This is a genomic window from Paenibacillus aurantiacus, from assembly GCF_042431225.1.
Classification (GTDB): domain Bacteria; phylum Bacillota; class Bacilli; order Paenibacillales; family Paenibacillaceae; genus Paenibacillus_Z; species Paenibacillus_Z aurantiacus.
Map to the genome: position 1 here is coordinate 377163 of NZ_JBHMDO010000017.1, position 57671 is coordinate 434833.

General features: G+C 51.2%; 48 protein-coding genes and 1 pseudogene (2 of these 49 cut by a window edge). 18 read left to right on the forward strand and 31 right to left on the reverse strand.

The window, feature by feature from the left end:
- Together ACFFSY_RS10435 and ACFFSY_RS10440 are read left to right on the forward strand one after the other, a co-directional pair.
- On the forward strand, nt 1-268 hold the 3' end of the coding sequence (locus tag ACFFSY_RS10435) for a jacalin-like lectin (protein WP_377493501.1). It extends 1079 nt beyond the left edge of the window; 268 of the gene's 1347 nt are visible here — the last part of the coding sequence; its start codon lies beyond the left edge, outside the window; the stop codon is at nt 266-268.
- A gap of 316 nt (nt 269-584) precedes the next feature.
- Nucleotides 585-5318, forward strand: a complete 4734-nt coding sequence (locus ACFFSY_RS10440) for an S-layer homology domain-containing protein (protein WP_377493503.1) — start codon at nt 585-587, stop codon at nt 5316-5318.
- Nucleotides 5319-5393: 75 nt separating this feature from the next.
- Here the strand turns inward: ACFFSY_RS10440 and ACFFSY_RS10445 are convergent, their stop codons facing one another.
- The 6 genes from ACFFSY_RS10445 to ACFFSY_RS10470 all read right to left on the reverse strand — a co-directional run bounded on the left by ACFFSY_RS10445 (nt 5394) and on the right by ACFFSY_RS10470 (nt 16649).
- Complete coding sequence (locus ACFFSY_RS10445) at nt 5394-9089, reverse strand: YobI family P-loop NTPase (protein WP_377493505.1); 3696 nt, start codon at nt 9087-9089, stop codon at nt 5394-5396.
- 1319 nt (nt 9090-10408) lie between these two features.
- Nucleotides 10409-10771, reverse strand: a complete 363-nt coding sequence (locus tag ACFFSY_RS10450; protein ID WP_377493507.1) for a 4Fe-4S binding protein — start codon at nt 10769-10771, stop codon at nt 10409-10411.
- The gene (locus ACFFSY_RS10455) at nt 10768-12435 is read right to left on the reverse strand and encodes an FAD-dependent oxidoreductase (protein ID WP_377493509.1); all 1668 of its coding nucleotides are present in this window, start codon (nt 12433-12435) and stop codon (nt 10768-10770) included. Before ACFFSY_RS10455 ends, ACFFSY_RS10450 begins: the two co-directional genes overlap by 4 nt.
- A 42-nt stretch (nt 12436-12477) precedes the next feature.
- Complete coding sequence (locus ACFFSY_RS10460; protein ID WP_377493511.1) at nt 12478-14238, reverse strand: ABC transporter ATP-binding protein; 1761 nt, start codon at nt 14236-14238, stop codon at nt 12478-12480.
- A complete protein-coding gene (locus ACFFSY_RS10465; protein ID WP_377493512.1) occupies nt 14231-15961 on the reverse strand; it encodes an ABC transporter ATP-binding protein in 1731 nt (576 codons plus the stop codon). The genes ACFFSY_RS10460 and ACFFSY_RS10465 overlap by 8 nt, the downstream gene beginning before the upstream one ends.
- Nucleotides 15962-16016: 55 nt before the next feature.
- Nucleotides 16017-16649: a nitroreductase family protein gene (locus ACFFSY_RS10470; protein ID WP_377493514.1), complete on the reverse strand. Its 633-nt coding sequence runs from the start codon at nt 16647-16649 to the stop codon at nt 16017-16019.
- A gap of 470 nt (nt 16650-17119) precedes the next feature.
- Here ACFFSY_RS10470 and ACFFSY_RS10475 point away from each other — a divergent pair, with 470 nt between their 5' ends.
- Both ACFFSY_RS10475 and ACFFSY_RS10480 read left to right on the forward strand, forming a co-directional pair.
- The gene (locus ACFFSY_RS10475; protein ID WP_377493516.1) at nt 17120-17446 is read left to right on the forward strand and encodes a DUF2087 domain-containing protein; all 327 of its coding nucleotides are present in this window, start codon (nt 17120-17122) and stop codon (nt 17444-17446) included.
- Nucleotides 17447-18618: 1172 nt separating this feature from the next.
- Nucleotides 18619-19344: a PA5033 family protein gene (locus ACFFSY_RS10480; protein WP_377493518.1), complete on the forward strand. Its 726-nt coding sequence runs from the start codon at nt 18619-18621 to the stop codon at nt 19342-19344.
- A gap of 193 nt (nt 19345-19537) precedes the next feature.
- Here the strand turns inward: ACFFSY_RS10480 and ACFFSY_RS10485 are convergent, their stop codons facing one another.
- Both ACFFSY_RS10485 and ACFFSY_RS10490 read right to left on the reverse strand, forming a co-directional pair.
- Entirely contained in the window at nt 19538-20587 is a 1050-nt protein-coding gene (locus ACFFSY_RS10485; RefSeq protein WP_377493520.1) for a hypothetical protein, read from the reverse strand.
- Between the two features lie 166 nt (nt 20588-20753).
- Entirely contained in the window at nt 20754-21122 is a 369-nt protein-coding gene (locus tag ACFFSY_RS10490) for a DoxX family protein (RefSeq protein ID WP_377493522.1), read from the reverse strand.
- A gap of 125 nt (nt 21123-21247) precedes the next feature.
- Between ACFFSY_RS10490 and ACFFSY_RS10495 the strand changes: the two genes are divergently transcribed.
- The gene (locus ACFFSY_RS10495; protein WP_377493524.1) at nt 21248-21643 is read left to right on the forward strand and encodes a MerR family transcriptional regulator; all 396 of its coding nucleotides are present in this window, start codon (nt 21248-21250) and stop codon (nt 21641-21643) included.
- A gap of 18 nt (nt 21644-21661) precedes the next feature.
- Nucleotides 21662-22651, forward strand: a complete 990-nt coding sequence (locus ACFFSY_RS10500; RefSeq protein WP_377493526.1) for an arsenic resistance protein — start codon at nt 21662-21664, stop codon at nt 22649-22651.
- Nucleotides 22652-22728: 77 nt separating this feature from the next.
- Here the strand turns inward: ACFFSY_RS10500 and ACFFSY_RS10505 are convergent, their stop codons facing one another.
- Nucleotides 22729-23274 carry a DJ-1/PfpI family protein gene (locus ACFFSY_RS10505; RefSeq protein ID WP_377493528.1) on the reverse strand — a complete coding sequence of 182 codons (546 nt, stop codon included), beginning with the start codon at nt 23272-23274 and terminating at the stop codon, nt 22729-22731.
- A 202-nt stretch (nt 23275-23476) separates the two neighbouring features.
- On the opposite strand from ACFFSY_RS10505, the gene ACFFSY_RS10510 reads away from it, so the two are divergent.
- Nucleotides 23477-26371, forward strand: coding sequence for a family 78 glycoside hydrolase catalytic domain (locus ACFFSY_RS10510; RefSeq protein ID WP_377493530.1), 2895 nt, complete (start codon nt 23477-23479; stop codon nt 26369-26371).
- A 199-nt stretch (nt 26372-26570) separates the two neighbouring features.
- Here ACFFSY_RS10510 and ACFFSY_RS10515 read toward each other — a convergent pair whose 3' ends face one another.
- On the reverse strand, nt 26571-26705 hold the full coding sequence (locus ACFFSY_RS10515; RefSeq protein WP_377493532.1) for a hypothetical protein: 135 nt from the start codon (nt 26703-26705) through the stop codon (nt 26571-26573).
- A 407-nt stretch (nt 26706-27112) separates the two neighbouring features.
- On the opposite strand from ACFFSY_RS10515, the gene ACFFSY_RS10520 reads away from it, so the two are divergent.
- Nucleotides 27113-28696 carry a methyl-accepting chemotaxis protein gene (locus tag ACFFSY_RS10520; RefSeq protein ID WP_377493534.1) on the forward strand — a complete coding sequence of 528 codons (1584 nt, stop codon included), beginning with the start codon at nt 27113-27115 and terminating at the stop codon, nt 28694-28696.
- 170 nt (nt 28697-28866) lie between these two features.
- Here ACFFSY_RS10520 and ACFFSY_RS10525 read toward each other — a convergent pair whose 3' ends face one another.
- The 5 genes from ACFFSY_RS10525 to ACFFSY_RS10545 form a co-directional block, all read right to left on the reverse strand.
- Complete coding sequence (locus ACFFSY_RS10525; RefSeq protein ID WP_377493536.1) at nt 28867-29181, reverse strand: DMT family transporter; 315 nt, start codon at nt 29179-29181, stop codon at nt 28867-28869.
- Nucleotides 29181-29534: a DMT family transporter gene (locus tag ACFFSY_RS10530; protein WP_377493538.1), complete on the reverse strand. Its 354-nt coding sequence runs from the start codon at nt 29532-29534 to the stop codon at nt 29181-29183. Before ACFFSY_RS10530 ends, ACFFSY_RS10525 begins: the two co-directional genes overlap by 1 nt.
- Entirely contained in the window at nt 29524-30297 is a 774-nt protein-coding gene (locus tag ACFFSY_RS10535; RefSeq protein ID WP_377493540.1) for a MerR family transcriptional regulator, read from the reverse strand. The genes ACFFSY_RS10530 and ACFFSY_RS10535 overlap by 11 nt, the downstream gene beginning before the upstream one ends.
- A 213-nt stretch (nt 30298-30510) precedes the next feature.
- Nucleotides 30511-31140 carry a DedA family protein gene (locus ACFFSY_RS10540; protein ID WP_377493542.1) on the reverse strand — a complete coding sequence of 210 codons (630 nt, stop codon included), beginning with the start codon at nt 31138-31140 and terminating at the stop codon, nt 30511-30513.
- 153 nt (nt 31141-31293) lie between these two features.
- Nucleotides 31294-32070 (reverse strand): class I SAM-dependent methyltransferase, encoded by a 777-nt coding sequence (locus ACFFSY_RS10545; protein WP_377493544.1) that lies wholly within the window; start codon nt 32068-32070, stop codon nt 31294-31296.
- A gap of 194 nt (nt 32071-32264) precedes the next feature.
- Here ACFFSY_RS10545 and ACFFSY_RS10550 point away from each other — a divergent pair, with 194 nt between their 5' ends.
- Complete coding sequence (locus ACFFSY_RS10550; protein WP_377493546.1) at nt 32265-33998, forward strand: Imm51 family immunity protein; 1734 nt, start codon at nt 32265-32267, stop codon at nt 33996-33998.
- Nucleotides 33999-34137: 139 nt separating this feature from the next.
- Nucleotides 34138-34638, forward strand: coding sequence for a signal peptidase II (gene lspA, locus ACFFSY_RS10555; protein WP_377493548.1), 501 nt, complete (start codon nt 34138-34140; stop codon nt 34636-34638).
- 483 nt (nt 34639-35121) lie between these two features.
- Here the strand turns inward: lspA and ACFFSY_RS10560 are convergent, their stop codons facing one another.
- Complete coding sequence (locus ACFFSY_RS10560) at nt 35122-35502, reverse strand: VOC family protein (RefSeq protein ID WP_377493550.1); 381 nt, start codon at nt 35500-35502, stop codon at nt 35122-35124.
- 266 nt (nt 35503-35768) lie between these two features.
- Between ACFFSY_RS10560 and ACFFSY_RS10565 the strand changes: the two genes are divergently transcribed.
- Complete coding sequence (locus ACFFSY_RS10565) at nt 35769-36155, forward strand: hypothetical protein (protein WP_377493552.1); 387 nt, start codon at nt 35769-35771, stop codon at nt 36153-36155.
- 351 nt (nt 36156-36506) lie between these two features.
- On the opposite strand, the gene ACFFSY_RS10570 is transcribed toward ACFFSY_RS10565, so the two are convergent.
- On the reverse strand, nt 36507-37349 hold the full coding sequence (locus tag ACFFSY_RS10570; RefSeq protein WP_377493554.1) for a copper amine oxidase N-terminal domain-containing protein: 843 nt from the start codon (nt 37347-37349) through the stop codon (nt 36507-36509).
- Nucleotides 37350-37978: 629 nt separating this feature from the next.
- Between ACFFSY_RS10570 and ACFFSY_RS10575 the strand changes: the two genes are divergently transcribed.
- Nucleotides 37979-41593: an S-layer homology domain-containing protein gene (locus tag ACFFSY_RS10575; RefSeq protein ID WP_377493556.1), complete on the forward strand. Its 3615-nt coding sequence runs from the start codon at nt 37979-37981 to the stop codon at nt 41591-41593.
- A gap of 128 nt (nt 41594-41721) precedes the next feature.
- Here the strand turns inward: ACFFSY_RS10575 and ACFFSY_RS10580 are convergent, their stop codons facing one another.
- The 10 genes and pseudogenes from ACFFSY_RS10580 to ACFFSY_RS10625 all read right to left on the reverse strand — a co-directional run bounded on the left by ACFFSY_RS10580 (nt 41722) and on the right by ACFFSY_RS10625 (nt 51441).
- Entirely contained in the window at nt 41722-42762 is a 1041-nt protein-coding gene (locus ACFFSY_RS10580) for a flagellin (protein ID WP_377493702.1), read from the reverse strand.
- A 366-nt stretch (nt 42763-43128) separates the two neighbouring features.
- A pseudogene (locus tag ACFFSY_RS10585) lies at nt 43129-43542 on the reverse strand (flagellin N-terminal helical domain-containing protein); the annotation flags it as partial.
- Between the two features lie 542 nt (nt 43543-44084).
- Complete coding sequence (locus ACFFSY_RS10590; protein WP_377493558.1) at nt 44085-44681, reverse strand: 5' nucleotidase, NT5C type; 597 nt, start codon at nt 44679-44681, stop codon at nt 44085-44087.
- A gap of 1116 nt (nt 44682-45797) precedes the next feature.
- Complete coding sequence (locus ACFFSY_RS10595; RefSeq protein WP_377493560.1) at nt 45798-46583, reverse strand: SDR family NAD(P)-dependent oxidoreductase; 786 nt, start codon at nt 46581-46583, stop codon at nt 45798-45800.
- Between the two features lie 446 nt (nt 46584-47029).
- Nucleotides 47030-47797 carry a nucleotidyltransferase domain-containing protein gene (locus ACFFSY_RS10600; RefSeq protein WP_377493562.1) on the reverse strand — a complete coding sequence of 256 codons (768 nt, stop codon included), beginning with the start codon at nt 47795-47797 and terminating at the stop codon, nt 47030-47032.
- Nucleotides 47798-47845: 48 nt separating this feature from the next.
- Nucleotides 47846-48244 (reverse strand): DUF4345 domain-containing protein, encoded by a 399-nt coding sequence (locus ACFFSY_RS10605; RefSeq protein WP_377493564.1) that lies wholly within the window; start codon nt 48242-48244, stop codon nt 47846-47848.
- A 227-nt stretch (nt 48245-48471) separates the two neighbouring features.
- Nucleotides 48472-49125, reverse strand: coding sequence for a hypothetical protein (locus ACFFSY_RS10610; RefSeq protein WP_377493566.1), 654 nt, complete (start codon nt 49123-49125; stop codon nt 48472-48474).
- A 301-nt stretch (nt 49126-49426) separates the two neighbouring features.
- Complete coding sequence (locus ACFFSY_RS10615; protein ID WP_377493568.1) at nt 49427-49648, reverse strand: hypothetical protein; 222 nt, start codon at nt 49646-49648, stop codon at nt 49427-49429.
- A 40-nt stretch (nt 49649-49688) separates the two neighbouring features.
- Complete coding sequence (locus tag ACFFSY_RS10620) at nt 49689-50435, reverse strand: hypothetical protein (RefSeq protein ID WP_377493570.1); 747 nt, start codon at nt 50433-50435, stop codon at nt 49689-49691.
- 73 nt (nt 50436-50508) lie between these two features.
- Nucleotides 50509-51441 (reverse strand): AraC family transcriptional regulator, encoded by a 933-nt coding sequence (locus ACFFSY_RS10625; RefSeq protein ID WP_377493572.1) that lies wholly within the window; start codon nt 51439-51441, stop codon nt 50509-50511.
- Nucleotides 51442-51628: 187 nt separating this feature from the next.
- On the opposite strand from ACFFSY_RS10625, the gene ACFFSY_RS10630 reads away from it, so the two are divergent.
- The 4 genes from ACFFSY_RS10630 to ACFFSY_RS10645 all read left to right on the forward strand — a co-directional run bounded on the left by ACFFSY_RS10630 (nt 51629) and on the right by ACFFSY_RS10645 (nt 53651).
- Nucleotides 51629-52372, forward strand: coding sequence for an SDR family oxidoreductase (locus ACFFSY_RS10630; RefSeq protein ID WP_377493574.1), 744 nt, complete (start codon nt 51629-51631; stop codon nt 52370-52372).
- Between the two features lie 225 nt (nt 52373-52597).
- Nucleotides 52598-52810 (forward strand): NAD(P)-dependent oxidoreductase, encoded by a 213-nt coding sequence (locus ACFFSY_RS10635; RefSeq protein WP_377493704.1) that lies wholly within the window; start codon nt 52598-52600, stop codon nt 52808-52810.
- 182 nt (nt 52811-52992) lie between these two features.
- A complete protein-coding gene (locus tag ACFFSY_RS10640) occupies nt 52993-53298 on the forward strand; it encodes a hypothetical protein (RefSeq protein WP_377493706.1) in 306 nt (101 codons plus the stop codon).
- A gap of 62 nt (nt 53299-53360) precedes the next feature.
- Nucleotides 53361-53651: a transporter gene (locus tag ACFFSY_RS10645; RefSeq protein WP_377493576.1), complete on the forward strand. Its 291-nt coding sequence runs from the start codon at nt 53361-53363 to the stop codon at nt 53649-53651.
- A gap of 114 nt (nt 53652-53765) precedes the next feature.
- Here the strand turns inward: ACFFSY_RS10645 and ACFFSY_RS10650 are convergent, their stop codons facing one another.
- The 3 genes from ACFFSY_RS10650 to ACFFSY_RS10660 form a co-directional block, all read right to left on the reverse strand.
- The gene (locus ACFFSY_RS10650; protein ID WP_377493578.1) at nt 53766-54326 is read right to left on the reverse strand and encodes a hypothetical protein; all 561 of its coding nucleotides are present in this window, start codon (nt 54324-54326) and stop codon (nt 53766-53768) included.
- A gap of 133 nt (nt 54327-54459) precedes the next feature.
- Nucleotides 54460-54615, reverse strand: coding sequence for an SDR family oxidoreductase (locus ACFFSY_RS10655; protein WP_377493580.1), 156 nt, complete (start codon nt 54613-54615; stop codon nt 54460-54462).
- 7 nt (nt 54616-54622) lie between these two features.
- A complete protein-coding gene (locus ACFFSY_RS10660; protein ID WP_377493708.1) occupies nt 54623-54946 on the reverse strand; it encodes an SDR family oxidoreductase in 324 nt (107 codons plus the stop codon).
- Between ACFFSY_RS10660 and ACFFSY_RS10665 the strand changes: the two genes are divergently transcribed.
- Nucleotides 54897-55112 carry a hypothetical protein gene (locus tag ACFFSY_RS10665; protein ID WP_377493582.1) on the forward strand — a complete coding sequence of 72 codons (216 nt, stop codon included), beginning with the start codon at nt 54897-54899 and terminating at the stop codon, nt 55110-55112. The two genes, ACFFSY_RS10660 and ACFFSY_RS10665, sit on opposite strands and share 50 nt — an antisense overlap.
- 192 nt (nt 55113-55304) lie before the next feature.
- Here the strand turns inward: ACFFSY_RS10665 and ACFFSY_RS10670 are convergent, their stop codons facing one another.
- On the reverse strand, nt 55305-57368 hold the full coding sequence (locus ACFFSY_RS10670) for a beta-galactosidase (protein WP_377493584.1): 2064 nt from the start codon (nt 57366-57368) through the stop codon (nt 55305-55307).
- 184 nt (nt 57369-57552) lie between these two features.
- Here ACFFSY_RS10670 and ACFFSY_RS10675 point away from each other — a divergent pair, with 184 nt between their 5' ends.
- Nucleotides 57553-57671 carry the beginning of a helix-turn-helix transcriptional regulator gene (locus ACFFSY_RS10675; protein ID WP_377493586.1) on the forward strand. Its footprint extends 727 nt past the window's final position, so only the first 119 of its 846 coding nucleotides appear in the window; it begins with the start codon at nt 57553-57555; its stop codon lies beyond the right edge, outside the window.

The following is a 57671-nucleotide window of genomic DNA, read 5'->3' on the forward strand; positions in this document are numbered from 1 at the left end:
AGGTGGGACAGGCCGAACCGCGGCGACGCTGACGCTCAATAGCGGGGAATATTTCACGAGTGCCCTCCTGTGCCACAACACGTACAACGGCAGTGTTCGCGTATTCTACGTGGAGCTGACGACGAATCAGGGGCGCAAAGTTGCCACCGGCACGAAGAGCGGTACCGCCACGACACTAACCGCGCCAACCGGCAAATCCATCGCAGGCTTCTTCGGCCGCGCGGGCGACAACATCGACAAGCTAGGAGTCATTTACCGCTCCTTGTAAATGTCGACATTTGATCACGAAGCAGGCATGGGGTAACTCAGCATCGAATCTGGCATGCAGACTTGAAGTGCGGTGTTCGTTTAGGTCTGCCTAAACGCCACTCTTCCTTCTTCTCCTGCTCGCCACCTACTCGGTGCCGATAGGTCGACTTTTTTGAATGCGTACGTTGAACTGTATTTCTATCAAGGCGAAACGGCTGTCGCCGTCTTTGAGGCGCAACGCGTTACGTTCCGGAGAAATACAAGATGAATGAATAAACGTGAAACTTATAAATTCTTGTATTTTAAAAGACACACAGAGAGGATGCCGCATCCACATGACGGTCAAACGTAATTTCGCAACCGCAACCGGACTTTTCCTACTAATGAACACCATGCTTGGGAGCTATGCCAGCGCAGAATCCCTCCCCTCCATCGAGGCCGCGCTAGCCGGTCCGGTACCTGTCGAGCTGCCGACGGCGCCCGCTTGGGGACATTTCGTCGACAGCTACAAAAACAACATCTCAGATAACAAAACGGTCGCCTCGAATCCATCCATCGGCGTGCTCTCCCAAATGCTCGAATTATGGACGCCGGGCAGCGCCTGGGATAACGGGACGAAGCTGAACAGCGCCGTGCTTGATGCCAACATCCAGAAGAACATCGATATCGCGGCCAAACGGACGCAAGCCGAAGCCGACCAAGCGTACTACGACGATCGCCGTAAGCAAAGCTACTCCGCGATCGATGGTCTCGGCTCCCTTGCCGACGTGTACCGCGAGAAAGCTGGCGCCACCACGACGATCACCGACATCCCGGCCGACGCGACGACGAAGAAGTATGACGACGGCGGCACCGACGCGGGCGACCCGAACTCCGAGCTGGGCCGAATCGTAACCCTGGTCAAGACGCTGCGCGGCAACTACTCTTCCACCACGCCGGCGAAAAACTTCTACAGCTACAAGCGACCGTTCCGCTGGGCCAATGATACGTCGATCATCGTGCCGACGCTCGTTCCGGCCATCAGCACGACCCCGGCGACGGACGGCGGATTCCCGAGCGGCCACACCAACGCTTCTTACTTAAGCGCGTTCGCAATGGCGTATGCGGTGCCGGAACGTTTTCAAGAATTGCTAACGCGCGCCTCCGAGCTTGGCAACAGCCGCATCGTCGCGGGCATGCACTCCCCGCTCGACGTCATCGGCGGACGCGTCATGGCGACGGCCTTATCGGCGGCCATTCTCGCGGATCCGGACAATGCGGCCGTCAAGCAAGCCGCTTACGACGAAGCGCGAACGAAGTTGCTCACACAGACGGGTACGGCGGAAGACCGTTTCTCAGATTACGAGAAGAACAAAGCGCAATATACGGAGCGGTTGACGTATGGATTCAGCGCAATCGGCGAGACGGCCAGACCGATGATCGTGCCGAAAGGCGCCGAGGTGCTGCTCGAGACGCGCCTCCCTTATCTAGACGCCGACCAGCGCCGCGAAGTGCTCGCAACGACGGGCCTCCCTTCCGGCTATCCGGTGCTCGATGATCCCGAAGGCTGGGGACGCCTCAATCTGTTCGCGGCTGCGGACGGCTACGGCGCTATGAACAGCGATGTCACCGTGACGATGGATACGGCCAAAGGCGGCTTCCATGCGCAGGATCACTGGCGTAATAATATCGCAGGTAGCGGTAAGCTTACGAAAGCCGGCACGGGAACACTTGAACTGCAGGGTAACAACACGTACGCCGGTGGCACGATCGTGAGCGGCGGGACGCTTGAGGGCGAGTCCGCAACGGCTTTCGGCACGGGCAATGTAGCGGTTACCGAGGGCACGCTCGTCGAGCAAGTCGCGGGCAAAATGACGATCGGCGGCAATTTCGAGCAAGCCGCGACCGGTACGCTCGAGCTGAACGTTGGCAGCGCTAGCGACGTACTCGAGGTGAAGGGCGCCGTGAAGGCAGACGGCAAGCTGCGCCTGAAGTTCTCGGACAGCTACGTACCTGCTGGCAACGAAACGATCACGATCTTGACGCATGCCGCTGGCCAGCGCACGGGCGAATTCGTCGCGGTGGAGACGGTAGGCCTGCCAGATGCTTACAAGGCGACCGTGAACTATCTATCCGACCGGATCGAGGTCGAGATCGATAACGGGACGGCGCCGGCGTGGGGATATTTTGTCGATACGTACAAAACGAATCAGGCGAGCAACACCACAGTCGAGAGCAATGCATCCATCGGCGTGTTGTCCGAATTCTTGAAGCTGTGGAAGCCGGGCAGCTCGTGGGATAACGGCACGAAGCTGAACAGCGCCGTGCTCGACGCCAACATCCAGAAGGTCGTGGACATCGCGAAGACGCGTACCCAAGCCGAAGCGGATCAAGCCTACTTCGACGACCGCCGCAAACAAAGCTATGGCGCAATCGAAGGTCTCGGCTCCCTCACTGACGTGTATCGGACGAAAGCCGGCGCGACGACGACGATCAACGACATCCCTGCCGATGCCACGACGAAGAAATACGACGACGGCGGCACCGACGCGGGCGATCCAGCCTCCGAGCTTGGCCGCATCGTGACGCTCGTGAAGACGCTGCGCGGCAATTACTCGTCGACGAATCCGGCGAAAGGCTTCTACAGCTACATGCGTCCATTCCGCTGGGCGAACGATACGTCGGTCATCGTACCGACGCTGGTACCGGCGATGAGCGCGACGCCTGCGACGGACGGCGGTTTCCCAAGCGGACACACGAACGCTTCGTACTTGAGCGCATACGCCATGGCCTATGCCGTGCCGGAGCGTTTCCAAGAACTGCTGACGCGGGCGTCGGAGATGGGCAACAGCCGCGTCGTTGCCGGCATGCACTCCCCGCTCGACGTCATCGGCGGACGTGTCATGGCTACGGCATTGTCGGCCGCGATCCTCGCAGACCCGGACAACGCAGACGTGAAGCAAGCGGCTTACGACGAAGCGCACGCGAAGCTGCTGACGCAGACCGGTACGGCGCAAGACCGTTTCGCGGATTACGCGAAAAACAAAGCGCAATTCACCGAGCGTCTGACATACGGATTCACCCAAATCGGCGACACGACTAAAGCGATGACCGTGCCGAAAGGCGCCGAGGTGCTGCTCGAGACACGCCTCCCTTATCTGGATAGCGCGCAGCGCCGCTCGGTACTGGCGACGACGGGCCTCCCTTCCGGCTATCCTGTGCTCGACGATCCGGAGGGCTGGGGACGTCTCAACCTGTTCGCCGCGGCGGACGGCTACGGTGCTTTTAACAACGACGTAACCGTGACGATGGATGCAGCCAAGGGCGGCTTCCACGCGCAGGATCAATGGCGCAACAATATCTCCGGCACTGGCAAGCTGACCAAAGCCGGTTCGGGTACGCTCAAGCTGCAAGGCAGCAACACCTACACGGGCGGTACTATCGTGAACGGCGGTACGATTGCGGGCGAAACCGCGATGGCTTTTGGTACTGGCGATGTGGCGGTTAATGCTGGTACGCTGGTCGAGCAAGTCGCCGGCAAAATGACGATCGGCGGCAGCTACGTCCAAGCGGCAGACGGCGTGCTCGAGCTGAACGTCGGCAGCGCGACAGATGTGCTCGAAGTGAAAGGCGCGGTCAAAGCAGACGGTAAACTTCGTCTGAAATTCGCATCGAATTACGTGCCGGCTGAAGGTACACTTACGCTCATCTCGCATGGCAGCAGCCAACGCACCGGCCAATTCGCGGCCGTCGAGACGACCGGTTTGCCAAGCGGCTACACCGCGACGATGAACTACCAAGCGGACGGTATCAAAGTCGCGATCGACGACGGCGTCTCCAATACGCCAAGCCCAAGTAACCCGACTGCGCCGATTGTCACGACGCCAGCGGCAGATTGGGCGATCACGGGCGACGCGAATGGACAGACACTGACGGTGAAAGCGACTGCTGATGCAGCTGGCAAAGCAAATGTCGACGTGCAAGACGCGCAAGTGAACGCTTTGCTGGAGAAGGTCAGTGCCTTGACGGGGGCCGAGCTGACGGCGGAGTTGAAAGTAGAAGCTGGGGCAGAAGCGAAGTCGTTCGGTATTGCGCTGTCCAAAGCGGCGATCGGCAAGCTGTCCGACAGCAAAGCGACGATGGTTGAAGTGACGACACCGCTCGGTACAATTGTGCTGGACAAAGCGGTATTGGAAGTGCTAAAGAAGACGACTGGAGACAAGGTTCGGACTGAGTTCGCAGCAACGGAAACGGTGGCGTTCTCTTCCGAAACGTCGAGCCTGGTCGGCACGCGTCCTGTCGTAAACGTGACAATCCAGTCTGGATCAACGAACGTCACGAGCTTTGACAGCAACGAAGTCGAAATCCGAATTCCGTATCAAGCAACGCAAGGCGAAGACGCGAACGCGATTGTCGTCAGCTACATCGACGCGAACAGCAAGCCGCAGATTCTCGTGAATTCGAGCTATAACTCGACAGCTGGTCAGGTGATCTTCACAACCGATCATCTGAGCACGTATGCAGTCAGCTATAACAAAATGAGCTTCAGCGATAAGACGAACCACTGGGCGAGCAGCTACATCACCTACCTGAGCGCACGCGGTATCGCATCCGGCTCCGGCAACGGATTGTTCGCGCCGAACGCGGACATCACGCGCGCCGAGTTCGCCAAGATGCTGGCAGGCATCGCGAATGTGGATGTAAGTGGCTACACGTCCTCCACGTTCTCGGACGTTCAAGCTGGCGACTGGCATCTGCCATACGTCGCATGGGCGGCAGAGCAGAATATCGTCAACGGCAACGAGAAGCAGCAGTTCCAACCGAATGCGCGGATAAGTCGCGAGGAAATGGCCGTCATGCTGAAGCGGTTCGCGGATGTTACGGGCGTGGCCTTGCCGACTACTGGCGGCGCGGCAAGCTTTGAGGATCAGGCGAAGATTAGCGTTTGGGCGGTTGACGCTGTCGGTGCGTTGAGTCAAACGGGACTTCTTGCAGGTAAAGGCAATGGGGAGTTTGACCCGCAGGGCAGCGCGACGAGAGCGGAGGCTGCGAAGGTTGTTACAGTACTTCTGCTAAGTGCAAGGAACTAGCTAATTGCTTTATTGTAAATTCTATAGTTTAGAATAAAGAGACCTTCCATCGGAGGGTCTCTTTATTGGTGACAATTATAGCTTAACTGATAATTTTCTACCTACGGCTCGATAATATTCTCGGTTCTGAGGGTCAAAATCGAAACTGCTGATCCATCCTTTTTCCTTAAAATGCAAGAGGATTGTTTTGTTTTCTGAATTAGCTTCAATTTTCGGCCTCTTTCCAGAAAGTAAGTGAATGAATTCTTCTAATCCTATGATATTAAAGTACTTGATTATTTGCGGATAACTAATTGTTTCTAAGTTATTTATAAGCAACTTCAGTTTAATATTTATTTCAATATCTTCTCTACTTAATAATTTTAGCAATAATTCATCAAACAGCCCCTTCTCATTGGTGGCTACAACATTAATGTGTTCAACACATAGTTCGATGATTTTCATTTTCATGTCTAATGAGTATTTCTGAAATTCATCGATAAGAAAATCCAAATCCTCGATATCAAAGAAACTTTCAATTATTATAGTTTGAATTCGCTCCGAATAATTGGAACCTCTGATACTTATTGATTCCGTCCCTCTTATTTGATTTAATATTTTCATCTTATTCTCATCTTCTATTGATTGTACGGATAAAACCTTTCTTACCTCGCTTTTATCGTAAATCTCTTCATCCAAAATTTTAATGTAAGTTAGTATATTCTTCTCGATGAATAACAAGATACAGGAACTATATTCCATTCTCATAAATAGAAGATTCTTTTTTGACATACTAATAATTCCGAGAGTTATTAGTATTCTTATTTTGTTGGTATGTATTTCTTTAAAATTGAATTCCTCATGATAATGATGATAATGTTCAAGAATCATACTGTATTTTTCATCGTTGACAGAGTCATCTTGTATTATGTCGAAGTAGAAGTTTGAAGCTATTGACTCATCAACCAACTTTATTACTTCTTCGTAATTAAATATTAAATCATTAGGAGACCTGTTAATGAATCTAACAATCGTTTCAGAAAGACCATTTTTAGTATAATAGCAAAGTATATTTTCAACTGAGGATTCAATTAAGTTTCTTGAAACTAATTCTTCCCAAAAATCTTCGCTAATTTCAATGAGTGATTTTAAGATAACATGGAGTTTTGAAATATATAAGCCTTTTAGGTTGGGTGACAGTTCACTATTATTTAATATATTTATAACACAGTACTCCTCATCTTTTATATCGGTATATTCACAAATTAGTTTGATAACTGAATTAATATTCTTATGAATATAACTATATAAAGGTTCATCTGGTCTGGAACAAATTAATGAATAGAGTTTTGTTTTATAGTCAGACGACCTTTCGATTTGATAAACATTTTCTATAATTGTTTCAATCATCGGTATATTTAATATAAATAATTCGTTACGATATACATTAGTAAAGAGTTCTTTATTCGATACTTGATAGTTTAAGAAAGGAAAATGTACATCGAGTACTAAAAGTCCATTAATAATTTTGTTAACTTCAATCGGCGACTCGATACTCAAGAAGTCAGGATCGTTGGCTATATAGTTTGTCATACATTCGTTGTTATTCATTTTTTTTATATCATCTTCTGCCGAGTAATTTAATGTAGCTACCATATAACTCTTCTTCAATCTCATGTCTACAGAACTTTCCAATATTAATGTCCAAATGGAGTTCCATGACTTATTTATCTCATAAACAAAGGATGGTTCATGTATTCCACGTTGAAAGTAGCCCCAGACAAAATTAATATTCTTTGTTTGGCTTACCTGATGTAGTAGGGCAAACAAAAATTGATGTTTTGTCTCCAGCAAGTAATCTAAAAGACTGAAGTTTAATACCTCCTCTTGTTCAAAATCTCCCTCTCTAAGTCTAGAAACTACTGATGCTGGGCTTTTCAGGTCAAAATCATAATTCTTAGGTTTTTCATCCGTTATACTGCGTATGAAAATCTTATCTGTTTTTGACAAACTTTCCGCATAGAAATATGTCATATAATCAGAATAAGATTCATCGATATGTCCGTTTCTAACTAAAAAAACTATTAAATCATAATAAGGGCTAGTGGTTATATTTGTATCCTTACATTCAGAGTGATCTTCAACATTTCTCTCAGGAAAGAAGTAACTTAAATTCTCTTTCTTGATTATGTCTCTTAATTTAGTAGAATTAATCCTCACCCTCTCGTAATTAAGCTCATTATTCCTTGCCTCTATTGTTAAGATATCTGCTCTTATTTTTTTCTCAATAATTTGCTTACGTCGTTGGTATTCTGGATTCTGCAGCATTTGATCGTATTTAGCTTGAAAATTAATATGATTGCCATGTATGTTAACAAAATGATTAGGGTTATGTTTAATATTTTTTATATAATCCAAAAAATTATTATCAACGCGTATCTGATGACCTCCATTAAAAAAAATTGCATCGAGTTCATCAATATCATTTAGCTTCTCTCGGTTAATATCATCAATGATTCTCATATTTTCGATTATTTCCTGATCAATGATATGTATTCGTTCAGATATATAGACACTTTTCTGCCTAAATATCTTTGCTACAAAGCCTGAGTTAACTTGAAGTTCACTAAAATCTTTAGGAAAAATGTTTTTGTAAACAATGAGAGATAATAGTTTATTCTCATCTAGTTCTGTTGTTTGAATCCTGCCGTGATAAATTACATATTCATTGTAAATATTCTTAAGTATTCTCATATCGTCAATGTAAAGAGATAGTCTTTCTAGAAATGTCCTGTCAAAGTGCTCGAGTATATTCCCTTCTTGAAAATATTTGATTAACTGATCAATAGAATTAGAACTATCAAGTATTGGCACAATAGGAATAATAAAATCAAAAAATTTAGTTCGATCTTTCGAGTTAAAGATATCGTCTCTTACTAAATAGAAAAATCTAATAGGTGTTTTGGTTTTTTTGTTTATCAAAAAGTTAATCTCTCTTAACTTACTGAAAATTAAGTTATGGTCATACCGATCTATATCCTCAAATACAATTGCGTCTACCTTAGCATTCTTAAATAGATACACAATCTCATCTAAGTGTTTATCAAAATGAGACATGTCTGAATGATCAAAAATCTCTATCTCATGATTTTGGATCTTTACTCTTTTGATAATTGGTTTTTGCAAATTAATCTGAATTAAACTATGTAGATACTTAATAAAAATCAGAACACAGACACCAAGGACCAGAATATAGAATAGACTACTGGTGGTAAAACCTAATGTTTCCTTGAACCAAGAATCTTGCAGTTTAGCTATCAAAGCTGACCAATTATCTAAATTGAATAAATAAAACAACTGCAAAATAAACATACCCAAAAGAAAAGTATGCCCGTTAATCTTTCTTTTTGATATGTCTGACTTGACCTTGAATCTGGTCTGAGGAATATTCTGGGGGTCAACTTGATGTATCAATTGATTTAAGATCTTCCCCTCAAGTTTTGCATTAGTTTCATTATTCGCTTCATTTTTTTGCGTGTCTTCAAAACTTGCTAAAGAAACATGAATAATCTTTTTCTCACTATACTTCTCTTCATACGATTTAATAACACTGCTTTTTCCTGCGCTATACGGTCCTGTTAGAGCAATATTTAATAAATCATCTTCTGCAAAGACAAAGTTCAAAGACTCTTCATAAATATCTATTGTCTCGATTGAAGTCGGCGTTAATTTCTGCAATTTAAGATTGGGAGAGACGTTTTTTTCACTTTCGAGCTTTTTTTCAGAATTCATATAATATTACTCCTGTATCTGCAGAATGAGAGTACCTTCCCTCTAATTCGACAAATGAACTTACGGTCCTTCTAAGCTTTACTATTGCTTCTGAAAAAGGAGTGTTAAGTAATTTCAAACATACTCTAGGTAGTTCGTCGAAAAGACGCTCACTCGCAATCAACTCATGCAAATAGGGTTGCCCAGTACCTTCGACGTAGAATATGCCCGTAATTTAAAAAAAACAGTAACCGGTATGTCTGGTTGGGCCACCAGCCCAAACGTCGTAACATACGATGGCAACAGGCGAAAGTTGGCATCTAGCTTGGTGTAACACAAGGGGAACTAGCCGCTTTCCTAGCGGCTAGTTCCCCTGCTATCTACGTGCGTAAAGAATGGAGTCATCAATATGTTATCCATCGGACTATCTCGCTCATACAGCTAACAAAAAGCGCTACATGCAATCGGCCAAGGATACGTGCAGTGCTTTTCTGCATATTAGAACTTCTAGCTACTTCTCCACCCTCACATTATCCACGTATGTCTTCCCCGTCGCGTTCCCCGCAACCCCGAACCCCAGCTTATTCAAATCCGCCGTGGCCATATCGCGAAAACTGAACTGGTTCACCTTCTTCACCCCTTCGACGTACACATCGTAATTTTTTTCGTAGTCGTGTTCATAACGACTTTTAGGGTCATACCAAGTGCCATTCGTGATCGGCTGCAAGGTGGTGTACGACGTCCCGTTGTAGCGCCAAGGTACCCGTTATGCAGGCCGATGTGCATAGCAACCTGCCACTATCCACGACGAGGAAGTCTTTCCAACTGGCATACTCCGTGCGGACCGAAGTTTGAGCGTGCCGGCGCCGGTTTACGGACCGAACGTCTTCTTGAGGCTCGTTTCGCCGGTGAGCGACGTTTTGTTGATCTTCACCCTTCGGTCCATGCCCGATACGCCCACGGGAAGGATGTTCTTCAAGCTGACGGTGCCTCTGGTAGCCGTAGGCCGTCCGATTTGCCGGGGCTCCTCCCGCCGGCGGCAAGCCTATGCCGAGATGATTGTTGAACGCGTCCTTGAATATGAACTTGCCCGGGACGAGGATTCTGCCGAACACAGGCACTTCATCGTGGGTGATCGTCACGACATGATTATAGAATTTCCGAGTGAAATAAGGTAGTTGCCGGAGCCGCCGTAACAGGATATCCATCCAACCTACATTCCATATGAGGAACCAGGTGAAATCGAAATTCGCCTGAACCGCGCCTTCCGTCGGAAGCACCCCCGTCTCATTAGGACGCAGCGCTTGCTGCCTGCCCCTCTAGCCTCGCTTCTCAACTAGCTAACCCGACTTTCGCTCCGGAACAGCCGGGCGCGGCGGCAAAATCCGGTCGATGAACGGCGTCGTGTCGATCGCGGCCAGCGTCGTCCGGCCGCGGCCCCAGCCGATCGTCGCCCGCCAGCTGCCGAGCGCGCCCGCGACGGCGAGCGCTTCCTCGTCGCACGCGACGGCCTGCTCGGCGTAGGGCGAGACGTAGAGCGCATCGACCGGGCAGTAGGCTTCGCAGATGAAGCACGTCTGGCAATCTTCCTGGCGGGCGATGACGGGCACACCGTCCTCTCGCGTATCGAACACGTTCGTCGGGCACACCTTCACGCACAACCCGCACTGGACGCAGCGATCCGAGCTGACCACTTCAATCATGGACGAGCCGCCTCCTTCATGAAATCGGAATGGTGTTCGGTGCTGCCCGTCGGCACAGGGTCAGCGGCGCATCCGCCGACGAGCTCCGGGCGCACCTGGATCGTCTCCAGCCCGGACACCAGCAGCCGATATTGCTGCGCGGGGTCGGTCTGCGGATATTCGGCGAACGCATGCAAGCCTCTGGATTCCCGGCGGGCCAGCGCGGCCGTATACATCCATCTTGCCGTAGCTGTCATAGCCGCGGCTTCCCGCGACTTGACGCGCTCCCGGACGGATGCGCCGGTCGCCTGCCCCTTCAGCACCTCCCACAACCGATGCAGCCGTTCCAACGATGCCGCCACGATCGGCTCGCTGCGGAAATAGTTAATCTCGAGCGGGAACACCTCCCGCTGCACCGCCTCGATCACGGCATCGGCCGGAAGCGCATCCCCGCCGTCCGCGGCTCCTCCCGCTGACAGACCGTAACGGCCTGCCGGCTTGAGATTCCGCTGCGCGGCCGCCTTCTCTTGCGACAGCGCGAACTTCGCGGCGGCTTCGCCCGACCAGGTGCCCGACGAGATCGCCCACGAGGCATTGAACGCGCCGCCTCCGGATTTCGCGCCCGTAATCCGCTCGCGCGTCGCCGCGTCCCCCGCGGCATACAGCCCGCCGACTGTGGTAGAGCAATCGTCGCCCGCAAGCCGGATCCCGCCTGTACCCCGCACCGTCCCTTCGTAACGCAGGGTCAGCTCGAACCGCTCGGTGAACGGATCGATGCCCGCCCGGTCGTAAGGCAGGAAGAAGATCGCGTGCGAGTTGCGGAGGATCGTCCGCTTCTCCTCGGTATCCGCTTTGTCCAGCACCGCATAGACCGGTCCTTGGTGAAGCATCCGCGGTAGGAAATCCCCGGCGCGCGGTCCGCCGGCATGCAGCACCTCGCCGCTCGCGTTCGTATAGGTCGCCCAATTCAGCAGCCGGCCGCGCGTCACGGACGCGAAGGAAGCGCTCGGCGCATACTGCCGGCTGAACTCCATGCCCGACAGATCCGCGCCGAGCTCGGCCGCCATGAGCAGGCCGTCGCCGGTCAGCACGTTGCAGCCGAGCCCCTTGCTCAAGAAGGCGCAGCCGCCCGTCGCGATGACGACCGCGTTCGCCCGCACCTCCCAGTCGCGGTCATCCAGCCGCGAGATGCCGCGCGCGCCGCCGACTCCGTGCTCATCCGCCAGCAGCGTAAGCGCCGGCGACTGGTCAAGAATCTTGACGCCCGCGCGGCTGACGGCGCGGCGCATGATTCGCATGTATTCCGGCCCTTGGAGATGGTCGCGGAGGGGCGTGCCCTCTTCGTCCCGGCGGAACGGATAACCCCAGGATTCGACTAATTGCAAGCTATCGTAGACTTGGTCCAGCACGCGGTGGATCCAGGCCGGCTCGGCCAGATAGCCGCTCTCGCGATAGCGCTGCTGCACGGCGGCTTCGCGCTGCGCCGGGTCCGGCGGCAGATAGAGCAGATTAGTCCCGCCGGGCGCGGTCGCGCCGCTCGATCCGAGGAAGCCTTTGTCGGCGAGCACGACCTTCGCCCCTTGCTTGGCGGCGCTCCAGGCCGCCCACGCCCCGGCGGGTCCTCCGCCGATGACCAGCACATCGGCATCCAGCCGAATATGACTCTTCTCGCTCTTCTCGCTCATCTCATTCCTCCTTGCCGTCTTCCGCTCGCAGCAGGACCGCCATCAGCCCGGTTGCTTCGCGTGATGGAGATCATAATAGTACCCTCGCTTCCCAAGCAGCGCGGCGTGCGGCCCTTTCTCCGCGATGCGGCCTTGATGGAGCACGATGATTTGGTCGGCTTGGCGAATCGTGTTCAGCCGGTGCGCGATCACGATGCTCGTTCGCCCCCGCATCAGCTTCGACAGGGCGTCCTGAATTTGGATTTCCGTCACCGTATCGACGCTGCTCGTCGCCTCGTCCATGATCAGAATCGCCGGGTTTAACAGCATCACGCGCGCGATCGCGATCAGCTGCTTCTGCCCCTCGCTGATGCGCGTCCGCTCGTAGCTCACCTTGGTGTCGTAGCCCTCCGGCAGCTTCGCGATGAACCCGTGCGCATTGGCCATGACCGCCGCGCGTTCAACCTCCTCGTCCGAGGCGTTCGGACTGCCGTACCGGATATTGTCCCGGATCGTGCCCTCGAAGAGAAACGCCTCCTGCAGGACGAATCCCAGCTGGCGCCGGAGCTCGTCGCGCCGGAGCGAGCGGATATCCTGCCCATCGATCAGAATCGCCCCTACGTCCGCATCGTAGAACCGGCAGAGCAGCTGGACGATGGTCGATTTGCCCGCGCCCGTCTGCCCGACGAGCGCGACCGTCTCGCCCTCCGCGATGCGGAAATCGATATCGGCCAGAACGCCCCCGCTTTCTCCGCCATAGGAGAACGAGACGTTCGAGAAGCGGATCTCGCCCCGCATGCTTGGCACGCCCCGCGCGTCCCGGCCATCGGTCTCGGGCTCCTCGGCGATCGTCTCGAAGACGCGCTCCGCCCCGGCTACCGCCGACAGCACCGTATTGAACTGGATCGCCAGATCGTTCAGCGGCCTGGCGAACTGCCGGGCATATTCGGTGAACGTCACGATAACGCCGATCGTCACGTTGCCATGCAGGGCGAGCAAGCCTCCGGCGGCGGCGATGATCGCGAAGCTCAGATTATTCAAGACGATCATGAACTTGGAGATGAATCCCGAATACGTCTGCGCCCAATAAGCCGATTGCTTATACTGCTCATTCCGCTCTCGGAACTGCTCGATCACATGCTGCTCGCGCGAATAGACGGTGATGATCCGCTGGCCGCTCAACGTCTCGGCCATGAAGCCGTTCAGCTCGCCGAGCCGGGCTTGCTGCTCCTTGAACAGCCGGCCCGTACGGGCCGTGATCCATTTCATGCCGACATAGACGAGCGGCACGATGATCAGCGTCAGCAGCGTCAACACCGGGCTCAGCCAGATCATCAGTCCAAGCATGCCGGCGAAGGTCAGCAGGCTGCTGCTCAATTGGATGATCGAGCTGTTCAGCGTCTGGCTGATGCTGTCGATATCGTTGGTCAGCCGGCTCATGATGTCGCCCTGCTGCCGCCGCGCGAAGAAGGCGATCGGCAGCTCCAGCAGTCTGCGGAACAGCGCGCCGCGAATCGAAGCGACCGTCTTCTGGGCAATGCCGATCATCAGCGTATTCTGCGCGATCGCGCTGACGGAGCCGAGCGCGTAGACGACAGCCAGGAGGAGGATCACCCGGACAAGTCCGCCGCTGTCGCCCGCGGCCAGCTCGTGATCGATCGCATAGCCGATCAAATATGGACCGAGCAAGCTGAGCGCCGAACTCAGGACGACGAGCCCGATGACGACGGCGAGAAGCCGACGGTATCCCGCCATGTAGCTCCAGATGCCGCGCAGCGCGGCCATGGACCGGCGAGCGTTCATGGACGGCTTTGGTTCAGGCATGGGCAGCCGCCTCCCCGCTCGCTTGGGAATCGGCGATTCTCCGATATGCGGACGATGCCGCCAACAGCTCCGCATGCGTGCCGAACCCTTGAATGCGGCCGTCCGCGAGCAGCAGAATATGGTCCGCTTCCCGCGCCGCGCCGACCTTCTGCGTAACGAATAACGTCGTGCACGGAAGCGCGCGCAGCACGTCCAACACCTTCCGCTCCGTCACGGCGTCGAGAGCGCTGGTGCAATCGTCGAGCAGCAGAAGCTTCGGCTTGCGGAGCAGCGCTCTGGCGAGCGACAGCCGCTGCTTCTGACCGCCGGATAGATTGACGCCCCGCTCGCCGAGCGCCGTGTCGTACCCGTTCTCCATCTTCGCGATCGTCTCGTGTATCTGGGCCAGCTTCGCCGCTTCGACGACGTCGGCTTCGCTCGCGTCTTCTTTGCCGAACCGGATATTGTCCAAGACCGTCCCCGAGAACAGCTGCACCTCTTGCGCCGCATAGCCGATCGCGCCCCGCAGATGACGGAAGCGCAGCTGCTTGATATCGATGCCGTCGATCCGGATGCGTCCCTCGCCCGCGTCATAAAGGCGGGGGATGAGCTGCAACAGCGTCGATTTGCCGGAGCCGGTCGCCCCCATGATCGCGATCGTCTCGCCTGCCTTCGCCCGGAACGATACGTCCCGCAGCGCATGGCCCGAGGAACCGGCATAGGCGAAGGAGACGCGGTCGAATTCGATTCTCCCTGCCGTTACGCTTAGCGCGTCATCGGCCTCAGCCCCTTCGACGACATCGGGAATAGCTTCCAGCACCTCCGCGATGCGGTTCGCCGCCGTTCTGGCCCGGGCCAAGTTATTGATCATCATCGAGATTGGCGAAAATGCGGCCGTGATGCGGGCAGCGTAGTTGACTACGGCGATCACCTCGCCCATCGTCATGCCGCCGACGCTGATTTGCGCGCCTCCGAACCATAGAATGGACAGCAAGCAGAGGTTCATCGCCAGCAGCAGCAGCGGCAGCACGAATTCGACCAATCGCAACGCGGACGTCGTGCTCGCGGCCAGCTCTCCGTTCGCATCGTCGAAGCGTTCCCGCTCACGCTCGCTCCGAACGAACACCCGAATAAGGCGAATGCCCATGAGCGTTTCGCGGATGACGCCGTTCATTCGGTCGAGCTTCCGCTGCGCGTGCTCGAACAGCCGCATCCCTTTCTTCAAGGTCAGGTACAAGCAGCCGAGCACGAGCGGCGTCGCGATCGCAAGCGCCAGCGCCAAGCGGGCGTTGATCATGACGGCCAACGCCAGACTGCCGATAATGAGCAGCGGCGAGCGCATATACACGCGCAAGCCGAGGAAGATCGCCATCTGTATCTGGTTCATGTCGCTGGTCATCCGGGTCAGCAGCGTCTCGGTCGGGAAACGGTCGAACGTGGAGAAGGAGAACGACTGGATTTTCTCGAACAAAGCCTGCCGCGCGTCATAACTAAACCCTTGGCTCGCTTTCGACGCATAAAAGGTATTCACGATGCCGCAGCCGAATCCAAGCAGCGCAAGTCCGATCATGACGCCTCCCCACACCGAGACCGCATGCAGATCGCGCGCCGCTACCCCTTCGTCGATGATTTTCGCCAATAACAGCGGATGATACAGCTCCACGAACAATTCGACCAGCATGAGAACGAGCGCAATGGCCGATGGTACCCGATAGGGCTTGATGTAGGACAAAAGTTTGCCCATCTGCTCTGCCTCCTTGAATCAGCCCTATGTATAGCAAACAATTCCGCAGGCAGGTTTATTCGGCTTCCGCAACCGGAATCGCCAGCAAGCTCTCCTGCAGCGGGCGGCGGGAGTTCGGCTTCTCGCGTTCCTTCTGCGACGGCTCCAGCTGCTCCGCATCGCCGCGATAGCCAAGGGCGATAATCGCATGCAGCTCCAGATCGTCCGGCACTTGGAGCGCCTCCCGAGCCAGAGCCCGGTCATAACCGCCGACGGCGCGCGTCGATAGCCCCAATAGTCTGGCCTGCAGCGCCAGAATCGCCCATGCGGCGCCCGCGTCGAAGGCGTGCGCGCCGTTCGGATCGCCGTTAGCCTTCTCCTTGGCCGATACGATCAGCACGAGCACCGGCGCGTGATCCGTCCACAGCCGATTCGCAGGCTTGATGAACGCGCGGAAGGTCTCATGCTCTGCCTCGCTGCGGGCCACGTAAAAGCGCCATGGTTGCTCGTTGCTCGACGACGGTGCCCACCGGGCCGCCTCCAGGATGGTGAACAGCGTCTCGTCGGTGACCGGCGTATTCGTATATGCGCGCGGGGACCACCGATTCAGGATGAGCGGGTGAACCGGATAGTCCGGTTTGCGGTACTCCGCGACCTCGGGCTCGTAGCCGTCCGTCAGGGACGTTGTCGGTTGAACGATTTGACTCATGATTATGACCACCTTTTCGTAGATTTGCCCCCCCTTCGCGAGAGGGAAGCCGCATACAGTCGGGCAGCCGCCGAAAGCTCATGCCATCGGCGGCTGCTTGCTTCCTCGCCCGGACTCGATACGCTTCGTTCAGCGTAAAGCTGCACGCGAATCCGGTTCCTGCCGGCACAAATAAAAAAGGCTTTCGATCGGAACAAGCCATCGAAAGCCACCACAGGTATGGTAGACCCATATTCATTTAAAACCTATCAGTTAAGTGTGATATGAGATTAGCATGCTCTCCGTTTACCTGTCAAGCTTGTTGTGGAGACGAGATCGGACCATTCATTCACGCCGAGCGATGCTAGATGAACAGACCCACGCAATACTTTGGCTCCTCGGTGAGTTCGTTCAGCGAGTTGTTGACACCGCCAACAAATTTAACTATTATCTAATTAGATTATTATCTAATTATAGGGGAGCGATGTAACATGTCTGAACAAAGATCGCCCGCACTGTCCAAGAACGATAAGCTGCAGCAGTCCGTGCTTCGTCATTTTTTCACCGCGCAAGGCGGCATCACGCACCTGCCGTCCCAATTGAAGAAACGACTCATTGTCCTCGAGCATCTCGCTGGCCGGCTGGATGCCACCAGGACGTACACGGAGTTAGAATTCAATGCCATTCTTAAACCGTTGAATGAGGACTACGCGACAATCCGCCGGGAGCTGTATATCCACAAGTTCATCAACCGGGAGAACGATATCTATGAGGTGAATGAGCCGGAACATTGGCGGGATTGGCGAACGCTGCAGTAGACTATCGAAGACGAGCGGGTATTTGCTTTTCCCCAGCATTGCGGGGCGGAACCGTTCGCATCATCGACGGATTTGGGATGTTGATGCAACAAATTTGTGTTTGCGTTGGTGGCGTGCGGGCGGGGAGATTGGCGGGTGCCAGCTGCGCACACGTGATGGGCGAGCCATCCCGACTGGCTTTAACAATGAAAAAGCGGCGGCTCCGGACCACAAATCAAGCCCAAAACCGCCGCCATTTTATTGAACCATCGCTCTCCGATAGAGCCTGCCCAAGCAGGTCTGTCGTTAGCCAATGTCTTTTTTGAAGTAGTAGTGATTACTCCCGGTTGGGGCTTCTTTAAACACAGCCACTTCCTCATAACCATGCTTCACATAGAACTTCGGCGCCTGGAAGCTGAAGGAATTCAGACAACATCCCCCCGACGACCCTGCCGCGATCATCTTTTAGGGTGAGATTGATCTCCTCATAGCGTGAGCCTAGATGTTCCGGCACATGTTTGGCATTGTACTCGATCAATTTCCTTCTAATTATAGGCACTCTCTTCTTCGTTCCCTGGTGAAATATCCGGTTGATTGGACATGGAATCCCCTCCCTCTCAACTTGTTATTTCCAATTGACTTTCACAATCAGAATAATAATCGTTAGCAAGAGTGCCCCTGCAATATACCATAGTAGATTCGTCCAATTCACATCATGACTGGGACCGTCATATTGGCCTCCATAGTTCGCTCTTATAAATGATTCATCCGTTATCTTTATCGCAATGGCCTCGTTGGTATTAACGTCTTTGATATTGTAGAATTCCGTGCCCTTCGGATAATGATTCGAGAAATTACCTGAATAGGTTCCTTCCTTATCTGAGTAGGTGGTGACTTTGCCGACGAGTGAACCGATTTGCTCCATCCTTACTGGATCGTCCGTGATGATATAGATTTTCCCTTTATTCACAACAAACGGATGTGCCCAGTCCGCATGAATCGTTCCCGTTGTAAAAAAAAGAGCTCACCAACCAGAGCGAGAAAAGCAAAAACAGCGACTTTCTCAAGCCCCATCCCTCCTTTGGATTTACCATAAACTTTTTTCGAACTTTACATGAAAAGAAGGACTTCCTATCTTGTGGGTAGAATTATTTTCTTCGTAAGTAAAAATTTTACTATTGGAGGGATTATTAATGAAAAAAAGGTTACTGAGCTTATTTGTAACCGCCACACTACTGTTCTTCGCGTCTCTGCCCACGAGTTACGCAGCCGATATTGTAATGGGGGGCTGGGATACGGATGGCGACGGAGCTATTGAAACTGTCTACAATAGCGGCTCCAATATCACAATTAAAGAATCCAACGGCACCTCGCGTATATACCCAATTGCAAGCAACTGGTATTTGGTGGGCGCAGCGGATACGAATGGAGCTCCAGGTGTCGATCTTATCTTTAATGTAAGCGGTACCGTCAAAATTGTACACGACGCGTCACAAACCACGAGCAGCTACCCTATGAACAGCAATTGGTGGCTCTTAAATGGAGGCATTGCCGATACAGACGGCGTTGCCGGAGCCGAGCTCGTGTTTAATGTTAACGGAAACCTTAGATTCCTGCATGATCGAACAGGGACCATGAAAGATTTTAACGTGGGCAGCAATTGGATTCTCCTATCAGGGGGCATTACCGATTTGGACGGTGTACCCGGCAGCGAAATCGCATTGAATATGGGAGTCGTCGGCGGCATTAAAATTTTCCACGAAAACACAGGCACTTGGAGCTCTTACGCCATGCCCGCCAATTGGTCGCTTGCGGGTATTTATAACCAGGATAACGTTGCAGGAAATGAAATTATCTATTCCACCTCCACAGGTACCTTCGCGATCAATGACCGTTTGAAAACAAGTTACGGCATATAAATCCGAATTTTTCCAAAAGCGCATCAGACAACTGCCCAGACTGATTAAATTCATTCTGGGCATTTTTTATTTCAGCATGTGTGCTTCGACGCCTCTTCTGCTCGGCGATCCGGACTTCATCCACAATAAGCTGTGCGAAAGCCATGCGCTAACGACCTACCTTCTCCTGGTTAGTTATAAAGTTCCCCGTCGGTCAATCTACCTGGAGTTCAATCGTCTTATTAGCCGTTCGGACTAACGTGTACGCATGTCCGTTGGAGTAGCCAACCAATCTGCTGTTCAGATCGGCTTGGGTAGCTTCTCTTTCCGTCAAAAGCTCGCCACTCTTATTGAAAATGGCACGTTGTTCGTGTTCCGTATCCGTGAGGAGAAGATAGCCGTTAAAGGAAGTGGTTGACCAGTTGGAGTCCGACATCGTAAAGGTGCGTGTGATCGTTGGTGCCAGCTTACCTGTTAACAAATCGTATCTGGCATAGATCATCTGGTCCATGTTCGTCTCGATGCCTAACGGACTTCCGCTAATGCTAGAGGTGTGGAGCGCAAGGCTCGTTCCTTCCAAGATGAACCCGCTCTCTACATTCCATGCGAGCGGAAGAGCACTGATCTGTTGGGCTGCCACATTCACGATTTTATAATACGGCTTGCTTTGTCCTAGGCTGCTCCCGCTGAATTTGGCGATTGCATAAGGAGCACGAAGCTGAGCGTCTTGGAGAATGACGTTCTCATATTTGTTATCGTCAGCCATCTCTAACGATAACGTAACGGAAGGTTTGCTCCACGGATACTGATAGACAGACAGCGCTTTATTCGTGAAGATAGCCAATTTCTCTTTCTCTTGTTGAAGAGGCGCTGACCATTGAATCTTCTCTGTCCCGGTTAACTTCATGTTGTTGTAGGTTTGTTGAGAGAGTGGCTTGCCCTCCTCAGAAAGCGTTACTTTCCGCGGATGCCGCTTCTCCTCGGTAATGACCACAATTTTGGTCGGATAGGTGAGCACCTCAACATCGTAAATGGAAGGGAAGGTCTGTTTCCATCCGATTTTGCCGGTGTTAAGATCGAGCATTTGAATTTGTCGGTTCTTCTTATCAACGAATAACGTTTTGCTCGAGCTTATGGCCAAGCTTTGGGTACTCGGATCAAGCAGACTTTCCGAATACGACGAAGGAGCAGCCGCGCTTATCGATGAAGCGCCAACGCAGACGATGAGCACGCTCAGAAGCAGCATCGTCCATTTTTTCATCATTGAAGACCATCTCCCAATTTCATACAATTCTTTCAGAATTAATGACGAATCGGAACTGGTTTTTGTTGCATTAGACTCCCGCTAACGTAGTGAAGCTGCCGATTGCAGCGGCAGCCTCACCTAAGTTTGGTATGCAGCTTAAGTTCCTACGTCCGCCCAATATCAATCACTGAGCCTTGAGCGTACGGCTCGATGGACGCAGCGCCCAGGATACTACAATCACGACAAGGAAAATTAAGGGCGAAGCAATTTCAACAAGGCTATCTTCTGCGAAAGCGTGTGATGCCGACGCACCGATAAGGTCAAAGACAAAGCCCGCATATGCCCATTCTTTCAGTCGTGGAAATCGCGGTATGACAAGGGCAATTGCGCCGAGGATTCTTCCAATTCCCAGCAATGTTAGCAAGTAAACCGGATAGCCGAGATGTTTCATTTCCTCTACTTGATGCTCTCCTTGGGCGAGAAAGAGTAATCCGCCTATGAATAAAAGCCCAGCGCCTACAATAGTGGCTATCCAATATACCGCTGATTTCATTTTTTCTCCTCCGATTGTCCGGTTATGATGTTGATATTAGCTTTGTTCATTTACATCACCTTCCATGAAAGTTATAATGCAAGCATAAAACTTAAAGTTCGCTTTAAGTCAAGGAGTTGTTTGCTATGGCTGGATTGAGTATTGGTCAGCTCGCGGTAAAGGCAAATATTAATGCATCTACGCTGCGTTATTATGAATCCATCGGGCTTCTACCTGCTCCTGAGCGTGTAAATGGTCAACGCCGATATGATGAGAGACTATTAGATCGCATCAATTTCATCAAAGTCGCACAGCAAACGGGATTTAGCATTCAGGAAATTACGATTCTGCTGGAAGGCTTCGAACCAGGCGACTCATTATCGGATCGGTGGGAGCAGATGGCCATGCAAAAACGCTCCGAACTCGAGGAACGAAAAAGACAGCTGAATTCGATGATACAGATCCTGGACAGCGGCTTGAGCTGCAAATGCCTTACTTGGTCGGAATGCAAGGATAAAATAGAAACGGAAGGCTCGTGTTAGAGGAGAGAAAGCAGCGGAATGATAACCCGGGAGAAACTAGAGCAGAATCAAATATGGCTTTATGTCGCGATATTAGTGGTAGCGGCCGGAATTGGGTTAGTAGCTCCTAATCTAATGTCGACATTAGATCGTCACATGCTAATTTCTGTCGTCATCGCCGTGCTGATGTTTGGCATGTTTACACAAATCCCTTGTACATCTATAAAGGAATCGCTTGGAAATCGGCGTTTTCTATGGGCCATTCTAACCGCCAATTATATCGCGGTACCGATTGTCGTCTGGTTATTATCTCAGTTCCTGCCTCAACAGTCTCCTGTATTATTGGGTGTGTATCTTGTTTTGCTGGCACCGTGCATCGATTATGTCATTGTTTTCACTCATCTAGGCCGCGGGAACGAAAAAGCTATGCTCCTAGCAACGCCTATACTTTTTGTGACGCAAATGATCTTATTACCCGGTTATCTGTGGATGTTCATGGGCAAAAAAGCTTCTGAAGCTGTGAATCCCGGACCTTTTATAGAAGCCTTTCTTATCATCATCGTGTTGCCGCTTCTGTTGGCGGTAGGCTTACAATTGTTTTCGAATCAAACTCGTCATTATGGCCAACAGCTTTTAGATGCCTCCGCATGGATTCCTGTTCCGCTGATGGCCCTAACTCTTTTTATTGTTGTATCCTCGCAAGTCGGCAAGCTATCCGACTACTGGGAGCTCATTATCAAGGTTGTCCCGATCTATATGGCATTCATGCTCATCATGCCGTTCATCGCTCGCGTTATCGTAAAATGGTTTCGACTCGACGTACGATCGGGACGAGCGGTTATATTTAGTTCGGGAACGCGTAATTCCCTTGTGGTTCTTCCCCTTGCGCTAGCTTTACCTGAGAATTGGAGCACTCTGGTAGCTGCCATTATTGTGACGCAAACCATTGTCGAGCTTGCCGGAGAGCTTGTCTATGTTCGTCTTGTTCCTAATGTGGTTCTACGTGACAACACAGGAGCCCCCACTTGAGTGGAGGCTCCTGTGCGTTTCCACGCTGCCCGCTAACGTAATGAAGAGGAATATGCGTAAACATGAAGCTCCGTCCGTTACCCCTCGTACCAAGAAGGAGAGAATTCCAGGTTAAGCATTCTCCCAAACTGAACACCGAATTGTACGAACCCACGACCGCGAGCCGTCAAGATTGAACCATCTTGGACAACAAGCGAATTGGAATAACGCTCCTCGTCAAATACGCCGGTCTGCACCCGCTGTTCCACATTCATGCCCACCGTGTACGCTTTATTTCGGAGAAGGCCCGCCTTTGCCAACAAATAGGGTGAGCTGGAGATCGCGCCTATTTTGAGTTGAGGATGAATACGAGCGCAAGACCGAATAAAGTCGATGATCTCTTCATTATTGTATAAAGTCGTAATATCCATACAGCCTGGAAAAAGCAGGCTATCGTACCGAGAAGGGTCGGCATCCGCTATCGTCGTATCTGGTAAACAGGTTAGATCTGATTCTCCCTTTATAGGGCCACCCCATACCCCGATTGTTTGAATCGGCTGCCCTCCTTGCTTCAGCACGGAGAGTGCAACCGCAAGTTCATACTCACTGAAAAGGGGGTAAAGTAAGACGCCAGTACATGTCATGTTGATTAAAACTCCTTCTATTAAGTCCGCTATTGTAAACATCGTCTTTGTTCCCATTAGGTTAAGAATAATACTACTATATAAGCCTTTGAATTGGAGCTAGATTATCGGATCGCCCCTGTTTTATGTCCGGATCCCCCCCTTTTATTTCTCGATATTTGGATTATGATGGGGACCAAACGGATCGATAAAGGGGATAACGATGATGGACATGTCAATGCGGCCTAATTGGGAAGCATCCTGGATATGGGGCTCCGGCGCCGAAAGTCCAAGGAACGAGTGGCGCTGCTTCAGGCGCTGCTTCGTCGCGCCTTCCAGCGCGGAGCAAGCTGTCATCCGCCTTACGGCGGATTCCCGCTACGTGCTGTACGTCAATGGCACCCGGGTTGGCCGGGGGCCGGTGCGATCCTGGCCGTTCGAGCTTGCGTACGATGAATACGAGATCGGGCATCTGCTGCGGCAAGGCGCCGAGAACGTCATTGCCGTGCTCGTCATTCATTACGGCGTTTCCACGTTTCAATATTTGCGGGGGAGAGGCGGACTTCTTCTCCAGCTCGACATGCCGGCCCTCTCCGCGCCGCTCCTCGCAACGGACGATTCCTGGCGGACCGCCGTCCACCGCGGACATGACCCCCGCACGTCGCGCATCTCCTGCCAGCTCGGTTTTACGGAATCGGTCGATTCGCGGGCATGGGATTCCGGTTGGACCGCGCCTCATTATGACGACTCCAGCTGGGAGCGTGCAGCCGTCATCGGGGCCGTCGGCATGCAGCCGTGGACGCGTCTTGTCGAGCGCGGCATCCCCCATTTAACGGAAGAACCCGTCTATCCGGCGCGCGTGGAGCAGCTTGCCGCCGTACAGCCGATCCCTTGGAGCGCGGTGATCGACCTTCGCAATCTGTTTGTTCCCGAGAGCGCCGATCACGCGAACAACGTAGCGTTCAGCGGGTATTTGGCCGCCGTGGTGCGCTTGGACGAAGCGGCTGCCTTCACGATCGGTATCGTGGACGACGGGCGAATCCCCTGCCGGATAAGCATAGACGGCCGGTGGCTCGAACGCGGCGACTATGCCGAGATCGAGAGCGGGCGATACGCGGCCGTCGAGCTGCAAGCAGGCGAGCATCTGCTGCTGCTTGACGTTACCGGGCAAAGCCATGGACACGGCTTCCATCTCGGCTTCGACTGCGACGTTTCGTTCGACGTCTATTCGCCCGTGCCCGGTCAAGCCGGTTCGGCTCCGTTATGCGCGGCGGGTCCGTTCGACCATGTCGAGATCATCGACCATCGGCCGGTCCGCTCATTGGATCGCAGCCATCCCGACTATTTGCGTATGCAGGGCGTGTCTTCCGCGGATGAGCTCATGCAATTTTCGGCGTGGATTCTCACGGTTGATCCGCAGCTTGTCCATCCGAAAGGCGTGTTCGCGCTATCCGTCTGGAAGAAGTCCGAAACCCGGCATTCCGTACCGGCCGCCATGCAGCACGCCGTTATAGCCGGCGCCGATCCGGCGGTCATTCCCGTCTATGCGGGAAGGGATACCGAACTGGTCATCGATTTCGGACGCGAGCTGTCCGGTTATATCGCCTTCGAACTCGATGCCGCGTGCGGAACGATCGTGGACGGGTACGGGCTGGAATATATGAAGAACGGCTGGATGCAGCATACGTACCAACTGGACAACACGTTCCGCTACGTATGCCGCGAGGGCAGGCAGTCGTATGAATCCTGCGTTCGCCGGGGGCTCCGGTATTTGGTGCTGACGATTCGCGGCGCGGCTCGGGCCGTGAAGCTGTACGAATTGAAGCTGCTGCAAAGCCATTACCCGGTTGCCGATACGGGGCGATTCCGGAGCAGCGACCCGCTATTGGGTGAAATATGGAAAATTAGCCGGGATACGACGCGGATCTGCATGGAAGATACGTTCGTCGATTGCCCCGCCTACGAGCAGACGTACTGGGTCGGCGACGCGCGCAACGAAGCGCTTGTCAATTACTACGCGTTCGGCGCACGCGAAATCGTGGAACGGTGTCTGAAGCTTGTGCCGGGCTCTTCCTTCCAGACCCCGCTGTACGCGGATCAGGTGCCCAGCGGCTGGAGCAGCGTCATCCCGAATTGGACCTTCTTCTGGGTCAGCGCTTGTCTCGAATATTACCGCTATGACGGCAATTCCGCCTTCATCGCCGACATTTGGCCGCATGTGAAGCTAACGCTCGAGAAGTACTTGTCGTTACGGAACGACAAGGGCTTGTTCGAACATCAAGGCTGGAATCTGCTGGACTGGGCCCCCTTCGAACAGCCGGGCGCGGGAATCGTGACGCCGCAAAACATGTTTCTCGTTAAGGCGCTGCGGGATGCCGCCGAGCTCGGTGCTGTCGCCGGCTTTGGGGCGGAAGCGGATTCGTTCGTTCGGGAGGCTGGCAAACTGCGTAAGGCCGTGGACGATCAGCTGTGGGATTCGGAGCGGGCGGCTTACGTCGACTGCATCCATGCGGATGGCAAGTTATCGGCAACGGTCAGCATGCAGACGCAGATCGTCGCTTGCCTTTGCGGCATCGCGGACGGCGAACGCAAGCGGCTGGTCGAACGTTATATCGCAAGCCCGCCTCCCGCCTTCGTCCAGGCCGGCAGTCCGTTCATGTCCTTCTTCTATTACGAGGCGCTGGCCGCGATCGGGCGGTTCGATCTGCTGCTTGCCGATATGCGGCGCAATTACGGGTTCATGATCGATAGCGGCGCGACCTCTTGCTGGGAGATGTACCCTTGGAGCGGCTTTAGCAACGATCCGCGCATATTGACGCGCAGCCATTGCCATGCGTGGTCCGCCGGTCCCGTCTATTTCCTCGGCGCTCATATCCTTGGCGTGCAGGGACTTACGCCCGGCTGGACCAAGGTGCGCATTGCGCCGCAGCCATGCGGCTTGGCGTGGGCGGAAGGGTCCGTGCCGCTGCCGCATGAAGGCCGGATCGACGTCGCATGGCGCGTGACGGGCGAAGGCGAGCTCGAGCTGCGCGTCGAAGCGCCCGCGCATGTGGAGCTTGCGACGGTGGCACCGGAAGGATACGCCATGAAGGTGACGTGTGTTACGGTCGGCGATTGAGGTGAAAGCGTCTGGCAGGGGAATCGTCGGGCCCGCCGCTCGATTTGACAGTGCTTTGGACAGACGGCAGCAATAGCCGGAATTGTTGAAGAACGCATTCTCGAAAGATCCGGCAGCCTGTGCCCGCTCACGACTAAGACGTGGCCATTGGCGGGGATCTACGAGGTGCGTCGTTACGCGCCGGAAGCCGTTACCATTCCTATAGGTGCTCGCGATTGACCTGCTCGTTGCGAATCATTTGCTCGAGTTTCTCGATGATCGCAGCGTGCTCCGGCGGCGTGCGGCGGAGACGAAGGAACGCCCAGCGGCGTTCCTTTTTCAATTGCTTTAGCAAATATATCTTTTCCTTCAATGTGAACATGGCTTAAGTGACACCTCCTACGTAGCGCGCGGACGCGGCAAGCGAGCCCGCGAACCCTAGCATACCATATGCGGCGAATTGGCGTCTTTTGCGAGGTGTTGTGAGAATGCCGCGTTGCAGCGCCACAACCGTGTGAAGCCGTTGAAGCCGTGCCGCTGAACGAGAATAGCCGCCCCATCGGGCGGCTATTTGGCTTTCTCATCGTGATTGCTCTACCTAAGCAGGCCATAATCATTGGTATGCGGTATGCCGACTCATTAGAAACCGCCCTCTTGGTCGATAACTCCCCACCTTAAACAGAATTTCCATATTCTTATATCTGCAACATATTGGACGTACTGTCGATAAAGATAGTATTCAGACATCTTAGGAGGGACAACATGCTTCTGCGGAATTGGAAAGTATCCACGAAAATTTTTAGCCTACTCATTCTCGCGATTGTTTTCTTGATCGTTATTGGGGTTTCAAGCTATATCTCGCTAGACAACGTTACGGCAAAATCGAAACAAATGTATGAAGAAAAGATGATCGCCTCAGGTATGATACAGCGCATCTTGTTCAACAATTCGCAAATCGATTCCTACAATTTGGACCGGCTTATTAATCCAAGCGCCTCCAATAACGCGTTTCAGTTGAAACAGATCGCCGATCGGGTTCAAGAGAACATTGCGATGCAAAAAACGTTCGAGGCGATCCCGATGACGGCGAGCGTCGAGGAACAATATCTGCTGTTCAAATCGTTGATTCTCAAGAACAATGACTCCAAAAAACAATTCGATGCTTACCTCGCCGCGGGAAACCAAGATGAGGCTTACAAAATATTCACCAATCAATTGAAACCGCTTCGCAAAGATATGATCAATGCGATTGATACCATCGTTAGAGATCAGCAAAGCGATGCCAAGGCGTTCTATGAGGAAAGCAAGAGCAGCGCGCAAAAGTCCAACACGCTCACGATTACGATTGCCATTCTCGCTGTTGTATTGTGCGGATTAATCGGCTGGTATATTGCACGCACCATTACAAATCCGATCCGGAAAGTGCTGGACGTCATGGCACGGATCCGGGATAATGACCTGACCGCAACAGCGGATTACAAATCCAAGGACGAAATTGGCCAGCTGTGCGAGTCCGTCAATACGACCGTAACCAATCTGCGGTCGATGATTAACCAAATTTCGGATGCATCGAGCAATGTAGCGGCATCGAGCCAGCAGATTTCCGCAAGCACGGAAGAAGTATCCGCCGGCAACATGAAACAAGCCGAAGATACTCAGACCATTACCGAATTGTTCAAAGAATTGTCCACTGCCGTCAACGACGTCGCGATCCGGACGGAAGACGCGGCAACTTTATCGGCTGAAACGGTATCGATTGCGGTAGAAGGCGGCGCTATTATTAGATCCTCCATCGTCGGGATGGATGACGTGAACGATAAGATGAACCTGCTGGAGAAAGATTCGGAGCGAATTGGAGAAATTATTAGCGTGATCGATGAAATCTCATCCCAGACGAATTTGCTCGCCCTTAATGCGGCTATCGAAGCGGCCCGAGCTGGCGAACAGGGACGCGGCTTCGCCGTCGTTGCGGATGAAGTGCGTAAGCTTGCCGAGCGCAGCATTGAGGCCACCAAACAAATCGCGGTTATCATCCGGCAGATGCAGCAGAACACGAAGAACAGCGTCATCGCGGTCTCCGAGGGCGTGCATCATTCCAGACAAACGCAAGCATCCTTTGAACTCATCATGCAAAAAGTGAATGAAACGTCCGAACAAATCACGATGATTGCCGCGGCTTGCGAAGAACAAGCAGCCCAAACCGCGCAAGTCACGGAATCGATTGAATCGATCGCCGCGGTCAGTCAGGAAACGGCTGCAGCAACCGAAGAGACAGCCGCCACCTCCCAGTCCCTTGCGAAGCTTGCAGAAGGGCTGAATCAGACGGTTAGCGCATTTAAAGTGTAATTGACCATCGGTTAACGCTATTGTTCCACGATAGTCGAAGGTTCATTCTAACCTTCTAAATATTTGATACGGAGCTTCCCAACGATCATCGAAATGACGTTGGGGAGCTTTTTGCTTTTTCCCAGCTCTCGAATCGGCGCCACCGGTAAGCTATGGTTCTCGTTCACGCGTTACCCCGCCAGTTTCAACCCGATCACGGAGAAAATAATGCCAAGCATACATGCAATTCGCAGCCAAGTTCTCGGTTCCCGAAAGAATAACATGCCAACCGCCGCTGCGCCCACCGTACCAATTCCCGTCCATACGGCGTACGCAGTGGCGAGCGGGATGGTCTGCATCGCCGCACTCAAGAACTGGAAGCTGATCACAAATCCGCCGATCAAGATCAGGTTGTTCGTCCAGTTATTTTTCTCGGCCACGCGTTTAATGCCAATGACGCCGACGACCTCCAGAAGACCTGCCGCAACAAGAAACAACCACTCCATTAGGCGCTCCCCCCGCCACGGCCGGACGACAGCTTCAATCCGGCAATACACGCGAGCAATAGCAGGATGAATACGACGCGCAGCGAACTGATCGAGCCGGCCGCCGCCGCTTCGACAATCGTCGTTCCTAACGTGCCCATCCCCGCAAATACGGCATAGACCGTGCCGACAGGCAATACCGCGGTCGCTCGAATAACGAGATCGAAGCTGGCTAATAGCGCAATCAGCACGACGATGCCGGGAATTTCTTCGTACTTGAATCCGCTTGCCCACAGGATTTCCAATGTCCCGCCCAGAACCACATAGGTCCAAGCCCGCGACTCGCTAATTCGTTTGGGCGCCTTATCCCCCATACCCATCATCCCCTTCGACATGTTGTAGATACCAATCGACGATCCGATCGATATGCGCCATAACCTTTGTGTCCAGGCCAAATACATTCGCCGTTTCGCCTTCCTCCGGACGAATCATGGACCAATACTTGTCGATCAGCCTCTCATCCTGCTGAAACCACTCCATCACAAGCTCGATGATTCGCGCTGCAAGCTGCCTGGAGACGGCGGATGACGGCGGCTCGTGCAGGTGATCCTTCACCTGCCGGATTAATCGTGCCCATTCCAAGCTCCGCGGGTCGTTCTCGTCAAGCTTAGGCAAATTGTTGATGATGCCGGCTTCACGCTCCGTGAAATTCCGAGCCAAGAAGTCTTCCCTGAGCCCGGGAGGAGATTGCAGCGCGCGAATGAACAGGAGAATATCCTCCGTTTCGATGCCGCCATTCATCTCGAAAGCATAACGGGTTGTCATCAGCAGCTTCTCCATCTCCAGCAAGCGTTTTTTCTCCTCCGCAATCTTCGCCAATTCTATATCGAGATAATTGCGCCAACGATTCTCTTCCACTTCTTGCCCCGCGGAGAGCAGTTCCTTGATCGAGGTTAAGTTAAACCCAAGTTCCTTCATCGCGATAATATGTCGAAGAACCCGAATCTCCTCCTTCGCGTAATAGCGATAACCCGATTCCGTCACAAGGGCGGGCTTGAGCAACCCAATCTCGTCATAATACCGGAGCGTCCGAATCGATAAGTTCGTCATTTTTGCCAACTGACCAATACGATACATAGCAACCTCCCTTTATGACCAAGTATACAGTCTCACGTTTACGTGAGAGTCAAGGGTTTCGAGCATGAATCATACGAAACGGCCTTTAGTCCAATGAAACACCGGACTCAGGCCGTCTAATTAGCGTTATATGACCCAATTCTCCCGAAAGGCCTGTTTGACCCGCTCGATCTGAACGCGGTGATCGCGGAGCATCCACGAACCTTCGCCCTATTACGAGCCCGACTGATCTTGTAACTGACGCGCCCGGTCCCTCGAGGTCTGCCAAGCCCGCTTGATCAGCACGAACGCCGCTAGCAGGACGGCAATACCGCACACCGCCCAGAAACCAAACTTCTCCAAGACATGCATGACATCCTCCATCCGCTTGCCGAGCAATCTACCCAGCCACACGTAACAGGCGACCCAGGCGACCGCACCGGTATGGTTGAAGAAAAGAAAGGTGCGGAAGCGGAACCCTGTAATGCCGGACACGTAACCGGTGAAATGCCGGAAGCCCGGGATAAAATGGCTGATCAGCACGACGACGCTTCCGTAACGTTCCATCCAAGAGCGAATTTTGCTGATCCGCTTGGGGTGCATAAGCATGTATTTCCCGTATTTCTCAAAGAAAGGCGCGCCGAGCTTCGCCCCGAGACCATAGGTGAGCGTCGTTCCGATAATGGCGCCAAGATAGGCCATGAGCATCACCTGGAGAACGGGCATTTGACCAAGAGAAGACATATACCCGCCAAAGGCCATCGCCAGCTCGCCCGGAAAAGGAACGGCCAACGACTCCAAGAAGAGACCGCCAAACAAAACAAAATCGCCGTAATGCTCAAATAGCTGTCGCATCCATTCCATCGTCTTGACTCCTTACAACTTTAGTCATTACTTCCATGACATAAGTGTAAAGGAGCATGAGCGGCCGGATAATGGTCCGCAGCATGGTTTTGTTTCCGGACTTTGGTCGAGGCCGCCGACGGGCTAGTGACGGATTCATTCGTACGCGGCTGGCTACAGCTTCTTCCGAGCCGTCACAATAGGTTGGTAATAGCCCGATTCTGCTGGCATCATCCACTCGATCTCCGTGAACCCCGCCTTACTCAAAATAAGATTGAATTCATCTCGCAATAAAGCCCGGTATCTCGTTTTGTTATGTTTGGTTATCCATTGTCCCTCCATCTCTTGAAGGATAAAATGATTGGTCTGATACGTTTTGGCGTCCTCTGCCCAATCCCACACCTGAAATACAATACGGTTACCCCCGTCGAATACAAACGGCTTTGTAGCTTTAGGCTTTTCTTTCACCAGCTCATCGTAATCCCTCATCGTAACGAGAAGCACGCCGTCCTTTTTAACTTTCGCATACATATTGCTTACGGCCAGGCCCAAATCATCATCCGTCAGGAGGTGGGGGATTGCATTATCTGCGGAGATCACGACATCATAAACACCGGGAATATCTTGAACTAGTGTACGAAAATCCGCTACCCCAAAGTTTATGTTAACCCCGAACGATGCTGCCTCTTGGGTTGCCCTTGCGATTGAAGCCGGACTTAAATCTGTGCCCGTTACATGAAAACCTTGACTAGCGAGCCCGATTGCTTGTGTACCGATTCCACAGGAGCAGTCTAAAAGCGAGGCGCTCTCTTGGCTAAGATTCACGAGTTTGGATCGAATGAGCGTGCTCAGCACCTCGCCTTGCGTGGAAATAGTCTGTTGCCAATCAACGAAAATCAGATGATAGGCCTCGGCTAAATCATCATAAAAATCTAAAACAGACTCGTTCATCTTCTCTCCCCCCTACTTTTTCGGTCACACGGTGCAAGTGTTATGCCATGTTGGCCTTGAAGCCGTCTATCCTCTGAGTATATACCAAAAAAGGGAATGTCTTGTAGATGATCGAGACAAACATTTCCAATCGCACTCTTCTCTCTGATAGAATGGAGAAAATCATATTTTCACTTGGGAGGCAGACGGCGACGATGGAACCAAATCTATACGCACAGATCATGCAGTGGCACAAGGATAACGAACACCAACAGATCGTAGATACTTTGCTGAAGATTCCTCCGGCGGACAGGGATTATGACATGATCAGCAGCATCGGTCGCGCTTATAACAATCTGAGCTTGTATGAGGAAGCACTGGAACAGCTTACTTCCATTGCTGAGCAGGGAAAGAATGATCCGTTGTGGTATTATCGCATTGGCTATTCTTATTATTATTTGAAGCGGTATGAGGAAGCGGCAGGTGTGCTAAGCGCCGCGCTGGAGCTGGATCCTGACGATCAGCATTCAGCCTGGCTGCTGGACCGGAGCCGTAGCAAATGGCAAAAGCAGCAACAAGCGGAATCCCGGCGTGCAAGCAGCCAACAGAAGGACTCGGGAGCGATTCCTTTTGAAGGGATGGATCTGGACAGCTTCTGGGAAGACAGCGACTATGCCAGGGAACAATATGTCTCTGATCCGCCTACGGATGAGCTGATTGCTTCGGTAGAAGAAGAGCTTGGCTATAAGCTTCCGGCAGCCTACATCGCGCTGATGAAGCGCCAGAACGGGGGCATTCCTCGACATACCTCCTTTCCGACAGACGTAGCTACCTCTTGGGCGGATGATCATATTGCGATAACGGGAATTATGGGGATCGGGCGCGACAAAAGCTACTCGATTTGCGGGGATCTCGGCAGTTCGTTCATGATTGAAGAGTGGGGGTATCCGGATATCGGGGTGGTTATCTGTGACTGCCCTTCGGCAGGACACGATGTCGTGATGCTGGATTATCGTCACTGTGGGAAGGACGGCGAACCCGAGGTCATCCATGTCGATCAGGAAGATGATTACGAGATCACCTTCCTGGCTCCGGACTTCGAGACATTCATCCGCGGTCTGGTGCATGATGAGGTTTACGACACTTCTGAAGAAGATAAAGCGGACGATCTGCGCAAAGTGGCTGAAGGAAAATTCTCTCCCCTACTTACTGAACTCTGTGGTCATGCCACTGAGGTGGACAGACTGGAGTCCAAAATACGCAGCGTCTGTACCCGGATCGTCCAGGAGAAGGGCCATTTCTCCTTTCATGCAGATGAGCGGTCTCATCTCATGTACGATGTGCAGTTCTGGTTATACACCAACGCTTTCCCGACTACCAGCCGCCAGCAATATCTGGATACCTATGATCAAATAATCGCATTCGGCGGCGAATTCGGCCAAGGAGGGTATGCGCCCGACTTTATTAGCGATTGGCTGGATGGGCGAATCGGGGAAGGCCTTATCGTTGAGGAGAACGGAGTTCTCCGCTTCACAGACGAGGCACGCGACGCGGTGATCGCAAAGCTTTCAGCGGAAGCGGAAGCGGAACAGGAGTCGGAAGATGCAGGAAGGACGAAGGATCTGGCCCCCTTTATCCTCGTGGAACAGAATAATGGCGGCAAATCCGTCATTCTGACGGCCGGCAGCTACTTGGCCAATCTATTCGCCAACCGAGCGGACGAGGGGTTCGAAGGCAACGGTTACGATTGGGCTTCGCTGGCGGCAGTGTTCTTGAATGAGCGGATGCCAGAGCTTGCGGACACGATTCGTTTCGACCCGGAAGCCGATATGTTCTGTGCCTACTCGAGCAATGGAGCCGCTGTAGAACAGTTCGCAAGGGCGTTCAAATCTGCCTGTGAGGATGAGGCGCTTATTCACGATCTGTTCTCGCGCGCAGAGTTGGACTGAGATGGCGGCCGATTTTCCGGGTCGGCTGTCATTGGAAGGCTTGCAAGTAGCTTGCTCGCCGGGCGCATGGTACAATAAGATGGAATATTTTTGAAGATTGAAGTTGATCGTCCATGTTGAAAGAATCGGGGGGAACGCAGTGAAATACGCTTCTTACTGGGTTGCGCTTATCGTGCTTGTGGTGGACCAGATTACGAAGAAAATCGTCTCTAGCGTCATGGAGGTAGGCGAGCAGATTTCCGTGATCGGCGAGTTGTTCAACATTCAGCTGTACAAGAACAACGGAGCGGCATTCAGTATGCTGCCCAACCAGCGGCTGTTCTTCATTGTCATTACGCTCGCTGTCGTGATCGGCATCCTATGGTACATCCGGAAGAACCGGAGTTCGGGCCGTGTTCTGCTGATGGTGGCGCTGGGATTGATCCTCGGCGGCGCGATCGGGAACCTGGTCGACCGAGCGTTGTACGGGGAGGTTGTCGACTTCTTCAAGCTAACGTTCGGCAGCTATGTCTTCCCGATCTTCAACATTGCCGACATCGGAATCACGATCGGCGTCTTATTGATTCTGCTCGAAACAATTCTAGACGTGAGGAATCAAGAATCCAAAGCTCCACGGAACGGCGGCATGCAGCCCGACTGACTACCAGCGCCAGTTCTCGATTTCACTCCGCATGTGTTGCATACGTTCGCTGCGATCCAACCCGTGCCAAGGGGGCGTCCCAAAAGTCAGCGCATAGATGACGATGGGACGCCTCCGTTTTTCGAGTACCATGTTTTGGTTGCCGCATCCACTGCTGGACGCATGTTCTTCTGATATAAGGTGATTGGTTTGCGTTCGTTCACTGTCGAAAGACAGGGAATGCAGCATGCAGCATTCACCCTCTCCGTTTGGGGTAACCCTTCTTAAATTTCAAAACACAAAGAATATACCGTGGACCAGCTGTTCTTGCCAATGGAACTTGCAAGAAGATATCCCCTAAAACCATCACGTTCGTGACGACAAGTGAGCACCTCTATTTCAAAAATGAATACTTATATAGCGGGCTTGCAGGTTTGTATTGAGCTATCGTTTCCCCGTTGAATGATGTGAAATCTAGAAATTTAGGCAAGAGTAATTAATTCATTAGATACATGTACATACCATAATGATGTTGCCATCTGGATCCTTAAATGAAAACTCTGCTAAATCGGGATATGTAAGGATCTCGGTTACTAACTCGGCGCCTAATTCGGTGACATGTTTAAAAGCCGCATTGATATCAGTGACGCTAAGGTTAAAAAGTGGTTGGTTTGAGGGTGTGAATTCATATTTTTCATCAAAACAATGGTTATCAAGCGTAAGTCCTGGGCGACCACTTCCCATGTCCAAAGTATAAATTGGTCCAGATGATTTTTCTTCTCTCACTTCTAATCCAAGTAGAGCACTGTACCATTTTATTGACCGTTCTAAGTTTGTTACATGGACAAAAACAGTATCGATCCTATTTTCTATGGGTTTAATCAATCGAGATGACCTCCTAATGATCGAATCTGGTAATTTAATACATATTAAGAATAGCGAGCATACGTTCTCTTGTAAAGGATGATTCACAGTAAGTACTATGTTGCTGCCCGATAGTTCAACGGCAAGAGGAGCAGCTGCTGCAGCGGGCAAACTGTTCCTGGATCTTAGTTGAATGACTAGACGATTAATCATATTGACCAATGTAAATTTTTTCATTATGATTCGAGTGTAATGTTTTTCCATTTGTAAGGAGATGTTGATTCATAATGAAGAATTTTCTTGTTCTTGCCGTTCTTGCGGTACTTTCCTCATTAGTGCTTTCTTCAAGCCCAGACGCCGTTTATGCAGCCCTTATCACTGAACCTATTAATAGCAAATTGGAACAAGCACAAGGTTCGTTTTCATACCAACTGGTTTCTGGTACTGAGACGGTTCGTGTCCAAGTCGCAAACTACGGCAACGAAAAAATGAACTATCAGCTGTTAGACCCCCGTGGATATATATGGTCTTCCGGCCAAATTGACCCAGGAAAAACCTATCGCTCTACATATGATTGGTTTCCCTCTTTAAGCGGAACCTGGATAATCAAAGTTGATACAAGTGAAGGGAATCCTATTAATGCTGATATCCGCGTAAAAACTGGCGTATTATAAAAACCAAAGTGATGTGGAATATGATCTCCAGTTTACTTAACCAACCTGCAGCTTCTATTTGTATTGAGCTAGCTATCGTTCCCCGATCATATTAGAGGTCACCAGAACCTACTGGTCGACCTCATTTTTTGTTGAGTCGTAAAGTTACGGGTAGCTGGGAAGGACAAACGTTCCCCTGGGACACAGATCCGGCCGCCGATATGCCGCATCAGCCTTGTTAATCAAACGCAACTATTGGGCGTATATGGGATTGAAAATGGCATAATTAAACTTATGCCCTTACCTCTGCAGTTCTGCTATAAATGTGGCATAACAAAAACCGCCCTAGTAATGGCGGTCAATATTGGTCTTTTATGGTATGTCATTACTAATAATCGTCAAGAAGCCGTTTCTTGTGGCAATTTCTATATACTTTTTAATGGATGACGCCGCAGTCTCGTTAAACAGAAACCATGCATCTGCATTGGCGTTATATACTAATACCTTAGGTTCCTTAGGAAACTTCTCCGCGCCTACTAATGAATAAATATCGAAACGTTCAATACTTTGTCCATTGATTCCTATAAAATCATATTGCCCTTCTTGATAATATTCTCCGCTCGACATAATACTTGGTTTCCAATAATAGCTTTTAGGGGCATCAACCTTGTCCCCCATATTAGCCATAAATATGTTGTATATTGTTTCACTATAAGCATTCCCGTTTACCTGTTGCACTACTCCGCCCATAGTTGCATTATATTCATTTTGCAACGCTTTCACTACCATACCGTCTATAACAAGCGGCTTCGAATCGATTGTTATGATAGAGTTTCTATATTTGACACTGCAATCAAATGCCTCAGCGATAAAACGTAGAGGAACCATAACACGATTATTCTTAAGGTAAGGCTGCACATCTAGTTGTACTTCTGTACCATCCTTTAGCGCAGAAGCACTATTAGTTGTTAACTCCACTGTTTTACTGTTTTTCTTAAGAAATACTTTGGTATTATTCCATTCTACGCTAGCCCCCAAATTCTCACTAACTATCCGCAGCGGAACCATTGTACGGTTGTTCTTACTTTCTGCTTTAACATCGGAAACAGCTAAAACGCCATCTATTTTAATCTGTACTTCTGCCGCATAAGTAGATGGCATCAACATAAATAAGAAAGTCATTAAAAATAAACAAACGATACATAGTTTTTTCAAGAGATTGCTCCTTTCACTACCAGTTCTAATGATTCAACTACTTAAACTCCTTATTCGAGGCTCAGGATTATTTCAGCTACATGGTTCTCAACCCTTTCACATATGGAAAATTATAACACATACTAAGTCGATTGTTTATATGTCTTTAGGTAGCTGGATTAACGAATCATGCCCGCGTCTTCAATGGAAAAGGGAGCAGAGCCGCGACGGCCTGCTCCCTTTGCTGGCTTCAAAAACAGGCATTGATGAAGCAAATAACAAAACAGCAATTACGAAGAACATAGCTTAATAGCAAATATCTTAGAAAACTCCCGTCATCTTAATCTCTGGTTAAGTATTACACTGAACCTTTGTAAAAACGTTCTATATTGTATTAGAATCCTTTAGCATCTCGCCTTTGAATCTGACATAAATAAGCCACTATAACATCAGCATGTATTTAAATTGAATCATGATTATTGTTAAAGATTTCGGTTGGAAAGCGTTTTCGCAGGTCCTATATTTTGACAGGTTGAAAGCCTGGTAAATATACCACATCATATAGTTGGGCATTTGTCAAATTGACTATATGTCCGAATACGATGCGGGTAAGCCGCGCACCGGATCGAAAATAAGGAGGCTTTTCATTGATGTCAAAACGATTTGGCAGAATGCTCGCGTTCCTCTGTTGCCTGGTAATGGCGGCGTCGCTAATGCCTGCCGGCTTTGCCGCCGCCACTGAAGCAGAAGCACTTGATGGCGACCTCGGTTCTACAACGCTTGCAAGCTTGCAGGCGAATGAAACGCCGACCGCCATTTTCGGAACTCCCGAACTCGGGTCAGACGATCCGCTGTGGGCCTTGACAATGGAGCATCTCATCAACAAAAGCACGGTGCCCGACGACCCCAGACCCCATGCCACGGGCACAGCCAGAATCCTTTGGGACCACGACTACCTGTATGCCCGCGTGGTTGTGAAGGACAGCAATCTATATCGGGGAGCCGGCGGAGACTACCAGTACGACAGCCTGGAGTTTTATGTCGGCAACGGATCCGGAGGCTCAAACCAATGGCGCGTCAGCGCGACGGGCGTGTTTTCAGGGCAGTCCGCTCCTGGCAGAGCTGCGTGGACCCAGATCACGGATACAGGATATATCGTGGAGATGAGAATACCCAAAAGAACCTTGACCTTACAGGAAGGCAAGCTAACCTTTGAGGTCTATATCAACAACTCGACGGAAAAGGGCGGCGATCGCTATGAAGTCGTTTCTTCTTTCGGAGTTCCGGACGCGGGTTATTCCAGCGATGCTTCATTTGCAGACAGCCTGCAGCTCACTTCAGCCACAGAAGCGGACACCAGATTCTCAATCACCGCCACGGCGGGACCAGGCGGTGCAATAACACCGAACCCACCCGGCGATGTTCTAAGACTAGCTAAGGGCTCAAGCAAAGAATTTACGTTTACCCCCAATCACGGCAAAATTGTCGACACCGTAACGGTAGACGGCGAGGCCGTGACTCTAACTGCCGGCACTTATACCTTTCTAAATGTTCAGGCTGACCATACCATTCACGTGACATTCAAAAACGATCCGAACGCGAAGCAGCTTCCCTTTATCGTATGGAATGACAACTTCGCCCGTGGCGAGTACACGACGGCCGTCATCATTGACTTAGGCGATGGGAAGGCGGCGTTAGGCTCCGCGCTTAAACCTGACTTGTTTACCGTCTCGGCTAGGAACACGACCCTCAGCGGCGAGTCGGTGACCTTTGAAGGGACGCGCAAGATCACAAGGGTATACGCTAATGACAAACCAAAGGTACGCGGCTATAAGGGCACGGTAAACAATTCCCCGGATTATCAGGAAGGCCTGGCAAGCGGCCGTTACATCGTAGTCGAGTTTGAGTTTTATTCAGAGAGCGGCGGCAATACAACGCTGGATGGCAGCAGTAACTCGACAAAGCAGGTTTACAACATCGTCCAGAACGACGAGATCCTCCTAACGGATGGGAGTTCGCTTCGCAACGTGGTTTTTGAACAGGACAACGTCGTGAATCCGATCCTTGACAAGTTTACAACACCCACTGGCGATTCGGTCAATCGCGCGCTCTACCTTCACAAGGATGGCAACGGTAATGTGGTGCAACGATTGCCGCTGTATGTCTATACCCACGGCATGTCACGCGGAGGAACAAACGCTGCAGCAGACCCCAAAGCGGCCATGAAATCCGCCAACGGCTCGGTCGCTCTCATGAAAAAAATGGAGGGGAATCCCGACAAATACGCCAGCCATATCCTGAATATTTCCTATAATGGCGTATCTACTCCCGCTACAGCCAATGTGAAGAAGGTGATAGACGACCTGGTTGCCAGCGGCGCAGTAGACCCTAACCGTATTTACGCGGCGGGCTTCTCATGGGGCGGCCAGTATACGAACACCTTAGTTAACGCCTACCCCGGCCTCTTCGCGGCCGCCGCGCCTATGTCTCCGGTAAGCGGATCACCGAACGCGAGCACCAACGACGCTCACGCCAAACTGGCCTATTGGATGTTTATCAATGCTCATAACGTTGGAATATACCAGACTAACCTCACTACCTACATAAATACCAATATGCCGAAAATGACCAACGCGAGGGCATCGCGCTTTGAGAGCAACGAGGCTCTTACGTGGCCCTACAATCAATATGATCAGCCGAGTCAGAGGCCGAATCCGGCCAACACGCCTGCCCTGGCTGATTATATAGCGCACGAGGTTGAAGCTGCGGTTCTTTACAACCAGATCACGATGGGGACTTGGAGCATAGCTCCCACGGCGCAGTCCTCTAACTTGCCGGCTTGGAAGAATGACTACACAGACGTCTTTGATTGGATGTTCGCGCAGAGAAAGACGGACGGACCCGGTGCTCCGGGCGACTTCAAGGCAACGGCGGGCGACGGTCAGGTCACATTAAGCTGGACTGCTCCGGCTGACGACGGCGGCAGCGCGATATCGGGTTACAAGGTCTGGTACGGCAGCGTGACGCTAGTCACACTGGGTGCGGCGGAGACCAAATATACCTTCACCGGCCTGACCAACGACCAAGCCTACACCTTCAAGATCGTGGCGGTAAATGCGAAGGGCGAAGGAGCGGAGAGCAGTGCAACGGCTACGCCGACGAAGCCGACGACGACTCCCATTGTGACCTATCCTTCTGGTGGCAATAGCGGCAATACGGGCAACGGGAAAGACACTGAATTGTCGAAGTCGAACTACACCGTGAAAACACCTAAGGATAAGCCTGCGGTCACAGACAACAACGGCAACATCACCCTACCCGGCGGCGGCGAGATTGTGACCAAAGGCGGGACGAAGATTAAGGTACCTGAAGGCACAACGATAGACTCGAACGATAAGGTGACCATTCCGGAGGGCAAGAGCGCCGAATTGACGCTACCCGGCGGCAACAGCACAGTGACCATTCCGGGCGGATCTACGATAGCGGGCGACGGTACGATCACCGTGGGCGGCGGAGACGCGCATGTGAAACTGCTAAGCGGCAACCAGGTGGATATCCACGGCGGCGCGAAGATACAGAGCGACGGTACGGTTGTGGTAGGACCGGGCGGCGCGAAGGTCGGCTTAGACAACGGCATGTCGCTGAACATCCATGAGGGTACGGAGCTTGTGTTCGATGACGACGCCCCGCTGGGCTTCCTCGTGAGGTCCGGCAATCCTTACAAGGATGTCAACATGGACGACTGGCACTACAGCTACGTAAACTTCGCCTACACATACGGTCTTTTCAACGGCACGACGTCGACGACGTTCTCACCAGGCGCCTCAATGACGCGCGCGATGTTCGTGCAGGCACTGGCCAATCTTGAGAACGTCGACCGCTCCGGCTACACGACTTCCCGCTTCAGCGACGTGAAGGACGGACAGTGGTACACGGCGGCAGTCGAGTGGGCGGCCGAAAACGGCATCGTCAACGGTATAAACGCAGACCGGTTTGACCCCAATTCACTGATATCGCGCGAGCAGATGCTGGTGATCCTGTACAACTACATGAAGTACAAGGGCTATGCGATACCTGAAAGCCACTCCAAGTCCTTCGCGGACGAGAGTGAGATCAGCTCAGGGGCGTTGGAGGCCGTTCAGGCGCTGCGGGGCATCGGCATTGTATTAGGCAAGCCGGACAACCTCTTTGACCCCAAAGCCACCGCTACCCGCGCCGAAGTAGCCGCTATCTTTGTAAGGTTCGTCGAATATTCAGCTAAGTAAAAGCGTAAACAGAAAAAGGAGACCCATCCGGCTGGACAATGTCCAACCGGATGGGTCTCCTTCTATTTTACAAAGAAAATCTCCGGTCTGATTAATCTCTCGTTTCCCGGACTATCGGTTTGACCTCTTTATTTTAACAACTGCAACATAGCTTGAGGATTCTGATTTGCTTGAGCCAACATCGCTTGAGCAGCTTGAGTTATAATGTTTGATTTTGTCAAACTCAACATTTCTTTAGCCATATCTGCATCACGAATACGTGATTCGGATGCGGTTAAATTTTCAGCAGAATTCCCCAGATTGTTCAAAGTGTGTTCCATACGGTTTTGCAATGCACCATAAATCCCTCTATAGTTCGAAACTCTTGCAATTGCTCCATCCGCTTGGGCTAATGCTTGCTCAGGTATGGATGGTGGCAATAACCCCATATTCGTGATACCCAATCCCTGTGCGTTTACATTGAACAAGGGGATGGCAATTTCCTGACCACTGTTAGCCCCGGATTGGATGTCAATTTTTGGCGAGATAAAGTCAATATCCTTTATGTCTGTGTTCACAGTTGTTTCAATATGTTTAGTTACCTCTGTTTCATGTGTTCGTTCAAACACATCAAGATTTAATGAAAACGGACCATATTTGAAACCTAGCGTTACACTTGTACCTTGTGGCACAGATAGTTGCCAATCAAATTTGACTTGTGGCTGACCTACAACCGGATTATTTATTGTAAGCGTCGTCGGCGCTAAAAATCCAAGCGCATCATCAAATATCATGCCAGCATTGGCATCTGTTCCCGTCATGTTAAATATACTTCCAGATGGTGGGTTTATTACGTTATTCCCAGAGGCTAAAAGGCTTCCACCAGCATCCGTGATAACTGAATTTAATGGAGGGTTAACAATATTACTAAGTTTAAAATTCGTATCGAATGCATCTCCATTATTAATTACATATTTGATTTCCATGGAATTATCAGCTAGTACAGTCCTATACCGCATAATAGATAGGTTGGTACTGGGAAACCACATATGATCCCAAGCTGGAACAGTACCTGGGCCACTACGGGACGAATATTCAATGGGTCTCGAACTTCCATTAACCTCAATATTTTCAAGCATTTTACCATAGGCATTCCCAAGACCTTTCGGTCCGAAAATGGTTTCATTCATACCTACAGAGTACCAGTAGGCAGGTGTAGTATATTGCGGGTCGTTTGAAGCGATCAACGTTTCATAAACTGTAGTATTTGTGTCTGTCTTCGTTATTGTATGTATGTCAACATCATATTCATTATATCCTGATCTTCCATCTGGTGAAATTATTGGCGTAATATTGTTCGTATTTGAATAAGAATCGGTCGTCACAGATGTAGCTGAACTGCTTACTAAATGCCGTGGTTCTGCGGGTGTTCCTTGTGGTTTGTATTCTACAGTTTTATATATTGTGGTAGCTGGTGGTGGATCACTTACAGAAAAAGCTACGTTACTGCTTGAACGATCATCCAATATCTGGTAGTCATCACGTGCCAACAAGTTAATTGTATTAAACTCCGTTCTTCCTGAAATGCTGTTTATTTCATCAGTAAGCTGATGTATTTCTTGGTCAATCATCCGCCTATCATTATCGGTAAACGTATCGCTCAAGCCCTGAACGATCAATTCCCTCTGTCTTTGTAAAATATCTGTTATTTCTTGAAAGCCGCCTTCTGCTGTTTGAATTAGTGAAATACCATCCTGTGTATTTCTTTCCGCTTGAGCCAAGCCGCGAATTTGCGCTCTCATTTTTTCCGATATAGCCAATCCCGCTGCATCATCTGCCGCTTTATTAATATGTAATCCTGATGATAGTTTCTCTAATGAGCTTCCCGTAGATTTATTATTTTTATTTAATTTATTTAATGTATTCAATGCCGAAATGTTATGTGCTATTCGCATATTGCCACCACCCATATTAATACATCGTCATTTTATATTAATTTTTTTAGTATAAACTACCTATGTTTGATTCTCACAGATCTACTGTAATTTTGTTTCGGATGTTTCATGGCAAATCCCTTCCAACATTTAACTTTATTTTATGGTATTTATTCCATTAGGTGTTACGTGCAGTTCGCTTAGAAAATGGGCCGGGGTCAGCCAGTAGTGACCGGTCGGTTCCATGCCAACGATGACGTCCCGGAACCCTTGCTCCGTCGCGATCTTTCCGAACCAGCCCACGAACATTTCAAAACCTTCTGCCCGATAGTTGTTAAAACCGGCAGCCACGGAAGGCTGCCGGTTCTCTGTAATCGTTGAGCTATAGTTCCCAGTTAACGTAATGAGCTAGCACTTATCTTGGACAGAATATGAACTTCCCCAGTGCAAGAATTTCTCCCATATTGTTACATCGAATACTGCCTCTTTATCTAGTTGATAGTGCTCCCCTAGTTCTTTCCATTCCAAATATTCAGCATGCTTATAAAAATGCATAATTCCCACGAGGTCATCTGGCGTTAGCGTAATGACACTTGTAGGGCACTGATGCGACTTCTCACCTCTAACCAGTTAGACGCACGATAAACCGTATCAATTTTCACAGATGTATTATACGGCTGTTCAAACAAAATAACTGGAATATTCTTATCGGCAAATTCTTTTGCATAATGGGGGGCATCATCTACTAATACACTTACCTCGGAGTCGATACACTCCTGGAGCTTATTTTCTGTGAAAGCTATATTGTCGTATCTAACACCATGATGTTTAAGCCAATCAATAGTAACATCACGAAAAAGTAAAGGGCGAGCGGTAATAATTGATATTTGATGAGAAAGAGATAACTCCTGCAATACTTCTATTGCATGAGGAAAAGGGGATGAGTTCCAATGTATATCACGACCATATTGATGATAAACTTTTTCACGTTCTGTATTGTTCCACCCGTATAACCGATAAAAATAAAAATCGGTAACATCTTTGGAACTATACGATAAACCCGAAGCTTTATTATAAAAATGCAAATATGAAGAAGTGGCATCAAGGACTGTATTATCTAAATCTATTCCAATATGCAATTTCTTTTGCCCCCAACTCTTGAACATTCTAATCATTAACGTATGACCAGCTGCACAGGTACTTATTCAGCTAACGTTCCCAGTTAATGCACTCTTCAAACCGCGTATAAAGACTCGTTTCACCCAAATTTTTCTCCTGATCTGTGCGGAGACTGGTTGCAGACTTCCTCGGCCCCCTCGAGGCTCTTACAGTCGAATTGCCCATAGAACGCCCATAATGAGCCGCTTCGTCTGCTCGGAGTTTTGTTCTGACGTCATTAGTGACGCTATGATGTGTTGATAATTTAGTGTAAAATAATCTGTAGAAGTACAAGGAGGAGCACTGGATAAGTTGGAAGCTAATCCATCATAACGGCGAGATTTATCAAGCTGTATTAAGTGAAATAACTAAATCCGACCTACTCCAAATCAAGAAAAGCGAAGGTTGGTCAAGGGGATTTAACTGGGCAACATATTTCGATCCAAAAAGCGAGTTCGCTGCATATAAACTTCATATATCTAGAAGTCCTAAAATAAATACAAGGACTATTTGCCTTTGCCTGTTTAACAAGCTTTTAAAGGGCGGCGATGGCTACGTATTGCTACAAGCTATAACTGGCCTAGTTGAGCACTATATTGACCATTATGGCATGGAAGTCGTGAACAGTAAAAAGCGCCTTTTAGCCATTCCTACATTTGAAGCGAAAAGACTTGTTGATCGCATTCGGCCGCCGGCCAGTCATCCGATCACTGGATGATGGTATAATGGCGGTTCCGATCCCTCCCGAAGAGCGTGATAATGCTCACGAAGAAATGCGTGATTTTATACGTCGTCAAAATGAAAAAAGCAAATACCAAAATATAATTAAGGAGTAACCTGGAAAGTCCGTACTTATGGGTACGGACTTTGTTTGATTCAAGATTCATTTACGATTGAACTCAATCCACCTCATGATCAGCGAAGAACCCCGATTTTTCAAGGAAGAATCAGGACGATGAATCTCGCCATGGGTGCCATCCTCTCAAACCAACCTTTCTCTCATTGTAATCTAAATTCGGTTTGAGAGTTTACACAGAATATTTTACAGACTCCTGTCATCGATTCCAACGAACGAAAGTTCCTCCGGTAAGCGACCAAATTCTTCACTCGTTTCTTTGTTGCTTATGACCCGTTTATGATTCGCGACGTGCGGCAAGCCATTGATGAAATTCGGTGGCGACAATGCGCTGACCGGTAATTCCCTCCGCCTCCTTCGAGGCAAGGTAAACAATCGGTTCCACCATGATCCGCGGGTTCAGCAGGGATACATTCGATTCGTTTTTTTTCCTGAACTCATCGGGAATCATTCCGGTCACGGTCGCTCCGCCCGGGAGCAGCATATTTACGGTCACTCCATGATCTTTGAGGTCTTCAGCCATAATGTATGAGAGAGACTCGGTAGCGGCCCGGGACGGGCCATACGGAACGAATCCCTTTCGTTTCATCGTTTCGTGGTTCATCGAAATATTAATAATCCTTCCTTTGCCCCGACCTACCATCATGGGGGCGAAGCCTCTCGCCACAAGAAAGTATCCGGTTAAATTGGTATCTATCAATTCGCGGAATCCTTCCGGCGTAACCTGGTAAAAGGGCTGAGGATCAGTCAAAAATTTAGGGTTCACCGTCCTCATCCCGATTCCGGCATTGTTGACCAATACATCGAGCCGGCCCCATACCCTGTCTACCCATTCAACGGCCTGATTCACGGATTCCTCGGAACGGACATCCATCGGCAGGGCGTGTGCGTCGAAGCCTCGCTTCTGAAAACCGGCTGCCGCTTGTTCCAGCAGCGGCCCTTTTCGGGAGGCTAACGCAACGGAAGCTCCGGCCTCCAGCAAAGCCTCCGACATGGCATAGCCCAGTCCGCTTGAGGCTCCGCTAACCAAGGCATATACTCCGCTTAATGTTTTTTGCGTCATCTTCTTCATCCGCCTTTCCAGCGATCTATCATCTATTCACCGCAGCTGTATTATCATTCTCGCCCCAATGCCGTCTGTTCATTCGGAAAACCAAGGGGGCGTTAGCCTGTTTAGACTCGCCCCTCCACTCCATCAATAATACACACTCAACATGCGCTATCTGAGGAAACATACCGTCGCCGGATATGCTCGTGTAATAATCGATTAGACTGCTTAAAAAAGAAACAACAGTAGCCTTGGACTCAGATATTAAATCCAAAGCTGACGCTGTTTATTGAACTATCGTTCCGCGTTGGCTCAATAGTCTTAAGTTTTAATTTAGTTTTAATTAGATTCGCTGCTTATAGTGAGGCTTGCCGAACGCCTAATGCAGTATCGTCCCGACGGGCTTAGGGTCTGGATGTGGTCACTCGCTTCTCAGAGTGACCCCGAGCGTCAATATGGTGTTAGCCGAAGGAAGGTCTGGAAGCAGCCATTGCATTTAAGGCGTTCTCAAAATAGCTATTTACTTCATCTGCAATTCCCAGAAACTCTTCAACAAGTACATTACTATCCAAGTAACAAGCATACAGATAATCAACTAAAGCGGAGTCAATCTCGCAATAGTTTAATATGGCATGCTTCATCTTAATAATGTCATCTTGCCATACACCTGTATCTTCTAAAACCAAAGAGTATAATGCACGAATTAATCTCTTCGAGTAACCTTTAATATATCTAGTTTTCATTGTGTTATCACTAGCATTAGAAAGTAAACGATGTATACGATCTACTTCCTCTTTGGTCTCTGTATTTAAGTCTAAAATGAACGCTGGAGAAATAACTATCGGTGGTACTCTTTCACCAACGTCATGACCATGTAGGCAAACACAAATTATCTTTACCCAAAAGCCCCACTCATTTGGTTTACTTAATACATCGTCAATCGAGCAAATTATCGTATCAATCTTAGTGACTATTGGATATTCTTCCAGAAGCCTGTTTTTAATAGTTGACAATCTTTCGTAATCAATATCTTTGGGATTTACGCATACAATAGTAAAGTCTGCATCTGACTTAAAAGGTTTAGCGGTTCCTTTTGGAATCGAGCCACACATATAAATGCTATGAATCTTACCTTTAAACTCGGTAAGTATATGATCTATATACTTATCAACAAAATCCTTATATTCACTTTGTATTACAATTCTATTTATAACTTTTTCTAAAATCATATAGCCCCCTCCTAAACTAAGAACTTCTTTCGGCTAACGAAACTCCATTCAACTTTTCATCGCGGCCTGGGCTACTCGTGACTGCCACCAGATGAACAGAGGCGCTCCTATTACTTCTAGAACAGTAAAGCCAACATAGGGTGGGAGCGGCATACCAGCCAGCGCAAGCGACAATAGACGCCCAATTCCGCCGATGAAAATCATCAGCCATAGGAAGCGAAATAACACCGTTTCGCGTTCGATTCGCGGAAGCAGCCAGAAGGCGGCTGCACCTAGCCCGAGCCAGACCCCGGCGTAGAATCGCAGGTTGCTGTCGAGGGTGGCGTCCCGCGGTAATTGCAGCGTATTGTAAAGAGGATCGTCTAGACCAGTCATGGCCAACAGGCCAGTGGCCGTGGGCACGCAAGCTAGGACTGCTGTAGCGATTTGAAGTAAACGTCTGTTCATTTTGGTCAACCCCTCAAAAAGGATTAAGCTTTTTGTTCAGATTACATGCATTCCAGCCCGTATATCGGTCCTTACACCAAATTATAACATATCAATTTTGCGTAACTGCCCATTACTTCAATAGAACAAGGAGCAGCGCTGCAGTGATATGCTCTTGAATGGTTGAATGGTCGCCTTACACAATTCTGTTAACGGCACAATGCTTCGCTACAATCCGTAAACTCCCCTTAGTTGAAAAATCGATTGATTCCCGTCATCCCCGATTCATTGGCGTAAGCCGAATATTCTTCAATTAACCGCACCCACACTTTATCGTTAACAACGAGGTCCCAATTGACATTTTCGACACCGTTCGGCGTTGCTTCCGGCATTAGACTTTTGGCAATCGCAGACCATTGTTTGCTTATCGCATAGATGCCTTTTATTTTTTCGTACTGCTCCTCGTTAAGCACGATCGTTGACTTCGCCGCGGTGCAATCCCCGAGAACTCCGTTTCCGATCAGCTGCCTAGCCAGAAAAAAATGGATATCCTGAGCTATGCTCGCTGTTATATGGTTCGTTTGTACGTCGTTCGCTTTTTTTAAAGCTTGTGAGGTCTGAAGTAGTTCTTCATATTCTGTGCCGATCAATCTAAAATTGTAACATAGAGTGGTTGCTTGATCGGGTAACATTTCCTTTTCGCCACTTTCCATGAATATATGCAGGGTCTCATCGCTAATCAAAACGGCAGTCAGTAAATTGGATAATGATTGACCTATTTTTGTAGAAATGTAACGCTCATAATTTTGGTTTTCCTTAAACTGTGTATAGGTAAAAATCGTTGAAACAATCAATAATGCCAAGCATATTGAAACAGCAATAAGAAGCCGTTTAATTAACATTTTCTCCCCCCAATACATTGTTTCGGACTCACTGCGCTAAACGGTCCGTTGAGTGGCCTCACCAAGTCTACGCGGTACCAGTCAAAAATACGACAGGCTCCCGTACGCACCGGAAGCCTGTCATCCATTCCCCTTCAATACCTAGCAAAGATCGAGCCATCTGCCTGTGCTCATCGAAATTTGCTCTCTCCCCGAACAATGCGACTAACACGGGTCCGCCGCATACCGTTCCGCGATATGCAGCCCAGCAGGATCTTCGTCCGTATGGATGGGGCCGAGCATGAATACCAATTCGTGCTTTCTAAAAAGCTTGCCATACATACATAATGATAAAAGCAACACTACATATCGCACCAATTGAGAAAACAGTATAACCGAAAATACGGAGAGCGCGTGGCATATCTCTCATATCAACCTTATTGGTTAGTGTCCCCATAATAGTCTTATAATGCTCAGTCACCGAATTGAACGAAGAATTTTCCTGATTCGCACTCTTCACCTGCTTTGAATTTATTTGTTCCATAGGTCATCACTCCTTTTTTATATCATCCTACGAGATCTCGCTACATCCCCGCCGCCCGCTTAATCCGCGCCCGTTCGCTGACAATAATCTTCTTCAGCGCTTCCGTCCCGTATGCGCCTGCGGTGAAGGCATTCGCCTTCTCGTAGAACACGAGTCCGAGTGAGGTCCCGTCCCTCAGATGGACGCGCAGGAAAATGCCGTATTCCAGCTTATGCTTCTCATATATCGTATCGAAGCCGACGATCTCAAGTCGCGGCAGCGACTTCGCGATAAAAGCCGTCGCATCCGGCGTGAAGTCGCCGATCGGACTGCCGTCCATGCCGCTTACGAGGCTTACCTTCTCAATCTTCCCCTCGATATCCCACAGATCGCCGAGCGTCTTCGCATGCGGATTGCGGTCCGCCTCGTACACTTTGCCTTCCGCAATGACGCGGAATGATGGCTTATAGCCTATCATCGCATAGATCGGCGTGCCAACCGGCAAATAGGAAGCATCGCCGTTCTTCGTCCGATGGCCCTGACAGGCATGCCCATCCAGCATGTATGCAACTTCGCCGATCTTCTCTCCACGCTGCTGGGCTGCGATCTTGCTCGTCCCGTCGTAATTGTGCGAATATGTTACGTCGTTTAGCATCAGAAAATCAACCCAGTCGATTATACCGCCGCAATTCCCCTCGCTCCCGCCCCCGCGAAGCATGTTCTTCACGCTGCCGCAGCCGGTCAAAGCCAGCATGGCGGCTAACGCCAGCACCAGCATAGCTACACCCGATCGTTTCGTCCCCCGCATCTGCATCACCTCGTCTTCTTGACGCTGTCAGAAGCCCCAAAGTTACAGCAGTTATGCCGCATACGCATAACTCTTAGCAAACAACATCCGTGCCCGCGTCCGTCGCTGAATTGCGCAGCGTCTGAATATCCAGCATTGGCGGACGGCCGTACATGCGGGCATATTCCCGGCTGAATTGGGACGGGCTCTCGTAGCCGACTTGGAAAGCTGCATCGGAGGCTTGCAGGCTATCCGTGAGCATGAGACGCCTGGCTTCCTGAAGCCGCACCGTCTTCTGATATTGCAGCGGGCTCATCGCCGTGGCGAGCTTGAAATGTTTGTGGAACGCCGAGGTGCTCAGGTTGACGGATTTGGCAAGCTGCTCGATCGCGAGCGGGCGGTCGAAATGCCGGTTAATCGATTGGATCGCCTGCGCGATGGCGTGCGCTTGGCTGCCGATGACGGCAAACTGCTGGATGAGCGCGCCTTGCTCGCCTTGAAGCAACCGGTACACAATTTCGCGAATCGTCAGCGGCGCAAGAACCGGAACATCGTCCGGCTCATCCAGCAATTGCAACAGCCGCCCGATGGCTTCAAGCAAGGCGGGGGCCGTCCGGTTGACGGTTATTCCGCGCGGGATAGCCGACGTCGCGCGCAGAGGCCGGTTCGTCTCCCGGACGATGTCCAGAATGACGTCAGTGTCGAAGCTCAGCTTCAAGCTCAAATACGGCACCTCGGGCGAAGCCTCGACGATGCGGCCGATGATCGGCAATTCGATGGACGTGACGAGGTACGTCGAAGGATCGTAGCGGTAGGTCTCGTCGGCCAACGTGGCCGTCTTCGCGCCTTGCGCCACGACGCAAATCGAAGGCTTGTAGACCGATTCCAACGGCTCCGACGCCTGTTCGGCATGCATCAGCGTAAGGCCCGGCACAGCCGTCCGATGCGTGCCGGTCGAAGGCGCATGGCGGCGGATCAGGCTCGCCAATTGCCGCAGCGCTTGCACCTCGCGCAATTGTTCCTCCATGTTCTCGCACTCCCTCCATAATTAGTCTGGTCGTTATACCTGTATCATAACGAGCGCGAAGAGAATTAGGCAAGGATCAGAGAGGTCTGTTCTAACGGGTATCGCCACTCTTCGGTAAGATAAGTGTATAAGGACCGGTACACGGAACGAACAACCGGTCACGATCCGAACAAAGGAGCGTATACACATGAACACGAATGTACAAGGGAAAGTCGCGATCGTCACAGGCGCGTCGCGAGGCATTGGACGTCAAATCGCCATCCATTTGGCCCGCGCCGGCGCTAAGGTGGTCGTCAATTATGCATCGAATCCAAGCAGAGCGGCTGAGGTCGTAGAAGCGATCCGGCAATCCGGCGGCGAAGCTTGCGCCATCCGCGCCGACGTTAGCCAGGTGAAGGAAGTGGAAGCGCTGTTCGCGGAGACGCTCGAGCGGTTCGGCGCCGTGGACATTCTCGTTAATAACGCCGGGGTTATGGAAAACCACGCGATCGCCGACGTCACGGAAGACATCTTCGACCGTCAGTTCGCGATCAACGTGAAGGGGACGTATTTCGCCTGCCGGCAAGCGATGCTGCATATGGCGCCGGGCGGAACGATCCTCAACTTCTCGACCTCCGTGTCCGGCGCGATGCTCCCGACGTACAGCGTCTACGCGGCGACGAAAGGCGCCGTCGAACAGCTCACCCGTCAATTGGCCAAAGAATTCGGTCCAAAGGATATCGTCATCAACTGCATCGCCCCGGGGCAAGTGTCCACCGAATTATTCCTAGGCGGCAAATCCGATGAGCTGATCGACTCGTTCCGACGCATGAACGCGTTCGGAAGACTGGGTGAACCGGACGATATTGCGGACGTGGTCGAGCTGCTCGTCAGCGGCCAAGCGCGCTGGATTACCGGTCAGACGATTCGCGTCAACGGCGGGTTCAATTAAGACAAGCGATCATTCCGAATAACACGAGGGCAGCCGATCGCGCAACGATCGGCTGCCTTCTTAGCAGGAGACGACAACCAAAGCTGCGAATATGTCCGTATAGTCAGATTCCAGAAAGAGTGGGGGGGGCTGCGTATGAGTTCGCCATGGCTCTGCGCCGTCGATCAAGCGATCTTGGTTATCCGATGAGGAGCTGCAGGTTATGGAACGCATCTTCCAGGTGGAATACGCGATGCCCTTCTTTCAGGCAAAATCTCGGGGGCAGGACTAGATGTATTCCCGGAGGAGCCATATTGCCACGGTGAATTCCTGCATATGCGCAATGTCGTCTGCACCCCTCATATCGCTTTACGCACAAGGGAGACGATGCGCCAAATGAATCAGTGCCTGGTGGAGCAAGCCGTCGATTATTATAATACCGTCGTGAGACGCGCATAGCTCAAAGCCCAAAAGACAGGGGCAGCTTCGGACCATACGGTCTTCGGTTGCTCCTGTTTTTGCTGTTTTCGCTGTTTTTGCCGTCTTTGCTGCAATTAGGCATCTATCCAGTGCAACCCTTAGGCTTCCGCATACAATGAGGTGTACCTTTAAAACAAGAGATGGAGGGCGTTACATTGAGCATGCAATCACCGAGTATGCAAGAGCACACGATCTATCAAGCGCATCCGAACATGGGTCACAGCCTGAAGTCCGCTCGCGATCATCTCCACCATGTGTGCAGGCAGCATGTGAATCGGTACGTTCGCGTCGAGACGCTGGACGGCGATGTGTTCGAAGGGATCATCGTCCATTGCGACAAGGGCATTCTGTACCTCAAAATCCCCAGCAAAAGCGGGCGTCGCAGCTTCTCGCAAAATGTCTATAACGACGTCATTTTGCCGCTCGTCCTATACGAACTTCTCGTCATTACCCTGATGCTGCTCTAACGTTCATCCCCTATTAACACAATCGATCGTTATTCTCGACATTCGAAAAGGAGTGGTGATCAATGGCATTCACGCCGCCGCAAGGACCACAGGGCGTGCAGCACCCGCCTTCGGCTCCTCCCCCTCAATTCGCGCCGCAGAAACCAGCCGCATCGACATTCGCGGTAGACCCCGGCGCCATCTCGGGCTGCTTATTCCGCAATACCTACATTTGGCCGCGGTCCGGGAACGGGTTCTGGTTCTACCCGACATTTGTCGGCCGCACTTCCGTGTCCGGCTTCCGATGGAACGGACGCACGTGGGTGTACTCCGGCCTTAGTTTAAGAAGCATCGAGTCGTTTACTTGTTTCTAGCCATACTCCTCTCGGGGCAGAAGCATCCCGCGTTGAATAGCAATAGCAAAAGCCGCCTTACCGGCGGCTTTTGCTCGTTTCCATTTGTTCCTTTACCCAGCTTAATCAAGAAATCTAATGTACCCGAATCGTCAAGCTGGCTGCGACCCCGGCCGGGTTGGAAGGCGAACGCGGTCCTCCGAAGTTAAACGCGATGATAACGATATCGTTGGTGCCTCTTCTTAGGAAGCCGGCGATATTGAAGCTGCGGCCGGGATTAAAGAAAGAGGGCGTATTCTGGGGCTGATCGAATACGACGGCCCGTCCGTTGATGAAGACGGCCGCGTAATTGTCCACGGACAGCACCAGTCTTGCCGAGTCGATACGTCTCGTGATACGGAACGTGTTGGAGATAATCGCGGTCTGGCTCGAGAGATCGCGGGCGTTCCACACGTAATTGGCGCCTGGAACCGACACCCAGGCAGGGTCTTGGGCGATCACGGACGCATTGAACCACGTGTCGTCCGTGCCGATGACGGTGGTCGACTGGTTGACCTGAATCGGTTGGACGGCGCGTGCCCGCAGCCGGCTCGCATGATTGCGATACATCTGCAAAATTTTGTTTTTCGCATCCTCGCTTCGCTTCAACTTCACGATTTTGCTAGGGATGGCTCTGCTTTTCTTCACATTTGCCAATGCACTCAACTCCTTCATAGGGAAGCTGATAGCATTGTATGTTCGAATCCGAATTTCGAAAGTGCAGCCGTCTATGAAACTACGAAATTGGGGCCGCCCAAAAAGTAGAGTCGGCGTTGTATGGTCTCTATCCTCACAAGCCCAAGTACTCGCCGCCGTTCACATGCATCGTCTGGCCGATGACGAAGCGGGATTCCTCCGATGCCAAGTACAAATAGATAGGCGCGATTTCGTAAGGCCGCGCCGTTCTTTTGAGCGGACCCGGATTATTCTTCGATCCATAAAACATGTAAAAATCAGGTGGAAGCGAAGCCGGGATAAGCGGGGTCCAGTTCACCTGCGTTATTGATTAAGATATCGATCCGCCCGAATCTAGCCAAGGTATGCCCGATTGCCTGTCTGCAAAAGGTCTCATCGCCGATATCCCCGGCAATTGTCAAGCAGCTGCGGCCCAATTGCCGGATTCTCTCTCGCGTCTCCGAGGCATCGGCGTGTTCATTGAGGTAGATGATCGCGATATCCGCGCCTTCCCGGGCAAATAAATGGATACAGAAAGGTGCGGTTGAGTAAATGGGCGAATTCCGGGCTGAGTTGATCCGGAACCATCGAGCTCTTGAAATTCATGGTCTGAAGCGCGGAGTAATTTTGTACGAGCACGGAGCTGATGCACCAGTAAAAGAGGATTTCCAGCGGCGCAAGTCGCTTACGCTGGGTTCTGAAGAATCCATATCCGACCCCGGCGTTTATGAGGAGGTAAAACGCGAAAACCAAAGCCTCATCTCCTAGTTCATCGTTGGCATTCCATCCATACTTTTCTCATTCATCCAAGAAGTGGATATTCCATTCCCGCTTATTTTAATGAATTTGATGCGGTTATATACAGCAGCATAAGGCTTTATTTGTTACTCCGGCATAAGGCAAACAACAAAAGCCGCCATCACGGCGGCTTTTGCTCCAATCAACTTGATGTTCTGTCTCTTACACGTCCGCCTGCTCCAACACCCACACGCCGTAAGCCGGCAGCTCGACTTCCTCTTCCAGCGAAGCACCTGTCAACAGCTCCCGTACCCGCTTCCGGAGCTTCACCGTAACCGGACGATCCGCATAATTCAGCAGGAAGACATACGCCCCCGCTCCCGAAGCGCGAATGCCCAGCTCCACTTCGACCGGCGCCTCGAGCCAATCCGCGACCGGCGAAGTCAAGCCCAGCTCGTCGATCAGCGCATCAACGACCGGTTCGCTGTACACCGCGCCGTAGTACCACGCTTCACCGCTGCCCGCCATGCGCCGGGTCAACGCCGGCTCGCCTTCGTAATACTCGCTCGCGTACTTCGCGACCACGTTCACATCCGGATCATTCACGCGCAAAATCTCGTTGAACCCGGCCGCTGTCGTTCCCTCGGCGAGACGCCCGCGTGCTCCCTTGATTTCCGCCGCCTTCGCGGTGCCTTTGATCATCGTGTAATCCTCGACCGTCACGCCGCACAGCTCCGCGACCGGTCCCGGCAGCGGCCGCATGTTCACTTGGCCGGTCGGATTTTTGTACCCCGTGCGCGCGCCGAAGAACAGCTTGCCGCCTTGCTCGACGTACTGCGTCAGCAGGTCCGCCGTTTCGTCCGTCATGATCGCCGCGTGCGGGTAGACGATGACCTTATACTTCGCCAGGTCCGCAAGCGTCGTCGCCGGACGCAGCGTGATGCGATCGACCGGAATATGCCGGTATTGCAGCTGCTTGAACCAAGCGCGCTGGCTCTGCCATTGGAACGGCCCATGCCAGACGTCGAATTCGCCGTCCCAGTGATTGTCGTAGTCCTGCAGCAGCGCGATGTCCGCCTGGTATGTCGTCCCTGCTATCGCCCCGCCGATCTTCGCGAACTCCTCGCCTACCTGCCCAACCTCCCGCACCCTGCGGTTCGGCCGGTTATGATGGTCATTGATGCCGTGCCAGTAAATCTCCGTGCCCATCGTCGCCGTACGCCAGCGGAAGTAGACGAGCAGATCGCAGCCGTGCAGCACGGATTGGTACGACCAGAGCCGGATCTGCCCCGGTCTTGGCGAGGCCATCTCCATCCGGTTCACCCAGCCGCCCGGACCGGACTGCTGCTCCATCACGCAGAAGTTCGGCGAGATCGAGCGCACGTTCGCGAGGTTCATGCTCCACGCCCGGTCCTTCAGCGGATTCTCGTCGTCGCCCGGGAAGATCGTCGAGAATTGCGGATACGAATCGTACGAGAAGAAGTCCAGCACCTCGTCCGTCATCGCGTGGCTGTCCAGATGGCCGAACAGCCCGTTCGTCGTCACCCAATGATGCGGCGCCAGCTCGCGGATAATATCGCCCTGCACCTTCGCGAACGAGATCGTGTTGTCGGAGATGAACCGCTTCTCGTCCAGCGCCAGATGCGGGTTCGGCGACGGGTTGGCCATCGGACGCGTCAGGTAGACCTGCTCCCAATCCGTATACGTCTGGCTCCAGAACACCGTACCCCACGCTTGGTTTAAGTTATCGAGCGTTCCATAACGCGCCTTCAACCATTCCCGGAACGCGACATGGTCAGCCTCCGCGTAATATACGTTCGATTCGCAGTTGAATTCGTTGTCGATCTGCCAGCCGATGACGGCCGGATGGTCCTTGTACGCCTCGACCATGTTCCGCGTGATCCGCGCACAGAGCTCCCGGTATTTCGGACTGGAATAATTGTAGTGGCGACGCATGCCGTGGCGGTGCAGCGTGCCATCCACGTCCGCATTGAGCACCTCGGGATATCGGTGCGTCAGCCAAGCGGGCGGCGTCGCCGTCGGCGTCCCCAGAATGACCTTCAATCCATATTGGTGCGCCAGGTCCATGACCCGCGTGAAAAAGCCGAAGTCGAACCGCCCTTCCTCCGGCTCCATGATCGCCCATGCGAATTCCGCCATTCGCACGACGGAGATGTTCAGCTCCCGCATGCGCCGAAAATCATCCTCCCATAACGCCTCCGGCCAATGCTCCGGATAATAACAGACACCTAACGTTAGCTCGTCCACCTGAATCGATTTTGCCATCTGCTGCTGCCTCCCCTTCGGTTCTCCTACCATCATTCTAGAGGACGCCGATGACAGATGGATATGACAAATTCCTGCGAAAGATATGAAATTCTTGTCATCCGATTGTCCAGAACTATTGGTATAATGTCGGGTAGATCAATCATGCTTGAAAAATTTTGCGTTTCTATCGGAGGACCGTCTCATGAAGGAACACATATTTCTGCCGAAGCCGATCTTCCCGCGACATGTCTGCTTCCCGGATTTCATCGGCGGCTACAGCGACTTTCCCGATCACGCCGTTAATCGGGAATTCGCCACTAC

Bases quoted from the DNA above. Each gene is read 5' to 3' on its own strand.
- ACFFSY_RS10440 (WP_377493503.1), top strand. From the start codon at position 585: ATGACGGTCAAACGTAATTTCGCAACCGCAACCGGACTTTTCCTACTA.
- ACFFSY_RS10445 (WP_377493505.1), bottom strand. From the start codon at position 9,089: ATGAATTCTGAAAAAAAGCTCGAAAGTGAAAAAAACGTCTCTCCCAAT.
- ACFFSY_RS10450 (WP_377493507.1), bottom strand. From the start codon at position 10,771: ATGATTGAAGTGGTCAGCTCGGATCGCTGCGTCCAGTGCGGGTTGTGC.
- ACFFSY_RS10455 (WP_377493509.1), bottom strand. From the start codon at position 12,435: ATGAGCGAGAAGAGCGAGAAGAGTCATATTCGGCTGGATGCCGATGTG.
- ACFFSY_RS10460 (WP_377493511.1), bottom strand. From the start codon at position 14,238: ATGCCTGAACCAAAGCCGTCCATGAACGCTCGCCGGTCCATGGCCGCG.
- ACFFSY_RS10465 (WP_377493512.1), bottom strand. From the start codon at position 15,961: ATGGGCAAACTTTTGTCCTACATCAAGCCCTATCGGGTACCATCGGCC.
- ACFFSY_RS10470 (WP_377493514.1), bottom strand. From the start codon at position 16,649: ATGAGTCAAATCGTTCAACCGACAACGTCCCTGACGGACGGCTACGAG.
- ACFFSY_RS10475 (WP_377493516.1), top strand. From the start codon at position 17,120: ATGTCTGAACAAAGATCGCCCGCACTGTCCAAGAACGATAAGCTGCAG.
- ACFFSY_RS10480 (WP_377493518.1), top strand. From the start codon at position 18,619: ATGAAAAAAAGGTTACTGAGCTTATTTGTAACCGCCACACTACTGTTC.
- ACFFSY_RS10485 (WP_377493520.1), bottom strand. From the start codon at position 20,587: ATGATGAAAAAATGGACGATGCTGCTTCTGAGCGTGCTCATCGTCTGC.
- ACFFSY_RS10490 (WP_377493522.1), bottom strand. From the start codon at position 21,122: ATGAAATCAGCGGTATATTGGATAGCCACTATTGTAGGCGCTGGGCTT.
- ACFFSY_RS10495 (WP_377493524.1), top strand. From the start codon at position 21,248: ATGGCTGGATTGAGTATTGGTCAGCTCGCGGTAAAGGCAAATATTAAT.
- ACFFSY_RS10500 (WP_377493526.1), top strand. From the start codon at position 21,662: ATGATAACCCGGGAGAAACTAGAGCAGAATCAAATATGGCTTTATGTC.
- ACFFSY_RS10505 (WP_377493528.1), bottom strand. From the start codon at position 23,274: ATGACATGTACTGGCGTCTTACTTTACCCCCTTTTCAGTGAGTATGAA.
- ACFFSY_RS10510 (WP_377493530.1), top strand. From the start codon at position 23,477: ATGATGGACATGTCAATGCGGCCTAATTGGGAAGCATCCTGGATATGG.
- ACFFSY_RS10520 (WP_377493534.1), top strand. From the start codon at position 27,113: ATGCTTCTGCGGAATTGGAAAGTATCCACGAAAATTTTTAGCCTACTC.
- ACFFSY_RS10525 (WP_377493536.1), bottom strand. From the start codon at position 29,181: ATGGAGTGGTTGTTTCTTGTTGCGGCAGGTCTTCTGGAGGTCGTCGGC.
- ACFFSY_RS10530 (WP_377493538.1), bottom strand. From the start codon at position 29,534: ATGGGGGATAAGGCGCCCAAACGAATTAGCGAGTCGCGGGCTTGGACC.
- ACFFSY_RS10535 (WP_377493540.1), bottom strand. From the start codon at position 30,297: ATGTATCGTATTGGTCAGTTGGCAAAAATGACGAACTTATCGATTCGG.
- ACFFSY_RS10540 (WP_377493542.1), bottom strand. From the start codon at position 31,140: ATGGAATGGATGCGACAGCTATTTGAGCATTACGGCGATTTTGTTTTG.
- ACFFSY_RS10545 (WP_377493544.1), bottom strand. From the start codon at position 32,070: ATGAACGAGTCTGTTTTAGATTTTTATGATGATTTAGCCGAGGCCTAT.
- ACFFSY_RS10550 (WP_377493546.1), top strand. From the start codon at position 32,265: ATGGAACCAAATCTATACGCACAGATCATGCAGTGGCACAAGGATAAC.
- ACFFSY_RS10565 (WP_377493552.1), top strand. From the start codon at position 35,769: ATGAAGAATTTTCTTGTTCTTGCCGTTCTTGCGGTACTTTCCTCATTA.
- ACFFSY_RS10575 (WP_377493556.1), top strand. From the start codon at position 37,979: ATGTCAAAACGATTTGGCAGAATGCTCGCGTTCCTCTGTTGCCTGGTA.
- ACFFSY_RS10580 (WP_377493702.1), bottom strand. From the start codon at position 42,762: ATGAATGAAACCATTTTCGGACCGAAAGGTCTTGGGAATGCCTATGGT.
- ACFFSY_RS10590 (WP_377493558.1), bottom strand. From the start codon at position 44,681: ATGATTAGAATGTTCAAGAGTTGGGGGCAAAAGAAATTGCATATTGGA.
- ACFFSY_RS10595 (WP_377493560.1), bottom strand. From the start codon at position 46,583: ATGACGCAAAAAACATTAAGCGGAGTATATGCCTTGGTTAGCGGAGCC.
- ACFFSY_RS10600 (WP_377493562.1), bottom strand. From the start codon at position 47,797: ATGATTTTAGAAAAAGTTATAAATAGAATTGTAATACAAAGTGAATAT.
- ACFFSY_RS10605 (WP_377493564.1), bottom strand. From the start codon at position 48,244: ATGAACAGACGTTTACTTCAAATCGCTACAGCAGTCCTAGCTTGCGTG.
- ACFFSY_RS10610 (WP_377493566.1), bottom strand. From the start codon at position 49,125: ATGTTAATTAAACGGCTTCTTATTGCTGTTTCAATATGCTTGGCATTA.
- ACFFSY_RS10615 (WP_377493568.1), bottom strand. From the start codon at position 49,648: ATGGAACAAATAAATTCAAAGCAGGTGAAGAGTGCGAATCAGGAAAAT.
- ACFFSY_RS10620 (WP_377493570.1), bottom strand. From the start codon at position 50,435: ATGCGGGGGACGAAACGATCGGGTGTAGCTATGCTGGTGCTGGCGTTA.
- ACFFSY_RS10625 (WP_377493572.1), bottom strand. From the start codon at position 51,441: ATGGAGGAACAATTGCGCGAGGTGCAAGCGCTGCGGCAATTGGCGAGC.
- ACFFSY_RS10630 (WP_377493574.1), top strand. From the start codon at position 51,629: ATGAACACGAATGTACAAGGGAAAGTCGCGATCGTCACAGGCGCGTCG.
- ACFFSY_RS10640 (WP_377493706.1), top strand. From the start codon at position 52,993: ATGCAATCACCGAGTATGCAAGAGCACACGATCTATCAAGCGCATCCG.
- ACFFSY_RS10645 (WP_377493576.1), top strand. From the start codon at position 53,361: ATGGCATTCACGCCGCCGCAAGGACCACAGGGCGTGCAGCACCCGCCT.
- ACFFSY_RS10655 (WP_377493580.1), bottom strand. From the start codon at position 54,615: ATGTTTTATGGATCGAAGAATAATCCGGGTCCGCTCAAAAGAACGGCG.
- ACFFSY_RS10665 (WP_377493582.1), top strand. From the start codon at position 54,897: ATGGGCGAATTCCGGGCTGAGTTGATCCGGAACCATCGAGCTCTTGAA.
- ACFFSY_RS10670 (WP_377493584.1), bottom strand. From the start codon at position 57,368: ATGGCAAAATCGATTCAGGTGGACGAGCTAACGTTAGGTGTCTGTTAT.